This window comes from Psychrobacter sp. K31L (genome assembly GCF_017942195.1).
Lineage (GTDB): Bacteria > Pseudomonadota > Gammaproteobacteria > Pseudomonadales > Moraxellaceae > Psychrobacter > Psychrobacter glaciei.
This window is the reverse complement of sequence record NZ_JAGKSC010000002.1, coordinates 57672-115342: the sequence shown is the minus strand read 5'-3', so window position 1 is coordinate 115342 and position 57671 is coordinate 57672. Positions and strand designations below refer to the sequence as shown.

General features: G+C 44.3%; 43 protein-coding genes and 1 tRNA gene (1 of these 44 only partly in view). 31 read left to right on the top strand and 13 right to left on the bottom strand.

The annotated features are described in order from the left end of the window. Positions 1-32 precede the first annotated feature (32 nt). The 5 genes from J5X94_RS03615 to J5X94_RS03595 all read left to right on the top strand — a co-directional run bounded on the left by J5X94_RS03615 (position 33) and on the right by J5X94_RS03595 (position 7191). Positions 33-1712, top strand: a complete 1680-nt coding sequence (locus J5X94_RS03615) for a 3-deoxy-D-manno-octulosonic acid transferase (protein WP_210540169.1) — start codon at positions 33-35, stop codon at positions 1710-1712. Beyond that, the gene (locus J5X94_RS03610; protein WP_210540166.1) at positions 1709-2485 is read left to right on the top strand and encodes a 16S rRNA (uracil(1498)-N(3))-methyltransferase; all 777 of its coding nucleotides are present in this window, start codon (positions 1709-1711) and stop codon (positions 2483-2485) included. The genes J5X94_RS03615 and J5X94_RS03610 overlap by 4 nt, the downstream gene beginning before the upstream one ends. 226 nt (positions 2486-2711) lie before the next feature. After that, complete coding sequence (locus J5X94_RS03605) at positions 2712-3836, top strand: extracellular solute-binding protein (RefSeq protein ID WP_210540165.1); 1125 nt, start codon at positions 2712-2714, stop codon at positions 3834-3836. A 176-nt stretch (positions 3837-4012) separates the two neighbouring features. After that, positions 4013-5701, top strand: coding sequence for an ABC transporter permease (locus J5X94_RS03600; RefSeq protein ID WP_210540163.1), 1689 nt, complete (start codon positions 4013-4015; stop codon positions 5699-5701). A 149-nt stretch (positions 5702-5850) separates the two neighbouring features. Then, on the top strand, positions 5851-7191 hold the full coding sequence (locus J5X94_RS03595) for an ABC transporter ATP-binding protein (protein WP_210540161.1): 1341 nt from the start codon (positions 5851-5853) through the stop codon (positions 7189-7191). Between the two features lie 52 nt (positions 7192-7243). Here the strand turns inward: J5X94_RS03595 and J5X94_RS03590 are convergent, their stop codons facing one another. Further along, positions 7244-8155, bottom strand: coding sequence for a methyltransferase domain-containing protein (locus J5X94_RS03590; RefSeq protein WP_210540159.1), 912 nt, complete (start codon positions 8153-8155; stop codon positions 7244-7246). A 590-nt stretch (positions 8156-8745) separates the two neighbouring features. On the opposite strand from J5X94_RS03590, the gene J5X94_RS03585 reads away from it, so the two are divergent. From J5X94_RS03585 to J5X94_RS03550, 8 genes are all read left to right on the top strand, one after another. Continuing rightward, the gene (locus tag J5X94_RS03585; protein ID WP_210540157.1) at positions 8746-10398 is read left to right on the top strand and encodes an alpha/beta hydrolase family protein; all 1653 of its coding nucleotides are present in this window, start codon (positions 8746-8748) and stop codon (positions 10396-10398) included. 163 nt (positions 10399-10561) lie between these two features. Beyond that, entirely contained in the window at positions 10562-10690 is a 129-nt protein-coding gene (locus J5X94_RS14000; protein ID WP_266097129.1) for a hypothetical protein, read from the top strand. Positions 10691-10992: 302 nt separating this feature from the next. Next, positions 10993-13794, top strand: coding sequence for a DNA gyrase subunit A (gene gyrA / locus J5X94_RS03575; protein ID WP_210540156.1), 2802 nt, complete (start codon positions 10993-10995; stop codon positions 13792-13794). A 314-nt stretch (positions 13795-14108) separates the two neighbouring features. Next, entirely contained in the window at positions 14109-15179 is a 1071-nt protein-coding gene (gene rarD, locus J5X94_RS03570) for an EamA family transporter RarD (protein WP_210540154.1), read from the top strand. A gap of 239 nt (positions 15180-15418) precedes the next feature. Further along, positions 15419-16489 carry an EamA family transporter RarD gene (gene rarD, locus J5X94_RS03565; RefSeq protein ID WP_189580452.1) on the top strand — a complete coding sequence of 357 codons (1071 nt, stop codon included), beginning with the start codon at positions 15419-15421 and terminating at the stop codon, positions 16487-16489. A 362-nt stretch (positions 16490-16851) separates the two neighbouring features. Beyond that, positions 16852-17520, top strand: a complete 669-nt coding sequence (locus J5X94_RS03560) for a glutathione S-transferase (protein ID WP_210540152.1) — start codon at positions 16852-16854, stop codon at positions 17518-17520. Positions 17521-17612: 92 nt separating this feature from the next. Continuing rightward, positions 17613-17870: a hypothetical protein gene (locus J5X94_RS03555; RefSeq protein WP_010200262.1), complete on the top strand. Its 258-nt coding sequence runs from the start codon at positions 17613-17615 to the stop codon at positions 17868-17870. Positions 17871-17913: 43 nt separating this feature from the next. Then, positions 17914-19032 (top strand): ribonuclease Z, encoded by a 1119-nt coding sequence (locus tag J5X94_RS03550; RefSeq protein WP_210540151.1) that lies wholly within the window; start codon positions 17914-17916, stop codon positions 19030-19032. 41 nt (positions 19033-19073) lie between these two features. Here the strand turns inward: J5X94_RS03550 and J5X94_RS03545 are convergent, their stop codons facing one another. Next, on the bottom strand, positions 19074-20045 hold the full coding sequence (locus J5X94_RS03545; protein ID WP_210540149.1) for an ATP-binding protein: 972 nt from the start codon (positions 20043-20045) through the stop codon (positions 19074-19076). A 97-nt stretch (positions 20046-20142) separates the two neighbouring features. Here J5X94_RS03545 and J5X94_RS03540 point away from each other — a divergent pair, with 97 nt between their 5' ends. Continuing rightward, positions 20143-21204, top strand: coding sequence for a serine/threonine protein kinase (locus tag J5X94_RS03540; RefSeq protein WP_228293142.1), 1062 nt, complete (start codon positions 20143-20145; stop codon positions 21202-21204). 96 nt (positions 21205-21300) lie between these two features. Further along, complete coding sequence (locus tag J5X94_RS03535; protein ID WP_210540147.1) at positions 21301-21657, top strand: hypothetical protein; 357 nt, start codon at positions 21301-21303, stop codon at positions 21655-21657. Positions 21658-21885: 228 nt separating this feature from the next. On the opposite strand, the gene J5X94_RS03530 is transcribed toward J5X94_RS03535, so the two are convergent. The 3 genes from J5X94_RS03530 to J5X94_RS03520 form a co-directional block, all read right to left on the bottom strand. Next, positions 21886-21970, bottom strand: a tRNA-Leu gene (locus tag J5X94_RS03530). A 219-nt stretch (positions 21971-22189) separates the two neighbouring features. Further along, positions 22190-23983 (bottom strand): sigma 54-interacting transcriptional regulator, encoded by a 1794-nt coding sequence (locus J5X94_RS03525; RefSeq protein ID WP_210540526.1) that lies wholly within the window; start codon positions 23981-23983, stop codon positions 22190-22192. A 183-nt stretch (positions 23984-24166) separates the two neighbouring features. Beyond that, positions 24167-25570, bottom strand: a complete 1404-nt coding sequence (locus tag J5X94_RS03520; RefSeq protein WP_210540146.1) for a two-component system sensor histidine kinase NtrB — start codon at positions 25568-25570, stop codon at positions 24167-24169. A gap of 135 nt (positions 25571-25705) precedes the next feature. Here J5X94_RS03520 and rimO point away from each other — a divergent pair, with 135 nt between their 5' ends. The 12 genes from rimO (at position 25706) to J5X94_RS03460 (ending at position 41055) form a co-directional block, all read left to right on the top strand. Next, on the top strand, positions 25706-27286 hold the full coding sequence (rimO, locus tag J5X94_RS03515) for a 30S ribosomal protein S12 methylthiotransferase RimO (protein WP_210540144.1): 1581 nt from the start codon (positions 25706-25708) through the stop codon (positions 27284-27286). A 232-nt stretch (positions 27287-27518) separates the two neighbouring features. Beyond that, a complete protein-coding gene (pyrH, locus tag J5X94_RS03510) occupies positions 27519-28244 on the top strand; it encodes a UMP kinase (RefSeq protein WP_010200240.1) in 726 nt (241 codons plus the stop codon). A 130-nt stretch (positions 28245-28374) separates the two neighbouring features. Then, entirely contained in the window at positions 28375-28929 is a 555-nt protein-coding gene (gene frr / locus J5X94_RS03505) for a ribosome recycling factor (RefSeq protein ID WP_010200239.1), read from the top strand. A gap of 352 nt (positions 28930-29281) precedes the next feature. Next, the gene (gene uppS / locus J5X94_RS03500) at positions 29282-30037 is read left to right on the top strand and encodes a polyprenyl diphosphate synthase (RefSeq protein ID WP_210540142.1); all 756 of its coding nucleotides are present in this window, start codon (positions 29282-29284) and stop codon (positions 30035-30037) included. Positions 30038-30323: 286 nt separating this feature from the next. Further along, entirely contained in the window at positions 30324-31133 is an 810-nt protein-coding gene (locus J5X94_RS03495) for a phosphatidate cytidylyltransferase (protein ID WP_210540140.1), read from the top strand. Positions 31134-31320: 187 nt separating this feature from the next. Then, a complete protein-coding gene (ispC, locus tag J5X94_RS03490; protein ID WP_210540138.1) occupies positions 31321-32529 on the top strand; it encodes a 1-deoxy-D-xylulose-5-phosphate reductoisomerase in 1209 nt (402 codons plus the stop codon). A 72-nt stretch (positions 32530-32601) separates the two neighbouring features. Continuing rightward, positions 32602-33978: an RIP metalloprotease RseP gene (gene rseP / locus J5X94_RS03485; protein ID WP_210540136.1), complete on the top strand. Its 1377-nt coding sequence runs from the start codon at positions 32602-32604 to the stop codon at positions 33976-33978. Between the two features lie 263 nt (positions 33979-34241). Then, positions 34242-36674: an outer membrane protein assembly factor BamA gene (gene bamA / locus J5X94_RS03480; RefSeq protein ID WP_210540134.1), complete on the top strand. Its 2433-nt coding sequence runs from the start codon at positions 34242-34244 to the stop codon at positions 36672-36674. A gap of 141 nt (positions 36675-36815) precedes the next feature. Further along, positions 36816-37832 carry a UDP-3-O-(3-hydroxymyristoyl)glucosamine N-acyltransferase gene (gene lpxD / locus J5X94_RS03475; protein WP_210540132.1) on the top strand — a complete coding sequence of 339 codons (1017 nt, stop codon included), beginning with the start codon at positions 36816-36818 and terminating at the stop codon, positions 37830-37832. Positions 37833-37915: 83 nt separating this feature from the next. After that, positions 37916-38425 (top strand): 3-hydroxyacyl-ACP dehydratase FabZ, encoded by a 510-nt coding sequence (gene fabZ / locus J5X94_RS03470; protein WP_189580613.1) that lies wholly within the window; start codon positions 37916-37918, stop codon positions 38423-38425. A 181-nt stretch (positions 38426-38606) separates the two neighbouring features. After that, positions 38607-39386: an acyl-ACP--UDP-N-acetylglucosamine O-acyltransferase gene (gene lpxA, locus J5X94_RS03465; protein WP_189580617.1), complete on the top strand. Its 780-nt coding sequence runs from the start codon at positions 38607-38609 to the stop codon at positions 39384-39386. A gap of 316 nt (positions 39387-39702) precedes the next feature. Next, positions 39703-41055 carry a sodium-dependent transporter gene (locus tag J5X94_RS03460; protein WP_010200218.1) on the top strand — a complete coding sequence of 451 codons (1353 nt, stop codon included), beginning with the start codon at positions 39703-39705 and terminating at the stop codon, positions 41053-41055. Between the two features lie 97 nt (positions 41056-41152). Here the strand turns inward: J5X94_RS03460 and tgt are convergent, their stop codons facing one another. Beyond that, entirely contained in the window at positions 41153-42304 is a 1152-nt protein-coding gene (tgt, locus tag J5X94_RS03455) for a tRNA guanosine(34) transglycosylase Tgt (protein ID WP_010200213.1), read from the bottom strand. 321 nt (positions 42305-42625) lie between these two features. On the opposite strand from tgt, the gene J5X94_RS03450 reads away from it, so the two are divergent. Next, a complete protein-coding gene (locus tag J5X94_RS03450; RefSeq protein ID WP_228293141.1) occupies positions 42626-43213 on the top strand; it encodes an SOUL family heme-binding protein in 588 nt (195 codons plus the stop codon). A gap of 89 nt (positions 43214-43302) precedes the next feature. Here J5X94_RS03450 and asd read toward each other — a convergent pair whose 3' ends face one another. Next, on the bottom strand, positions 43303-44436 hold the full coding sequence (gene asd, locus J5X94_RS03445) for an aspartate-semialdehyde dehydrogenase (RefSeq protein ID WP_210540128.1): 1134 nt from the start codon (positions 44434-44436) through the stop codon (positions 43303-43305). A gap of 483 nt (positions 44437-44919) precedes the next feature. Here asd and J5X94_RS03440 point away from each other — a divergent pair, with 483 nt between their 5' ends. Further along, on the top strand, positions 44920-46098 hold the full coding sequence (locus tag J5X94_RS03440; protein ID WP_228293140.1) for an endonuclease/exonuclease/phosphatase family protein: 1179 nt from the start codon (positions 44920-44922) through the stop codon (positions 46096-46098). A gap of 642 nt (positions 46099-46740) precedes the next feature. Here J5X94_RS03440 and J5X94_RS03435 read toward each other — a convergent pair. Together J5X94_RS03435 and J5X94_RS03430 are read right to left on the bottom strand one after the other, a co-directional pair. Next, complete coding sequence (locus tag J5X94_RS03435; RefSeq protein WP_010200197.1) at positions 46741-48144, bottom strand: peptidylprolyl isomerase; 1404 nt, start codon at positions 48142-48144, stop codon at positions 46741-46743. Between the two features lie 163 nt (positions 48145-48307). Then, entirely contained in the window at positions 48308-51424 is a 3117-nt protein-coding gene (locus J5X94_RS03430) for an LPS-assembly protein LptD (protein ID WP_210540126.1), read from the bottom strand. 401 nt (positions 51425-51825) lie between these two features. Between J5X94_RS03430 and J5X94_RS03425 the strand changes: the two genes are divergently transcribed. Both J5X94_RS03425 and murU read left to right on the top strand, forming a co-directional pair. Then, complete coding sequence (locus J5X94_RS03425; RefSeq protein ID WP_210540123.1) at positions 51826-52935, top strand: aminoglycoside phosphotransferase family protein; 1110 nt, start codon at positions 51826-51828, stop codon at positions 52933-52935. Between the two features lie 56 nt (positions 52936-52991). Continuing rightward, entirely contained in the window at positions 52992-53720 is a 729-nt protein-coding gene (gene murU / locus J5X94_RS03420; protein WP_210540121.1) for an N-acetylmuramate alpha-1-phosphate uridylyltransferase MurU, read from the top strand. Positions 53721-53805: 85 nt separating this feature from the next. On the opposite strand, the gene J5X94_RS03415 is transcribed toward murU, so the two are convergent. The 4 genes from J5X94_RS03415 to J5X94_RS03400 all read right to left on the bottom strand — a co-directional run. Next, positions 53806-53922 carry a DUF2474 domain-containing protein gene (locus J5X94_RS03415; protein ID WP_210540120.1) on the bottom strand — a complete coding sequence of 39 codons (117 nt, stop codon included), beginning with the start codon at positions 53920-53922 and terminating at the stop codon, positions 53806-53808. 99 nt (positions 53923-54021) lie between these two features. After that, a complete protein-coding gene (gene cydB, locus J5X94_RS03410) occupies positions 54022-55038 on the bottom strand; it encodes a cytochrome d ubiquinol oxidase subunit II (RefSeq protein ID WP_210540118.1) in 1017 nt (338 codons plus the stop codon). After that, positions 55038-56534 carry a cytochrome ubiquinol oxidase subunit I gene (locus tag J5X94_RS03405; protein WP_413190894.1) on the bottom strand — a complete coding sequence of 499 codons (1497 nt, stop codon included), beginning with the start codon at positions 56532-56534 and terminating at the stop codon, positions 55038-55040. Before J5X94_RS03405 ends, cydB begins: the two co-directional genes overlap by 1 nt. 333 nt (positions 56535-56867) lie before the next feature. Then, positions 56868-57671 carry the final stretch of an esterase/lipase family protein gene (locus tag J5X94_RS03400; protein WP_210540116.1) on the bottom strand. It continues 1677 nt past the right edge of the window, so 804 of the gene's 2481 nt are visible here — the last part of the coding sequence; its start codon lies beyond the right edge, outside the window; the stop codon is at positions 56868-56870.

Here is a 57671-nt window from a genome sequence, read left to right as displayed (position 1 = left end):
TTATCTGATCCATTACTAATCTGGGCTGTTCTATGCCATCTTCTCCTACGCCATCCAAACCCTCTACCACCGCGTCTTCATCTACCGCGTTGTCCAGTCGAGCGGTATATCAGCCACCCTTTTATTATCAATGTATCATTAGCTTATTAAAGCCGCTATATCGCCTACAGGTTTGGCGACGCTCACACAAGCGCGATAACTATCAGCAAGAAGTGGCGCAGCGTTTCGGCAAGCACTATCCTGCAGCGCCAACAGCTGATAACAAAGCTGAAATGTACCATAAAGCTGAGGTGAGTAATAACGTTATCTGGTGCCACGCGGTGTCTTTAGGTGAGACCAATACAGTAGCGCCGTTGCTAGACATGCTATTGGCGCATGGTTATCAGATTTGGCTGACCAATACCACGCAGACAGGTTTTGCCCGTGGTGCCAGTCGTTTCGCTGATGACATTGCTCAGGGTCGGCTTAGCCATAGTTATGTACCTGTAGATAGCCTCGCTGTTATCGAAACGTTTTTAGCGCATGTGCAGCCAGTCGCGGCCTTATTTGTAGAGACCGAGCTGTGGGCAAATATTTTAGCCAAGCTGTCCGAGCATCGTACTCCGAGCATCTTAGTCAATGGTCGTCTATCAGCCAGTTCATTTACAAGCTATCAAAAAATCGCTGCTGTCAGCGCCAGTATGATGAAAAACCTGACGTTAATTATTGCGCAAGACAACGAGTCTGCCAAACGCTTTCGCCAGTTAGGTGCTCATAGTGCGCAAATTCGGGTGGCGGGCTCACTCAAGTGGGTCATTAATAGCCCAGTGCTTAATAATGAAACGATTGATAGCAAAACTGATGATGTACAAGCGACTGATAGCAACGCTGCTAAGAAAGAACATGAGCGTGCCACTATACAAAAGCAAAAGAGCGGTATTGCCGTCGAGTTGGGAATAGCGGATCGTCCTATTTGGATCGCGGCCAGCACCCATAGCGGCGAGGAAAGCATCGCTCTGTCATTGCAAGAGCAGCTATTGTCCAACCCAGCGCTGGCAGACACGCTGTTGATTATCGTGCCCAGACATCCTGAACGCTTTGATGAAGTGGCGACACTTATCCAAAACAGTCAGTTAACAATGGCACGGCGCAGTAACGAAGAAGTAATCAATACAGACACGCAAGTCTATTTAGCAGATAGTATGGGCGAGCTGATGACATGGTATACGCTAGCCGATGTGGCGTTGGTGGGCGGTTCGTTGGTCGATGTGGGCGGACACAATCCAGTTGAGCCAGCGAGTGTGGCAACGCCAGTGCTAATGGGACGCCAAACCCAATCGTGTCAAAGTGTGGTCGATAAGCTGGCGAGTGTGGGCGCGTTATATCAGCCAAACAATACGTTTTATCATCCAATTAATATAGAGGATGTTGCTGCCAATAATGAAAATATCGACCATTCAGATATCATTAGCTCAGATATCATTAGCTCAGATATCAGTAGTTCAGATATGAAGGGTAAGCAAAAATCCTCGCGCAAAAAATCCTCATTGGCTGCTAATGATACGGCGCTCATTTATGATCAGCTACAGTCTTGGCTTAGCCATCCGCTATTAGCCAAACAGGCAGGGCAAGCTGGCGAGCAGATGACCGTACAGCAGCAAGCAGTATTAACGCGTCAATTTGCCATGATCGAAAAGGTGATTGAGCAACACTCAAACCAAGAGACTCTATGAACTGTCTATTACTGCCTGCCGAAAACTTTTCGCAAGATTCTGCGACAATCAATCATCTATCGCAAATTAACCATATCAATGGCGTGTTGACCGCAGCAGTAGGAGATACCCTTAAAATTGGGCAACTCGGTGGCAATCTTGGTACAGCAATTATTGAGGAGATTGCTGCTCACCGTATTCAGCTAGGTGATGTCCAATTGTCAGTTGTGCCACCTGCTAAGTTAAATCTGACTGTTATCTTGGCATTACCACGTCCAAAAGTGCTGCGCCGCTTGATAATGGATATGACGGCGCTTGGTGTGCGCGACATTATCCTTATCAATAGCTATCGCACGCAAAAGAGCTATTGGCAAAGTCCGATGTTGGGTCGCCTCGATGAGTTCGTACTAGAAGGTTTGCAACAAGGAGTGGATACTGTTGCCCCGCGCATTACTTTGCAAAAGCGTTTTAAACCCTTTGTCGAGGATGAGCTGGCAAGTCTAATCACCAACCGCGCTATTGTCGCGCATCCTTACAGCGATCTGTCATTTTCGCAATATGTGCAGCAGCAAGTGCTAGCAAAGCAAGAGCAAACTGCGCCATCGCTCGTAGAAACCAACTCAGCTAATAGCACCTCCTTGCCCAGTCTCGTTTGTATCGGCGCAGAAGGGGGCTGGATCGACTATGAGATTGAGCTGCTTGCCAGTCAAGGCTGTCAGGCAGTACACATAGGTCCACGCATATTGCGTACTGAAGCGGCAGTCAATGTGATTTTGGGGCAATGGTTGTTATAAAAAAGTGTTGAGCGAACACTATTTGGCTAAATCATTGCTTTTGAAATTGTATTTTAAAAGCAATGATTTAGCCAAATAGTCACCAGTTTATCCAGTTAAATAAATGTATTGATAATTAATCTCATTTCTATTAGTATGTTGTTTTCAACTAATATGCTCTCATTACTCTTAAAGAGTAATGTTTTTTTATCTCTCACTTATCCGTAGCACCATTATGGGGAAAACCATGTCATTGAAAGCTTTCAGCGCAAATTTACCTTCTACCAAGCTTACTTTACCTGTTGCCGTATTTGGCATGATGTTAGGACTTGCGGGTTGTAGCAATTCCTCTACGCCAGAAGAAAGCGTTGATGCTGAAGCGGCGCCAGCCAGTAGCGAGCAAGAAGTGGCTAACGATGGCGCGACGAGTGCTGAAGGACAGACGATTACGATCTACTCATCACGTAACGAGCAGCTGATCAAACCTTTGCTAGACCGCTATACAGAAGAAACAGGTGTCAAAATTGAACTGGTCACTGATAAAAGTGGTCCATTGATGGCACGCTTGCAAGCGGAAGGTCAAAATACGCCAGCGGATATGCTATTGACTGTAGATGCGGGTAATTTGTGGCAAGCCACAGAACAAGGATTGCTCCAACCAGTGGCATCGGCGGTATTAGAAGCCAATGTCCCTGCAAAGTATCGTGATCCAAAAGGTCAATGGACGGGTCTGTCATTACGTGCCCGTACTATCATGTATGACCCAAGTAAAGTCAGCGCCGACCAGTTATCCACTTATGCAGATTTAGCGGATCCAAAATGGAAAGGCAAGCTTTGTTTGCGCACCTCAAACTCTGTGTATAACCAGTCATTGGTTGCCAGCATGATTGAAAACTTAGGCGAAGAAAAAACCGAAGCCGTCATTCGTGGTTGGGTAGATAATTTAGCCACTGACGTCTTTAGTGATGACACTAGCATGTTAAAGGCTATCGCTGCCGGTCAGTGTGAAGTAGGCTTGTCTAACAGCTACTACTATGGTCGCTTGCTCGATGAGCAGCCTGATTTTCCTGTCAAAGTCTTTTGGGCAAACCAAGGCACTACTGGTACCCACGTGAATATTTCTGGGGCAGGTGTGGTGACAGGCTCAGACAATCCTGATGGCGCCCTCAAATTAATGGAATGGTTGTCTTCGGATAAAGCCCAAGGTCTCTATGCCAGCTCTGATAAAGAATATCCAGTCAAAGAAGGCGTTGATGAGTCAGATATGCTCAGATCATGGGGCGAATTCAAAAAAGATGATATCAACGTGCAAAAGTTTGGCGAGCGTCAAACCCAAGCGATTCAAATGATGGACAAAGCAGGTTATAAGTAGAGTATTACAAGCCAACCACGCCCAAAAAATGACAGTAGCCATCAGATAAATGTCAGTATGACTCTTAGTAAGCAGCACAGTAAACTGAGCAAGTTTGACAGAGAAAATGGTGGTTTTGGGTGTGCGATAGGCGAATTAGATCGGGAACTCTATGCGTATGACATGGTAATAATTATATGATAACAACGCCAAATGCGTCTGTTCGTCAAGACAAGACAGCCAACGACAATAACAATGGCAGTGACCATAGTAGTTTGGCTGTTAGTCAAGACCATGCCGTTCGCAAACGTATCCTCTCAAAATCAGTCTTAGGACTGATTTCGTTGTTTATGCTGGTACCAATTCTCATCGTCCTGCTGTCATGGACGCAGCCAGTGGCAGACATCTGGACGCACATGCGCGAGTATGTGCTGCCACAAGTCCTCAAAAATACCGCGATTTTATTGGTGATGGTGACGGTTATCTCTGGCAGTATCGGCACCGCACTTGCTTGGATCACCAGCATGTATCGCTTTCCCGGACAGCGCTTTTTTTCGTGGGCGCTGATGCTACCGCTGGCGATACCAGCTTATGTACTGGCATTTGTTACCGTCGGTATTGTTGATTTTAGTGGACCGCTACAGACAGGTTTACGAGAGTTAGGCATCGATACAGCCATTCCGTCAGTACGCAATGTCTGGGGCGCAGGTTTGGTGTTGTCATTGGCATTTTATCCCTACGTTTATTTGCTAGCGCGTCAGGCCTTTTTGTCACAAGGCAGGCGAGCGATTGAAGCGGGTCAAATGCTTGGTTTAAGCCGCAGTCGCGTGTTTTTTCGCTTGGCATTACCGCAAGCATTGCCGTGGATAATTGGCGGATTGTTACTCGCCAGTATGGAAACGCTTGCAGATTTTGGTGCGGTTTCGGTCTTCAATGTCGACACGTTTACGACGGCTATTTACAAGGCTTGGTTTGGCTTTTTTAGTCTAACGACTGCCGCACAATTAGCCGCTTTATTAATCGGTGTGGTATTTATCGTCGTATTGTTTGAGCAGTATTGGCAAGCCAAACGCGGTAATATAGTTACCCAAGGCAGCAATCAGCGTTTTGAAGCCAGCGCGTCTGCTAAGCTGGCCATGACATTCCTATGTACACTGGTGTTTTTGCTGGCTTTCCTAATACCGTTCTTGCAGTTGATCTACTGGACCGCGTTAAACTTCCGCCAAGATTTTGACGCCCGTTATATTGATTTTGTTACCAACAGTCTCATGATTGCGAGCATGACCACCATTTTCATTGCTTTTTTAGCCATCATCATTGCGTGGATTAAACGCCAATATCCTGATAAATCAACCAAGCTTATGACCACTCTAGCCAATTTGGGCTATGTCGTACCGGGTACAGTACTAGCTGTTGGCATATTTATCCCAATTGCTTGGATAGACAATCAGCTGATTGCGTTTGGTGTGACCTCAGAGCAAGTGCTGTCGGGTAGTGTGATCGTGATGCTCCTTGCCTTATCGACGCGCTTTATGACCGTAAGCTTTCAGCCAGTCGATCGGCAGTTACAGCGACTGACTGTCAATCAGGAAGCGGCTGCTAAATTACTGAGTGACAGCCCTTATCAGCGTTGGCGGCAAGTGATGTTGCCTGTACTCAGCCCTGGGGTGCTAACTGCTTTATTGATGGGTTTTGTCGAAGTGATGAAAGAGATGCCGATCACCTTGATGACACGGCGACAAGGCTGGGATACGCTAGCAGTGCGGGTATTTGAGATGACCAGCGAAGGCATGTGGGGCAGAGCAGCATTGCCAAGTTTGCTGATTGTGTTGGTCGGTCTTATTCCTGTTTGGATACTGCTGCGCCAAAGTGATAAGCAGGGATAAGTTGAAAACAGTTTATTATTTAAGACATTGCCGTTTATTATTTAAGAAGTTAAAGACAGAGTTGCTCGCGCTCAAGGATTCATTAGTACCATAATTTTTTACCATTTTATTTATTGGTTTTATTCATTAATCGCTTACTGGTACCATCTATGTATACTGACTTGATTAAAGACTCAACAGACCCAGCCAATCCTCAGTCGGCGACGGCTAAAGTGAAAGTGCACGCTGATAATGTAAAAAAATCACCAGTATCAACAGATGAAGTTTACCAAATGCAGGATAATAATACCGTTAATCATGATAGTAATTCTGCCGCATATACTGAGACAAATATCGCGACCAGTCCTTACTTTAGCGTCCAAGATTTAATCGTCGGTTATGAAGATACCATCATCGTTAATGGACTATCGCTAAGCTTACAGCAAGGCGAGATTGGCTGCTTTTTAGGTTATAGCGGCTGCGGCAAGACCACGGCATTGCGAGCCATTGCAGGGCTAGAGCAAAGTCGTCGCGGCACGATTGGCTTAAATAACCAACGCTTGACAGAACAGACGTCGACGACCTCGTTTGCCGTCGCGCCAGCCAAACGTGGCATGGGCATGGTATTTCAAGACTATGCGTTATTCGGGCATTTAAGCGTAGCAAAAAACATCGCTTTTGGTCTTAATAAATGGTCAGCAGCCGACAAAAAAGCCCGCGTGGCTGAAATGCTAAGCCTCGTTGAATTGACGGAGCATGCTGACAAACGTCCCAATGAGCTCTCAGGTGGACAGCAACAACGCGTTGCTTTGGCACGAGCGTTAGCGCCCAATCCCAAACTCTTGCTACTCGATGAGCCGTTTTCTAATTTGGATGTGGTACTGCGTGAGTCATTGGCGATGAATGTCCGCGATATTCTCAAACGTACCAATACCACCGCTATTTTGGTGACTCATGATCAAAATGAGGCTTTCGCGCTGGCGGATAAAGTAGGGGTCATGGATAAAGGTCGATTGGTACAATGGGCGACACCAAGCGAGCTATATCATGAGCCAATCAGTCCGTTTGTTGCTGAGTTTGTCGGTGAAGGTGCGATGATAGATGGCATTATCAAAGAAGGTCACGTCGAGACCGCGTTAGGTGATATTTACCGTCGCATGGAAGTTTATGATGAGTCAGGTCAGCCGCAATATTGTGAGTACGATTATCCCAATGGCACTCCGATTAAGGTGCTCGTGCGCCCTGACGATATAATCCATGATGATGATAGTACGCAGACCGCTTTGGTGATTGGGCGCGTCTTTCGCGGTGCCAATTATCTGTATCGTTTGCAACTCGATGATGGGCAGACAGTTTTATCCTTGGTCGCCAGTCATCATAATCATGAGATTGGCTCGCAAATTGGGATTTTGCCGATACTTGAGCACGTTGTTGTTTTTGATGAAAAAGACATCAATGCGACGACTTGGTCAGAGTACGATCGGTCCGAGCGCGTGGCAGAAGCCAGATAGTCGCTTTAGCAAATCATGATTTAAACGCTCGTCATCATTCAGCGTATTCAACTTAACGAGTTGCCATTATATGCAGATAGCGACCCAGCCATTTATACGGCTCTCGTTGTGAGTAGCGCAGCTCCATGCGTATGACTGCATCAGGATCATTATGACCACCGCGCTTGAGCGGCGCATAATCATGAAACACGCGCAAGCCACTGGTTAGAATGGTTTGGTAATGATGTGTGGTGAGCCAAGACTCGACTTCTTCTTTGGCGACCGGATAATTAGGCGTCAGGCTTTTTTTAGTGTCAGCCTTATAATCAGTGTTATCGAGCAGATTAAAATTACCCATAATCAGATTACGATAGTCAAAGCTCGCTGGATTATAAAAGCACAATGACAGCGCGCCATGCTCAGCCAATAGCCGATCACAAAAATCCATAATCGCTGCTGGTTCTGCGAGCCATTCGAGTAGGGCATGCGACATTATCAAATCAAACTTAGCTGTTTTCTCAGCATTCTTAGCCATACTGTCTTTATTCTGCAACTCATCGATTGCTAACTTATCCTCTATCTCTTGATAAGGGCACACATACCAGCGTATATCTAGATTCTTATCGATTTCTGCGGCGCTCGCTTTTGCTTTCTCTAACATATTGGCAGAGATGTCATTGATGACCACGCTATGCCCTTGAGCCGCAAGCTCAATCGCAATCTGTGCAAGTCCTGCACCCACATCTAAAACCCGCAAAGGTCGCCCAAGCTCTTTACTCATCTGCGCTGTATAGGCAAAGATATCACGGCGCAATACTGCCAGTCGAATGTCGCCTTTAAGACCACCGTAGACCTTTTTTTCAAAATAATCGGCAATCGTGTCAAAACTACGATCAGTGCGCGTCTCGTCTTGCATCGCTGTTTCTTTTGTGAGATCTGTCGATTGGCTGTTGGTTTCTTTCGTGCTTTGACTGCTGGTTTGCATAGGGTGATATCTGTATTAGGGTTAAATTTGGAACATCGTACAACAAAGACTAAAGCTAAGCTAGAATTGCTTTAACGGCAACAAAATTTTCTGCATAAGGTAAAAGACGCCACTCAGCGCATGTTTTCCAGTAGCTTTTCATAAAATTTTACGGTATAAATAGTGGGGTCTGTTGAACATTCAAATATTAGAACTGCTGATCGCTAAAATCGCATCAAACTAGGCGTAAACCGACGATAATGTCGAGACCTTAGCTAGGTTTACAACAACGTTTGGAGTGATTTTAGCATCAGCCCCAAGTATACAAGCAGGGGCAGGGCTATTTTTTGCCAATACATGGCGAAATTGTCTACCCTAGAACGACTAGGCGTCAAAAATTTCACTGCGTATTGTCTAAAAAATAGCCACTGCCAGTACCATATTTGAATGTTCAACAGACCCTAAGGTTTAAGAAACAATAACTATTGAGCAAATTTTGCTAAAAAGTGCTTAATACAAATCATTGATGAAAAAAGCTGCCAAACTAAACGGCATTTACTGCCAAAAAATTTCAGCAAACGTCTGATTTACCATTGCTAAGGACAGCAACCATGATCAAATCCACCACGGATACCAGCGGCAAATTATCTGCCCCTACTTATCAATCCATGTCTATCACTACTAAAACACCAACGATGTCACGCTGCTTATTGTCAGTAGCCGTTGCCAGTGCTTTACTACTCACCGGTTGTGGAGATGACGACGATGATAACGACACAGCATCCGTCATTTTCCCTACTAGCGTTGAGACAATTAGTGCTTTCAGTACTGCTCAAATAGATGGTATTCCTGGATTGGAAAATGCTGGTACGCCTGATGCTAAGTGTGATATTAAAGTAGAAAAAGTTACCTATCAAACGGTAGGGTCAGCAGGCGAGGTTACCAATGCAACTGCTGCTTTAATGCTTCCTAGTGGTGAGGGTGCAGACTGTTCGGGTGATCGTCCAGTATTATTATATGCTCATGGTACGACTACCGATAAAAGCTATGACTTTAGCCAAGTTGGCAATCCTCAAAATTCAGGCTCGGGTGAAGCCACCTTGATAGCAGCAAACTTTGCCGCGCAAGGCTATATCGTCGTAGCCCCTAACTATGCTGGCTATGATGATTCAGAGCTTGATTATCATCCGTACTTAGTTGCTGAGCAGCAATCTGCTGATATGATTGATGCGTTGAATAGCTCGCGTATCGTTATCGATGCACAAAAACGAGATAAAAATACCAATTACGCCAATATCGATGATTCAGGCGAGCTATATATTTCAGGATATTCGCAGGGCGGTCATGTTGCTATGGCTACTGCTAGAGCGCTAGAAGCACAAAACAAACCAGTGACAGCCATTGCGCCTTTATCAGGCCCTTATGCTTTGGCTGCCTTTGGTGATGCTATCTTTACAGGGAGCGTTAACCTTGGTGCAACGCGATTTGCGCCATTATTAACGACAGGATTACAGAAAAAGTATCCAAACATTTATAATAATGTTAATGAGATTTTCACTGACCAGTATGCTAATACTATCCTTCCAAGTGACTCAAGTTTTGAGCAATTAGTCGAGGATAATAAACTGCCTGGATTTGCGCTGTTCCAGTCAAAATCTACTGGCAATGCAGTACTTGATCAGCTACCTTTTAGTACACTACCTTTTGCATTTCTAGGATTTTCTCCTGATAACTATCTCATTAAGACGGACTTTCGTGCCGCTTATGTGACAGATGTGCTTGCAAATCCTGATGGTTTGACAGCAGCAACACCAGCTGGAATACCAGCCGCTTCTCCACAGAACGAGCTTCGTAAAGCTCTAAAAGACAACGATTTACGAGGATATGTACCAAAGATGCCAACATTGTTATGTGGTGGTCATCGTGATCCAACGGTATATTATGATTTAAATACAGGTGCAATGACTGCTCAGCTGCAACAAGCCAATCTAAATATCACTGTTCTCGATGTCGATAACGAGAATGAAGCGGGTCGTGGCATTCCAACGTTGCTGCCTTTAGGTCAATCAGCATTAGCAAACCCTTGGCTAATGACCAATACTATTGATAATATTCAGTCGCGATTTAATAATAATGTCGACGCTGCTGGAGCTGGCCTCTTATCTAGCTATCATGGTGGTTTAGTCGCTAGTGCTTGTACTGACGCCACTCGTGAATTCTTTAATCAAGACTTCAGTGCCAGTGCCAGTGCCAACCGAACTTAATATGACCAAGCGGCAATAAGTTATTTACAGATGAATGATGTCAAAAAACTGCATCCCAGTGGGTGCAGTTTTTTTTATGTATAAACCCATTATTTTTTAGGAGGATAAAACAATGAAGTCAATAATGTTATCTTTGCTAGCGCTCACCTTTGTATGATTGCCTATGAGTCAAGCACAAGCAAAAAACACGCCTTGCTCCGGTAAGATGGGCGGCGTTTCTCATTGCTCAAAAGATGGTGAATGCGTCTGTAAAAATGGCAAAATTAGCCAGTCTAAGCGAGTATGTCATTAAAGATATTTCGGTGGATATTACTGGATCTAAAAACCTGCGCTAATGAGCTGTTTTGCTTGATTTTAATGACAGTCAGAACCCCCTAAATCAACAAATTTGTGCTAAAATAGCTTCTTTTATTCAACATTACTTTTAACAAAAACCGTATCGCCATTTTCCTATGGTTTTGCACGTTTTGAGGTGTTTTTTAGCGTTTATATAACAATCATAGTTGCGCATTTGTGCAGCTATATTTTTGTATCAGCTTAAACCTTTTTAAGGTGTGCAATCCTTAGAGAAATTATGTGAGTGAAGGAGTGTATATGAGCGACTCGATCAGTCCTATTGCCATCGTGGATGAATTAAAGCAATCCTATTTGGATTATGCGATGAGCGTGATCGTCTCGCGCGCGCTGCCTGATGTGCGTGATGGGTTCAAACCAGTGCATCGCCGTGTGATGTATGCGATGCACGTGCTGTCTAATGACTACAATAAAGCCTATAAGAAGTCGGCGCGTGTGGTCGGTGATGTCATCGGTAAATATCACCCGCATGGCGATAGTGCGGTCTATGATGCAATTGTACGGATGGCGCAGGACTTTAGTTTGCGTTACCCGATGGTTGATGGTCAAGGTAACTTTGGCTCGATTGATGATGATCCACCGGCGGCTATGCGTTATACCGAAGTACGTATGACCAAGCTGACCCATCAGATGCTGGCTGATCTCGACAAAGACACTGTCGACTGGGAAGACAACTACGATGGCTCTGAGCGCATGCCAAGCGTGTTGCCTGCGCGTGTGCCTAACTTGTTGGTCAATGGTGCGACTGGTATTGCAGTCGGCATGGCGACCAATATGGCACCGCATAACCTGACCGAAGTCATTAATGCGTGCTTGGCATATGCCGAAAATCCGCAAATATCAGCTGAAGAGCTGATGACCCATATCTCCGGTCCTGACTTTCCCACGGGCGGTATTATCTACGGTCGTGCAGGTATTTTGGATGCTTATCGCACCGGTAAAGGCCGCTTGCACATACGTGGTCGCTATATCATTGAAGCGATGAGCGATACGGGCGTCAACCGTGATCGTGAGCGCATTGTATTTACCGAAGTACCTTATCAGACCAATAAAGCCAAGCTCATTGAGCGTATCGCTGAGCTGGTACGTGACAAAAAAATCGAAGGTATTACTGAGATTCGTGATGAGTCTGATAAAGACGGCATGCGTATCGCCATTGATTTGCGTCGCGGCGAGACGGCTGAAGTTATCGTCAATAATTTATTCCTCCAAACACCGCTTGAGTCTAGCTTTAGTATCAATATGGTGGCGCTCGATAATGGTCAGCCAAAATTATTGACCTTACGTCAGCTCATTGCTGCTTTTGTACGTCATCGTCAAGAAGTGGTGACGCGCCGTACCATTTATGAGCTAAACAAAGCCCGTGTCCGTGGTCATCTGCTCGAAGGCTTGACCGTTGCACTGGCGAATATTGATGAAATTATCGCTGCAATTAAAGCGTCTGCAAACCGCGGCTTGGCACGTGAGAGCTTATTAAACAACACATGGGGTTCAGGCAGTGTCGTGGCGATGCTAACCGCTGCTGGCAGTCAATCAGTACGTCCTGACTTCATCGAAGGCGAAGATCCAAAAGCACCGTTTGGTCTGATTGAGGGTAATGAGCATTATCGCTTATCACTTGAACAGGTCAATGCTATTTTAGATATGCAACTGCATCGTCTAACAGGTCTTGAGCAAGACAAACTGACCGAAGAATACCAAGATTTACTGCGTGAAATCGCCCATTTAGAGTCTATCCTTGGCGATTTTGACAAGCTAATGACCATTATCTCTAATGAGATGATTGAGATTCGTGAGAACTTCGGTGATGAGCGCCGCACTGATATTATTGATTCGCGTATGGACTTTAACCGTGAAGACCTTATCCCAGAGCAAACCGTAGTCATGACCGTTTCTCGTACTGGTTATGCGAAAACCCAGCCAATTGATGATTATGTTGCGCAAAAACGTGGTGGTAAAGGCAAATCTGCGACTGCGATGAAAGAAGACGATGTGATTGATCATCTAGTAGTGACCTCAACGCATTCTACAGTATTGTGCTTCACTGATAGTGGACGTGTCTTTAGCCTACGCGGCTTTGAAGTACCGATTGCCAGTCGCGGTGCCCGTGGTCGTCCATTAGTGAATTTAATTGGGTTAAATCCTGATGAAACCGTGACAACTATCTTGCCTATTCCAAAGATAGTAGAAGAGCTACCGGTAAAAGGTGACACATCATTAACAGACACCTTAATAGAGGGTGATGATGAGTTATCAGAAGATATCAATCAAGCAGAGCCACCTTTTGTATTCTTTGCAACTGCTAATGGTACAGTGAAACGGGTAGAGCTTAAGCAGTTTGCCAATATTCGATCAAACGGCTTGATTGCTGTTGGATTAGAAGAGGGCGATAAATTAGTCAGTGCTCGTATCACCAATGGTAGCCAAGAAGTGATGTTGTTTGCTTCCAGTGGCAAAGCCATTCGTTTTGATGAAAATGATGCTCGCGCGATGGGTCGTACTGCGAAAGGTGTCCGTGGTATGCGTCTGGCTGCTGATGAATTCATTAAGTCGTTAGTCGTTATCGAAGATGATGTCCGCGAAATCCTAATTGCTTGTGAAAAAGGCTTTGGTAAACGTACCTTTATCGATGAGTTCAATACCCAAAATCGTGGTGGTGGCGGTGTAATCGCGATTAAGACCAGTGAGCGTAATGGTGCGTTAGTACGAGCCACCAAGGTTGACTCTACCGATGATATTATTTTGATATCTGACAAAGGGACGTTGGTGCGTACGCCAGTTGAGCATGTCGCTAGCTCTGGTCGTAATACGCAAGGTGTCACGCTGATTCGTCTGTCAAAAGATGAAAAACTGGTTGCTATGGCACGTGTCGAGCACGAAGAAAGCGATGATGAGCTAGTTGATGCTATGAGAGAAGATGGTACGTTGCATGTAGAGGGCCAAGAGCAAATAGACATCGATGCGGCAACTGGCAACACAGCCACAACTGAAGTTGATGATGCTATCGATATTGCAAATAATGATGAGTTAGACGGCGAATAAATGTCTCAGTAGTTAGCTTTGTGATCTAGGGCGTGTCATCAATTAGCACATTGATACATTTAGTGGTCTTAAAATGGTTAAATTTTGCCAAACATCGTCAGAAATCTTGTCAATATGTTCATATTTACGGCAATTTCTTTCTTGTTTGGCTGCAATTTTCCTCATTTTAAGCCTCACAATCTAAATGATGACACGCCCTAGTCTTATATGATTGTTCTAAAAAAAGCCTCTGACGTTATCGTCGGAGGTTTTTATTTTTTGATTCTCATTTTTTTCAATAATGTAAATAAGGTTCTATTTTTAAGGCTGTTGTTATGCTTACGACCAATCAAACTTTTCAGGGAACTGTCGCATCGGTATCATCGAGTTTTTTATTTTCGATGATGTTTGTATTTGGGCTGTTTATGTTGCCCTTAACGGGGACACAGGTAGCATCATGGCGTGTCCTTATGATGCTATTAAGTTTGGTAATATTGCTCAGTTTGACCAAGCAGTGGCAGCATGTCTTTGATTATATAAAAACGCTAAAGACACTGAAAGAATGGTTGATATTTATATTGCCCGCACCGATTTTGGGTGGACAGATCTGGCTGTTTATGTGGGCGCCCGTTAATGGGTTTGGTCTGGACGTTACGCTGGGTTATTTTTTATTGCCGCTTGTGATGATTGTGCTTGGTCGATTTTTTTACCATGAGCATATGAGCGTCCTACAGTGGGCAGCCGCACTATTCGCAGCGTTAGGCATCGGTTACGATATTTTTCAGTATGGTTCGGTATCTTGGGTGACGCTGTTTGTGTGCTTGGGCTACCCACCTTATTATCTGTTGCGTCGTACACTTGCTGTGCCACCAGTGACGGGGCTGTTGTTTGATTTGACTCTGCTGACGCCAGTAGTGCTCATCATACTTTATGTGACTGGTGGTTTTGACGTTGCGGCACAAGAGATGAAGTTTTGGTATCTATTGCCGCTACTTGGTGCTTTGAGTGCGCTTGCGATGTCACTGACGATGATTGCGAGTAGTAAGCTGCCCGTATCATTGTTTGGGGCGTTAAGCTATATAGAGCCGATGCTGTTGTTTGTGTTATCCATTACGGTTCTGAGTCAAAACCTCGATGAAGGCGGCTCGCTCTTTATGTATGGCATGATTACGCTTGCGCTTCTGGTCATGATGGTTGATAGTGCCACAGGCTATCTTGTTCGTCGTCGTAACGATCATCTTTATGGTTATAGAGAGCCACAAGTGGGCGGTTTCCCACCGCGACGCCATTTTATCAATCAGCGTATCGATGGCGTACTAAAAGCGCATCGTTTTCGCAAGATACGTCGTTACCAAAAAAAGATGAATAAAATACAGCAAAAACTTGAGCAACTTGATTTAAAATAAGCACTTAGAGTCATTAAACTTACTCAACGAAGAAGTTGATATACTAAATGAAAGGCAGTATTGCTTATCTATTCTGACTTTGACATAATGCAGCCCATGATATAAGCACGACATATCAAAAGCGTTGATCTTGGATTGCGCGACGACCTTATATGCAAAAGCCTCAGACGTTCTCGTCTGAGGCTTTTGTTTTTTTTAAAATTGCCAAGGATGTGCCCCAATCTCTAAAGGCTGCTGTGATGCTGACTACTAACCAAACCTCGCAGGGTACGATCACTGCTGTGGCTGCAAATTTCTTATACTCTCTGCTGTTCTTATTCAGCTTGCTGCTGCAACCGTTATCAGGTACGCAGGTCGCTTCGTGGCGTGTGCTAACGATGTTTTTTAGTTTGGTGCTATTGGTAAGTGTATTAAAACAATGGCAGCATATTTTTGACTATCTAAAAACATTAAAAAACGCTAAAGAGTGGTTTTTATTTATATTGCCCACCCCAATTTTGGGCGCACAAATCTGGATATTTATGTGGGCGCCAGTGAATGGTTTGGGGCTTGAAGTGACGCTGGGTTACTTTTTATATCCAATGATTATGATCGTCGTTGGTCGATTTTTTTATAATGAGGATATGAGCTTACTTCAGTGGGCTGCCATTGTATGTGCGGGTCTTGGTATCGCTTATGATATCTTTGAATATGGTGCTATCTCTTGGGCAACTTTGTTTGTCTGCTTGGGTTATCCTCCTTACTATCTGCTACGTCGCTATCTAGCCGTACCACCCATCACTGGTCTTATATCGGACCTTGTGTTGTTATTGCCAGTCGTATTGGTTGCGCTGTATATGAATGGCGGTTTTGAAGTAGCAATAACTAACCACAAGCTTTGGTATCTGCTGCCGTTATTAGGCATTATCAGTACCGCTGCGATGTCATTGACGATGGTCGCCAGCCAAAAGCTACCTGTCTCCTTATTTGGGACTTTATGCTACCTTGAGCCGATATTTTTGTTCGTATTTTCGATTGCGATTTTGGATCGTAACTTACATGATGGTGGATCCATGCTGATGTACAGCATGATTTTTGTGGCATTGCTTATTATGATCGCTGATAGTGCGCTGGGTTATTTGGGACGCAAACGTGATGACCGCTTACATGGCTACAATGAGCCACAAGTGGGCAGCTTCCCACCACGCCGTCGTCTAGAAAATCGCCGTATTAAAGGCGTGTTGGCCGCGCATCGGTTTCGTAAGATTAAGAAGTATCAGCAAAAAATAGACAAAATGACGCGAAAAATAGAAGTGCTCCATGCCAAATAAGCAGGTGTCGTTGTAAAACCAAAGTTGACTTGGCAGGCATTGTTTTTCGTAACTACTCTACACAGTTGTAGTGTCAAAGCCGCGTTAAGTACGCTATTATCAGTAGCAGCAGTATCACACTCGACCTAATTTGGCACATGATATCTAGGGCGTGTCCTCAATCTGAATGAAAATACCTAAATGGGTCAAAAATGGCTAAATCTTGCTAGACTGTGTCAAACAGCTGGTTAATATCTCGATATTATCTGTGCTACTTTCCTCGTTTGGCTGCAATTTATCTCATTTTTATCACCATGTTCAGAATGAGAACACACCCTAAAATAGTATAGCGGACTCACAATTACTTATTACTAGGATGGTTTATGTTACACCTTCATCATTTAGCAAACTCACGCTCGTTTCGCATTTTATGGTTATTAGAAGAGCTCAAAGCCGATTATCAACTGACGTGCTATGAGCGCAATAAAGCTTACCGCGCGCCTGAGAGTCTAAAAGCCATACATCCGATCGGTCATGCACCGATATTGGAAGTGGATGGTCGCCCGCTGGTTGAGTCAGGGTTTATCATCGAATATCTGCTCAAGCATTATGATAAAGCCCATCAGTTCAAACCTGCCGATGACAACGAAGCAGCGTGGGAAGCTTATACGTTTTGGTTGCATTTCGCTGAAGCGTCTGTGATGCCACCGCTCATCATGCGATTGGTGTTCACCAAAGTGGTTGAGCAATCACCGATGTTGATTAAACCTGTTAGCAAGGGCATCAAAGCAAAAGTCGAAAAAAGCATGATTGCTAACAGCTTAAACAAAATACTTGACATGATGGAGCAGCATCTACAGGACAATCATTGGTTCGCTGGTGAAGATTTTAGCGCCGCCGACATTCAGATGCATCTGGCGGTAGTAGGTGCCAATGCTGGTCCGGGCTTAGATAAGAATAAATATACCAATATTTTAAATTGGCTAAAACGCTGTGAAGAACGTGAGGCCTTTAAGAGCGCAGAAGAAAAGGGCGGTCGTCTTAAGTTTTAGTTGCTGGCGTTTACACATGTATAAGCGCTTGATTTAATATTTTGATAAAAGGTTTTGTTTATGTATAGACAAAACCTTTTTAGGATAAAGTAATGTCTGACCTGAATAAATCTGATAACAAAAGCATCGATACCGATGTCAATACTAACCCATCGCTTGCTCGTCAAGAAATCAATAGCCAGCAGGTGTCTATCAAAGCGTGGTCACAAAAACTGCTGGTCGTGCTGCTATGTGTAGCGAGTTTTTATGGTGGTTGGAAGTCTTATGAGTCCAATATGGTCAATGAGTGTACTGCCAATGGTGGACAGATGGTAGCAGGCGACCGAACCATGATATGCCAGTTGTCATAAGCCGTATCATTCATTAATAGTTTTGTACTATGAGTGCTAAATCATGCTCAAACTGACTTTTTTAGGTACTTCAGCAGGGGTGCCAACCAAACAGCGCAATGTCACTGCCTTAGCGATCGAATGCTTGAATCCTTATTCATCGAGCGCTAGTCAGCAGCCTAAAAAATCGCGTCCGTGGCTATTGATTGATTGCGGTGAAGGTACGCAGCAGCAATTGCTGCACACTAAGCTCTCCTTACATCAATTAACCGCCATTTGTATTACCCATGTGCATGGCGACCATTGCTATGGTTTGCCAGGATTGCTGGCGAGTGCGGCTATGTCAGGACGTCGCGATCCGCTGACCCTCATTGCACCAAAAGCCATCGCGACATTGCTTGAAGCTATCACCGCCCCTACAGAGTTGTATTTGCCCTTTGCCATCAATTTTATGGCGATTGAAGAATTATTGTCCAAAGATAGTGGGGGTAACGGTCAGGTAAGTATCAGTTTAGACAGCCAGCATCAGCTTGATATCGATATCACACCACTATCACATCGCGTCGCCTCTCATGGTTTTGGTATCACTCAGACTATCAGCCAGCGCACGCTTAATGCGGATAAGTTGACCGCAGACGGTATTCCAGCAAGTGCCCTGTGGGGCAAACTGCAGCAAGGTACAGATGTCATGACCGAAGACGGTCGTGAGCTGCGCTCAGCAGATTATGTCAATAACGACGTTAAGCGCACACGGGTAGTGGTAGCAGGGGATAACGATACGCCAGCTTGTCTCACTTCTGCGTTGGTCGATACTGATTTACTGGTGCATGAAGCCACTTATACTCATGAAGTTTTAAGCAAAATCAAAGCCAAAAATCCAGACTTTGACCCCATGCATAGTAGTGCGCAATTGGTGGGCAAATTTGCTCAAGATATCGGGCTTAAGAATTTGATTTTGACCCATTTTAGCGCGCGTTATCAAAGCTTTGATAACCCAGATAGCAGTACGGCAAACATGGGGCATATTCGCTTAGACGCGCAAAGTGTATATCAAGGCAATCTATGGCTGGCAGCAGATTTTGACCAATATATGGTCGATGGTGCAGTTGACTTGGCAGGTAATCAAGAGGGCAGTCAAGAGGAGGGTCGCGTGCAGTATCTAGGTTCTGCACGCAGTGATTAGACATGGGTTAGACTTAAATATGACTTATAACCAGATATGGCTTAGCGCTTACCGTCTGCAATTTCCAATTGCGTTATACCGCTCCAGTATCGACTGAACTGGTAAGCAACCCGTCCTGAGCGACCACCACGTTCAGAGGCCCAACGTAGCGCATCCTTTTTGATCTTGTCAGGCATGATCTGACTTTCCAAAACGGTCTTAGCGTCACTATCCATATCAGCTGAGATTTTCTGCTGTTCTAAATTTAGGTAATGCTGAACGATATGCAGGTAAGTCTGCTGATCCATGGGGTGGAAAGTGAGTGATAAACCGAATCGATCTGATAATGATACGGTCTCATCAATGGCTTCATAGGGGTTGACTTCATCCGTCTGCCCATTGTAAATATCAATATTGTCTTTCATCATTTGCGGTAGCAGGCGACGGCGATTACTGGTGGCATAGACCAGTAGTTTGTCTTGTTCAGAGTCTAGTGAGCCATCAAGCACGCTCTTTAGCGTACGATAGCTTTCATCTTGACCGTCAAAAGCTAGGTCATCACAGTATACGATGTAGCGGCAATTACAATCTGCTGGTAGGGCATTAATGGCAGCGCGAATCTTATCTAATATTTGCAGATCGTCGCGGGCAACTTCAATAATACGTAAGCCTTCACTATGATGAGCTTGAAGCAAGGCGCGAATCAATGATGATTTACCGGCACCGCGTGTCCCCGACATTAAGACGTGATTGGCAGGATAACCTTTAATAAACTGACGGGTGTTTTGTACCAGCTTAGACTTTTGCGTATCGATACCATGCAAGTCATCTAAGCTCAAAAACAAGTTGACTGATAAAGGCTCCAAATTGCCAGTGCGTCCACCAACCCAGCGATAAGCAAGCTGGCTCGGATCGATTTCAATAGTTGGTGTAACCCGCTCTTGTAAATATTGACTGAGCAAATCTAGCAGCGGTGCGGGCAGGGCGTAAGTAGGCTGATTAGATGGCGTGGTTGGGATGGTTGATTGTGACATAGTGGCTCTAACAGTTAAGGGTGCGTTTAAATTAGGAATTTTAAATTAGGAATAGCGGTTTGATAAAGGCTTCGCTCTATCATGAGAAACTGGTCATATGAAAAATAATACCATGGAAAATAGTGCCAGTAATCCGTCTATTATACAAGCGTTGCAGGTGCAAGCTCAGCAGCTATTGCTCATTATTACGCAAGAACTAGGCGCACAGTATTTTAGTGAGATAGTACATCAGCGTATTGCTCAGCAAAGCACAGAACAAACGCAAGATGAGCATACGCAAGTTGTCAAAACACAAGGTATCAAAACGCAAAACATCGACAATACTTACTTCCAAGGCTTAACCCGCGCTCAGCATCCGCAATTTGGTCATGTCATGATTAAATGGCAGTTGAGTGCCGACGCTTATCCTATCGCTTTCGATTTAACTCACGAAGTAGATGTTTTAGCTGCTATAAATGCTTTATCAAGAATCGAAGATAATGCTATCTCACCGCCGCTATTGGCGCATCATTGTATAAACGTTCAAATACTAGAGCAGCCTCAAAAGCTGGTAATAGTAGTCATGCCTTATTACTCTAATGGTAGCTTGGCAGGGCAGTTGAGTGATCGAAATCAGCGTTCATTGACAGCGTCACAAAAGCATCATTTCATCACTCAATCCGCACACTTGATAGCCAATTTGCATCAGGCTGGCTGGCTACACAATGATATTAAGCCTAGCAATATTCTGCTGGATACTTCTTGCGATAGCTCCTTGCTAAATAATGCAGGTGCCAGCAGCTTAATGCCTAATCTATTATTGACTGATTTTGCCTTGGCAGAGATGTTTAACGAGCTAAAAGAGGGAAGCCCTGCTGGTACACCTGCCTATCTCGCACCTGAGCGTTGGCAGGGGAAGGGCGCAATGGTACAGAGCGATATTTATGCATTTGGCATAATGATGGTTGAGATATTAATGGGCGAGCGACCGTTTAAGATAAATAAACAAAGTAGCGATCCAATGATTGACTGGGCGACGCAACATTGTCAACAGCCTATGCCAGCTTTGCCACTAGAATATAGTCGCTATCAATGTATTGTAGATAAAGCATTGGCGAAACGCGTGGAGAAAAGATATCGGAGTATGGATGAGGTGTTGGAGGTATTAAAGAGTTTGTGATAGTAGATAGCCGAATTCCAGACACAAAAAAATCTGCTAAAAAGTAGGTGTGATTTTAAATTTAGTATCAGCTGAAACTATAAAAGAGAGTCCAATATGATATTGTCAATCCATATACCAACAGACCTTAGAATAAATGAGCTTATCAAAAGAGAAGATATACCTTGTTTTTGTAAGATTGACGCTAAATTTATACTAACTTTTGATTTTGATCCATTTTTACTAAAAGGTGAGATATTGGAATGGGATACAGAACGACTGAATTTATTGTATCCTAGTGGAGTTGGAGGTGAATATACTTATTATAATCATGCCATGGTGTCTATATATAAAGTATCAGAAAACCAATATAAAATGATAAGTCTTAAGTTTTTCCAATCATATCTTGGCTGGTGCTCCATAATAATTGATGGAGAGTACGCTCCTGAACGAGAATATGACGAAGATTTTTGATATATAAGCTGAAAGATTTATCATGCACGCAATGCTTAATAATTAACATTGCATGAGGCTAAGGTTAGCTTTAGTAAAATACTAATACCAAGCGTTTTAAAATTGGTATGCAGATTCTAATTAATATTGTCTTTGTCTCTAAGACAGTCTCGATATTAAATTACAGACACAAAAAAACCTGCTAAAAAGCAGGTTTTGATATTTGGTCTAAGATGTACTATCCGAAAATGGTGGGGCTGGAGAGACTCGAACTCTCACACCTTGCGGCGCCAGAACCTAAATCTGGTGCGTCTACCAATTCCGCCACAGCCCCATTTTCGTTACTCTATCATTATTAACGTTTAAACTCAAACACAACGTAGATAGTTAACTGATTCGGTAGTGCGTCTCAGTGGTTGGCTATTATATAGAGTTTGAATGGTTTGACAAGCCCTTTTTGCAATTATTTCTAATTATTTAACGATTATTTCTGATTTATATGATAAATAATTGATTTTACTGGAATTATTAATTCAATGATTTTGCATTTTTATCACTCTTTGGTCTGCGTCTCTGCTGCTGACATATCTAACTGCTGTAATTTACGGGTGAGCGTATTACGTCCCCAGCCGAGTAAGTTGGCAGCCGCTATCTTTTTGCCCCCGCTATGATTGAGTGCCGCTGTAAGTAACACTCGTTCGAACTCAGGCGTTGCCGTTTGCAAGATGTCAGTTTCGCCTGTTTGTAGCGCTTGTTTGGCCCACTCTGCCAATGCCTGCTGCCAACTTGGATTTTTAGCGATATTTTGAGTTTGATTATTTTGACTATTTAGATTACTGCTATTTAGATTGTTGCTGTCTAAATTATTGCTATCTATATTGAGGCTGTGTGAGCTATCACCGGTGTGCTGTTGGTTGTACTGATCAAATTCAGACGAGGACGACGTTTGTTGTGGCTGCAACTCTGTGTTTGCTGGCATCGCTTCAAGCAGCTCTGGCGGCAAGTCATCAACCATGACTGTATCTCCGGTTGCCATGACCGTTAGCCATAGGCAGACGTTCTCAAGTTGACGCACATTACCGCGCCAGTCAAAGGCTTGCATAATCTGTAGCGCCGCAGGCTGTAGCTGTTTTAAGGCGGTGTTCATTTGCTTAGCAGCTCGTTGCATAAAATAACTGGTTAAAGCAGGAATATCTTCGCGGCGCGTCCGTAGTGGTGGTAGCGGTAGGCGAATGACATTGAGACGATAAAATAAATCTTCACGGAACCGACCTAGTTTGACCAGTTCTTCCAAGTTTTGATGGGTGGCAGCAATGATGCGCACGTCCACTTTGACCGGTTGCTGTCCGCCCACACGGAAGAACTCACCGTTTGCCAATACCCGTAGCAGCCGCGTTTGGGTGCTAAACGGCATGTCACCGATTTCATCCAAAAATAACGTACCACCATCAGCTTGCTCAAAACGACCTTGCCGTGTCGTCGTTGCACCAGTGAACGCACCTTTTTCGTGACCGAATAACTCCGACTCAATCAAATCGTGCGGAATCGCGGCCATATTGAGGGCAATGAATGATTGCTGGTGACGCGGTGAATGCTGATGCAGGGCACTGGCGACCAGCTCTTTCCCTGTGCCTGATTCACCGGTAATCAAAACGGTAATGGGTGAGTGCGCCAATCGTCCAATCGCACGAAACACTGTTTGCATCGCTTGTGACTGACCAATGATGCCGCTGGGGTTGTCATTGGCTTGTGAATCAGTTTTGATCTCAGCTTTGTTTTTAGTCGTCTTATGGGCTTTGGTGGCTGTCTTAGTGTTATGAGTGGCTTTATTTTTACTAGTTGACTTCGTATCTGTCTCAGGCGATTTATTTGCAGTTGTTTTGGCATCCGACTCATTTGGTTGATCTATTTTCGCCATGTCTGGTTGAAAATTAATCGCTTTATAAATCGTAGCGACGGCATCATCTAAGTCAAACGGTTTCGGCAGATATTCAAATGCTCCTGTCTGATAGCTATTGATGGCAGAGGTTAAGTCTGAATGAGCTGTCATGATGACAATCGGCAACGCAGGGAAGTGCTTATGCACCCAGTCGCTAAAAGACAAGCCGTCCATCATAGGCATCCGAATATCGGTCAATATCACATCCGGTAGCTGTGTGGCTGACTCGCGCTGCTGCAAGATATCATTGAGGCGTGTCCATGCTGCTTGTGCTTGGGTAAAGCTGATGACCGTCAACCCTGCATCTTCAAAAGTATCCGCCAACACCAAGCGCAGCGCTGCATCGTCATCGATGAGCCATAAGGTCGCAGGGTTGTCAGCAGGCGCATTATTGACCGTTACTTTCATAGCTTGGTTATTAAGTGTTTGATTGTTAAGTGCTTGGTTATTAAGCGTTTGGCTGCCAGATGTTTTATCATTCGAGCCTTGATTGTCGCTGTTAGATTTAAGGTTGTCGTTATATGCAGTCATGTATCAGGCCTAATGAGCAAGTGATTCAGGGTTGTTGTTTGATAGGTTCAGCCATGATTTTTACGCATCGGTTGCGGGCTGTTTAAAGGGTAAGTACAGCGTAAAACGAGTCTGACTGTTATTGTAATTATAACTGGGATTAGAATTTGGGTTAGCGCTTTGTGCTTGATTCGAGCTGACGTCAATCATACCATGATGACAGCTGATAATATCTTGCACAATCGATAAGCCAAGACCAGTACCAGCGGCACGACTGGTCACCATCGGGAAAAATATCTGCCCAATCAGCGCTGCATCTATCCCTGAGCCGTTATCCGTAATACTAACTTGCAAAGCTTGTTTGTGCTGTTGGCTACCAATCGTATGTTGGAAGGCAACGCGCGTTTGAATATGCAGCTTTGGTTGATAGTTTTTTTCAACCTCAAGATTACTATGCAAAATATCTGAAGGTAATTGATCAGCTTTGGCTGGCGCGTTTTGTTGAAGTGTCTGCTCAAACTCAGTCATTGATTCACAGGCATTGTTAATTAGGTTTAAAAACACTTGAATCAACTGATCTTTATCAGCGCATAACTCGGGTAACGACAAATCATAATCACGTTGCAGTGTAACTTGGGGGTACTGATTGAGCACTAAGGTTAAAACATGCTCAAGTGGCTCATGAATGTTAAGCATTTGCCAGTTTGGTAGCTGATTGGAGCCAAGAAACTGTCCGATAAGGTGGGTTAAGCGATCGGTCTCTGAGATAATGATATCAGTATAACTACGGAGCTTCTGCGCTGTTTTTTGCAACTGCTTATCGCCATTCGGAGCTGGATTTGCGCCAGAATCTATATCGCTAATAGCAGGAGACGGAGGGTTATGTAAAGCAGTCGCCTCGCTGAATTTGATAAATTGTCGCTGTAATAATTGTGCCGCGCCGCGAATACCTGCCAATGGGTTTTTGATTTCATGGGCAACCGAACGCAGCATATGACGGGCAACATTATATTGCTGTTGCTGACGCTGCTCCTCTGAGATACGGCTTTGACGGTCTTTACCCCACATCTCAATGATAAAGTAAGGTTGCTGCTCATAGATGACAGGCGTCACGCTATAGTCGACTGAGAGCGGTAAGTTGCCATTGAGTGGGGTTTTGATGATGTGATCATGATCGATAAAGGGTTGTTGATATTGCTTTGCTTGATGAAATCGCTCGGTCAAGGCGCAGATTTGATTATCCAATTGGTCCGGGTTCAAAGCCAGCGCAGCGCGCTCGTCGAGCTTTAATTCATCGGTTGCGAGCAGGGTCAATATTGACTGATTGAGCAAGCGTTCACTGCTGATGGCTAGTAGTTGTTCAGCTTGGGCATTTAGCCACGTAATGACTAGCTCGTCATTGACCCACAAGATAGCGGTGAATAAATGCTGTGATATAAAGGCTAAGTCAGGAGTCGGTTTGGCGGTTGTAAAATCAGCTGTCATTGTCAGTGCCTAATAAAGAATAATACTGAACGTAATATTTAACCATAAATCAATACACTAGCGCGGCAAAACTGGTGATTATCACAAAAAAAACGTACAATGCGCTCAGCCAATTTATCTCTAGCAAGGTCAGCCATGCCCAAAACTTCTATCGAGTCTATTAATACGACAATCGTAACATCCTCGTCAGCGTCTATTGCCCCAAAAGACACTGCCACCCTCTTTAATCCTGCCAAGCCGACAGCAACGCCTGCGCAAAGCTCGACGGATAGTAGTGAACCTTATCATCATAAAGCCAATCACAATCAAAACCGTAGCATTGAGCAAAGCAGTGAGGTTACGACAGCCAATGCGACTGCCACGATGCCTGTTAGTGCCGCGCCAAAGATTGGTTTTGTATCACTAGGTTGCCCAAAGGCACTAGTGGATAGTGAGCGTATTATTACAGAATTGAGCCGCGATGGGTATCAAGTTGCCAGTGATTACGAAGGTGCCGATCTCGTAGTGGTCAATACCTGCGGCTTTATTGAATCTGCGGTGCAAGAGTCATTGGACGCCATCGGTGAAGCCATTAGTAAAAACGGTAAAGTGATCGTCACTGGTTGCTTGGGTAAAGAAGCGGACAAAATCCGTGCCATGCACCCAGCCGTGCTAGCCGTGACCGGTGCGCATGCGTATGATGAAGTGATTACGGCAGTGGCGCAGCATGTACCCAAGCCGAACCGCAGTTTGGACGCAAACTATGACCCAAAGATAAATTTAATCAATGAAGCGGGTATTAAATTAACCCCAAGCCATTATGCTTATCTAAAAATATCGGAAGGCTGTAATCATCGTTGTACCTTCTGCATTATTCCAAGCTTGCGCGGAGATTTGGTCTCACGTCCGATTGATAATGTCATGAACGAAGCCATGGCGCTAAAAAACGCTGGCGTGAAAGAGCTGCTAATTATTTCACAAGATACCTCTGCTTATGGGCTGGACTTGAAGTATAGAACCAGTTTTTGGAATGGCATGCCGCTCAAGTCGAAGTTTTATGACTTATGCCAAGCATTGAACGATTTGGGTATTTGGGTGCGTCTGCATTATGTCTACCCATATCCGCACGTGGACAAAGTCGTTGAGTTGATGGGCGAGAAGAAATTATTGCCTTATCTTGATATTCCGTTCCAGCATGCCAGCCATCGCATCCTAAAGGCAATGAAGCGTCCAGCGCACAGCGAAAACACCTTGGCGCGTATCAAAGCGTGGCGTGAGATTTGTCCAGACATCGCTATTCGTTCAACGTTCGTCGTTGGTTTCCCTGGTGAGACGGAAGAAGATTTTCAATGCTTGCTTGATTGGTTGGTCGAAGCTCGCCTTGATCGCGTCGGTGCCTTTACCTATTCAGAAGTCGAAGGCGCAGTGGCTAATGATTTGCCAGACCACGTCCCTGAAGAGATTAAGCAAGAACGCTATGAGCGTTTCATGGCGCTACAGCAAGACATCTCAGCACAGAAGCTACAAGAAAAAATCGGTAAAACCTTGACGGTATTGGTCGATGAGATTGATAGTATCGAGGGCATTGCGATTTGCCGCAGCTACGCTGACGCCCCTGAGATTGACGGTCATGTCTATGTTGACGATATCAATGCGCAAGTCAAAGTCGGGCAATTCCTCACGGTCACGATTGATGATGCTAGCGAATACGATTTGTTTGCCAGTTACCAAGGTTAGATGACTGTTATTTAAATGACCGCTATAAAGGTTGAATGACTACGATAATATGTGAGTGAAAATTGCCCAATGATAGGCAGTTTTTGCTACAATTAGCGCAATTTAGCCTTTTTACACGCCTGCCATCAAGTATGGCGGTATAAGCGAGTTTAAAGGTTAACTGTGTTTGTGTTTTACCGATGATTTTAATTATAATTAACGAAACTATAGTTTAACGAAATAAGGTGACCTCATGTCTGACAAAAACCCGCGTTACTCTCGTATCTTGCTGAAACTCTCTGGTGAAGCCTTAGCCGGTAGCAAAGACATGGGTATTGATACCGAAGTGCTCGATAAGATGAGCTTGTCTATCGCGCATTTGCGAGGGCTTGGGGTACAAGTCGGTATCGTGGTCGGCGGTGGTAACTTATATCGCGGTGCCCAGTTACAAAAAGAAGGCTTGGTTGGTCGCGTCACCGGTGATCAGATGGGTATGCTAGCGACAGTCATGAACGGTCTAGCGATGCGTGATGCCCTTGAGCGTCGCAATATCAAAACGCGTTTGATGTCAGCTTTGCCTATTGGCGAAGTGACCGAAAGCTATAGCAGTCGCAACGCCATTCGCTACCTAAAAAATGGCGAAGTGTGTATCTTTGTCGCAGGTACGGGCAATCCTTTCTTTACCACTGATACGGCTGCTTGCCTGCGCGGTATTGAAATCGAAGCAGGCTTGATTCTAAAAGCCACCAAAGTAGACGGGGTTTATGACAAAGACCCAAGCTTACATGACGACGCAGTGAAGTACGACGGTTTGACTTTTGACGAAGTATTAGAACAAAAGCTTGGCGTTATGGATTTGACCGCGATTGCTTTATGCCGTGAGCACAACGTGCCGCTACAAGTGTTCGATATGACCAAACCTAATGCTTTGTTGAATGTCATTATGGGCGAAAATGAAGGCACACGAGTTTTTCATTAATTCATATTGATACAGCGGTCATTAGCACTATCATAGCAATGGCAATAAATAGCTCACTGGTTTAACAGTTAATACCTTAATAATTAACAACAATGAATGATTTGTCGATAGCGATAAATAAGGATACATGATGATCAAAGAGATTAAGCAAGACGGCGAAGCACGCATGCAAAAGACATTGGAAGCGCTTGAGAGCACTTTTAGTAAAGTTCGTACGGGTCGTGCGCATCCAGGTATGTTGTCAGGTGTGATGGTCAGCTATTACGGTTCTGATACAGCACTTAATCAGGTAGCCAGTGTGAACGTTGAAGACTCACGTACGTTACTTGTTCAACCGTTTGACCGTACTATGGTACAAGCGATTGATAAAGCCATTCGTGAAGCAGATCTGGGTTTGAACCCAATGACCGCTGATGTGATTCGTGTACCGATGCCAGCATTGACCGAAGAAACGCGCCGCGACATGCAAAAGCTTGCGCGTGGAGAAGCAGAGAACAGCCGAGTCTCTATCCGTAATATCCGCCGCGATATGATGAATGACATCAAAGAGCTGGCCAAAGAAAAAGAAATCTCAGAAGATGACGAACGCCGCGCCAGTGATGATATCCAAAAAATCACTGACAAATATATCGAAACTATCGATAAAAGTCTGACCAAAAAAGAAAGCGATTTGATGGACGTTTAAGCACTGTCTTTGATTTATTTTTTATCAATAAAAAATAAGTCAAGCGCTTAAAAATAAGTTTTTTGATGCAGACAATATCATAATAATAGACAGCTAATGGTCAATCACTATTGGCTGTCTATTGCTATATGGATTGTGATGACATAAGCACAGAGTTTTATAAGGTTTCTTTAATAGCTCGCAAATAGGCCTTAACAGTTTACAAAAATGGTTTTCCAATCTTCATTAGCTCTAAACTGGTTTATGATAAGTTTGTGAATCTTAAGCATGACGCTTTTTTAATGCGATAGAGCGCGTTATGATTGTTTTACCTCAATACATTATTTTACCTCAACAATAAGTCGTATCGCCCATGTCTACTCCCACCGTTTTGGCTCCTGTACTCATTCCTCGTCATATCGCCATTATCATGGATGGTAATAATCGCTATGGTACAGCCAATGCGCTCGGCAAAGGCCAAGGCCATGTGGCGGGTAAAGATGCGCTAGATCCTATCGTGGAGTATTGTGTCGATACGGGTATCGAAGTATTAACAGTATTTGCTTTTTCCAGTGAAAACTGGCAACGTCCCCCTAGCGAGGTGGCGCTATTGATGCAGCTGCTAACATCGACCATTCATGAGCAGATGCCGCGTATGAATGAGTACCGCATTCGCTTGCGTTTCATCGGTGATCGTAGCCAGCTTAGTCATGATTTACAGACATTGATGGCAGATGCAGAAGCAGAAACGGCTCATTTTGAAGCCATGACATTGGTGATTGCCATTAGTTATGGGGGGCAGTGGGACATCGCCAATGCCGCAAAACAGCTGGCACAGCAAGTAGAAGCCGGCGAGTTGCGCGCTGCAGAAATTGATAAAGAAATGCTTGGTAACTATGTGCAATTAGCCGATGCGCCTGCAGTTGATATGTTGGTGCGGACGGGCGGCGAGTACCGAATTTCTAATTTTTTATTGTGGCAATCGGCGTATGCTGAGCTGTTCTTTACCCAGACATTATGGCCGAACTTTACTGCCGATGAGTTGGCAGCGATGGTAGCAGAGTTCGCACAGCGTCAACGCCGTTTTGGCAAAACCAGCGAGCAGATAGTGAAAGAGCAGCAGCGCTAAAGCCACTGATTTAGTCAGGATCGAGTGGTTCATGATGACGTGATTCATTATTAAATCTGTAGCATATTCGCTGGCATTTATTGACGAAATACAGTCACTGTTTTAAAACGTACGTGTTCGAAAAATCTATCAAGCCATTAATATTACTTGCTTGTGCAGTCACAAACCGCTTTAATTGGTCTCAATCGCCATTAGTAGGCTATTGTAGATTAGCTATTATATAAGACACTTTTATATAAGGCACTTTTTGACCAGACATTTTTAATTATTATAAGGTTCGACAAGTATGTGGCAACGAATTAAAACGGCAATTGTTCTCGTTATTATCGTTGGTATTGCAATGTTTGCGAGCCAAACCCCTATCTTGTTTGCCCCATTATTGGCCATTGGCGTGATTATCGCGGCGCATGAATGGACAAAGCTGATGCCAAAGTGGCGCCAGCCTGCGGTGTTTGTGGTATTGGTACTGATACTGACTTTAGTTTCGCTGATGTTCAAAGTAACTTGGCTGTTTTGGTGGGTGGCTTCACTCGCTATATGGTTGATGGCGCTATCTTGGGTCAGGGTATTCCCGACGCACACCAATTGGTACGGAAAGAAACTAGCGTTGATGGGTGCAGTTATATTGACTGCATCGATTACGGCGATGTTTTATTTGTGGCAGCTGTCAGCATGGTGGCTACTCTACGTATTCTTACTGGTTTGGTGTGCGGACAGTGGTGCTTATTTTGTAGGTCGCAAGCTCGGTCGCCGAAAAATGGCACCAAATGTCTCACCTAACAAGAGTATGGAAGGGTTGGCTGGCGGTCTTGTGACTGGTCTGCTAGTTGTGGTTGCTATTAGTGTCTTCAAACTACAATTAACTGGTGTACCATTAATTGCATTTGTGTCGCTATCAGCCATCACTATTCTTGCCTCTGTACTCGGTGATTTGTTTGAATCGATGCTCAAGCGCCGTGCTGATGTGAAAGACTCAGGAACGATTTTACCGGGGCATGGCGGGATACTTGACCGTATTGATTCGCTACTGTCTGCGACGCCAATATTTGCGCTTGGCTTTTGGGCGATACAGCAGCTGGGCCTCATCGTCGTTTAAGAGACTGATGCAGGCTCATTGATTTGCTGAGTCTGATTTGGCGACTGGTTTTTGCCAACATCTTAGTTTTATCTATTATAATAAAGCATCGACATGATCTAGCATCGATGCTTTGCTGTTTTTCATACCTTATTAATTCTCCTGATTTTTTATTTAAATTTTAACAGTAACAATATTGTGGGCACCGATGGTTATGACGCAACGCATCGCCGTACTAGGCGCAACAGGCTCGATTGGCGATAGCACGCTAGCAATTTTGGCGGCGCAACCGCTCAATTACCAAGTCTATGCGCTATCAGGCTATCACCGCTTAGACAAATTGTTTGCGCTTTGCCAGCAGTTTTTGCCCAAGCGCGTCAGTGTGCCGACAGCCGCAGTGGATGACTTTGCTGAGCGTCTTAGCGCGGCAGGTCTTGATATCGATGTGGTAGGCGGGGCAGCAGGGCTGGTCGATATTGCTACCGATTCGCAAACCGATACCGTTGTCGCTGCTATTGTTGGCGCAGCTGGTCTGCCTTCTACTTTGGCTGCCGCACGGGCAGGCAAGCGTATTTTATTGGCCAATAAAGAAGCGTTGGTAATGGCAGGTCAGGTAATGATAAATGCCGTTAAAACAAACAATGCCACCTTGCTGCCGCTCGATTCTGAACATAATGCAATTTTTCAGTGTTTGCCGCTCGCTATTCAACGAGATAACACCCAAATTCATCAGCCAAACCATGGTGTCCGTAAGCTATGGTTAACCGCATCAGGCGGGCCATTTTTGCAGCAGTCATTTGCTCAGATGCAGCAAGCGAGCGTCGCTGAAGCCGTTAAACATCCAAACTGGTCAATGGGGCAAAAGATATCGGTCGATTCTGCAACGATGATGAACAAGGGACTTGAGTTGATTGAGGCTTGTCATTTATTTGATTTGCCTGAAGATAAGATAAATGTGGTCATTCATCCACAAAGTATCATCCACTCAATGGTAGAATATAGCGATGGCAGCTTTTTAGCGCAGCTCGGCAGTCCAGACATGAAAACGCCTATTGCGCATGCGCTCAGTTACCCTGATCGTATCGAAAGCGGCTCGCAGCCTTTAGACTTGTTTGCGCTAAGTGCTCTAGAATTTATTCAGCCTGATTTGCAGAAGTTTGCGTGTTTGCGTCTTGCCCGTCAAGCCATGCAAGCAGGCACACAGGCAACGATTGTGCTTAACGCTGCTAATGAAATTGCCGTTGCTGCATTTTTGAATGGTCAGATTTGTTTGACGGATATTGCTGATATTAATGAGCAAGCCTTAAATGACATACAGGTACCACCATTAAACGACACGGCTGACATAGAAGATATATTAACAATTGATAAGATAGCGCGCCATCTTACTGACAAACTTGTGGCAAAGTTGGCATAATCATAGCAAGAGTTTCTTAGTTTAAAAGTGATATTAATAGAACATGCTAAGATAAAATACTGAGAAAAGATCATGACGTTTTTATTAACGCTCCTTGCGGCAATATTTGTCTTAGGTCCGCTTATTGCCTTACATGAATGGGGGCACTACATTGTAGCGCGACTCTGCGGCGTTAAAGTATTGACCTATTCTATCGGTTTTGGTCCCAAACTCTTTGGCTGGACGAGCAAAAAGAGCGGCATTGATTATCGTATCTCAGCGCTGCCGTTGGGTGGTTATGTCAAGATGCTGGATGAGCGTGAAGGCGAGGTAGCCAAAGATGAGCTACATTTGGCTTTTAATCGTCAACATCCGCTAAAAAAAATTGCCATCGTTGCCGCTGGCCCTATCATGAACTTTGTTATCGCGATTGCGTTGTTTTGGGTATTATTTATGACGCCATCAGAGCAGTTGGCGACAAAGATTGGGCAAGTACTACCTGATACACCAGCGGCTATAGCACAGCTGCCCGTTGGTGATAAAATCGTTGCGATTGATGGTCATGAGGTGCAAACGTGGGAAGGTATTAATTATCGCCTTGCTGGACGAATGGGCGAGACTGATAATGTCAGTATAACCTTGCAATCAGAGTCACAGACTTCCAATGCAACGAAAACTTATCAAGCACCCGTTAAAACCTTTATGCAAGGCACATCGCAAGGTAAAGACGCGCTAACGAGCTTTGGCATGCTACCATGGCAGCCAGATATTGAACCTATCGTTGGTGATTTGAGTGCTGATGGTGCTGCCAGTCGACAGGGGTTAAAAGTCGGCGATCGCATCACAGCTATCAATGATACAGAAATCAAAGATTGGATTAGTGCTACCCGTATCATCCGCGATAATCCTGAAACGCTGCTTAATTTTATGGTTTTACGTGACGGAAAATCTGTTCAATTACAGATTATGCCGCAAGGTAAAAAAGACAATCTAGGTAATGACTTTGGACAAATTGGTGCTATGGTAGCGCAGTCTGAGATTGTCATTCCCGATGCTTATAAAGCCACCGTCGTGTATGGTCCTGGTGAGTCATTGGTTAAGTCATTTGAAAAGACAGAACAGTTGGCGGTGATGACGGTCAGCTCAATGGGAAAAATGCTCTCAGGTATGATTGGTCTGGACAATTTATCAGGGCCTATTACGATTGCTAAAGTCGCCAAACAAAGCTTTGATATCAGTTGGCAGATGGTATTGTCCACCGCTGCTTTGATTAGCCTGAGCCTCGCCGTACTCAATCTTTTACCGATTCCAGTGTTAGATGGTGGTCATATTGTGTATTATCTCATAGAGCTGATACGCGGTAAGCCTCTCTCGGAAGGAATACAAATGGCAGGGCTAAATATCGGCTTACTCTTGCTGGCAGGTTTCATGGTGTTAGCAATTGGTAATGATATCAGTCGGCTGTTTTGATAGACTACAGAGCAGTCTAAAGGGTAAGCCGCGATACACTAATGGTTTTGCGCGTATCGTGCGCTGATTATTGGTAGGCGTGCTGCGCTCTTTTGTATCGCTGTCTCTGTACTAATCGTAATTTTTAGTTTATTTTATGATGCGTTTTATATAAAGTGTCCTGAGTCTCCCGCGAGTGAGCGAATGATTTCACTCGGATTGGGCTAGACAACATGTGCTTTTTAACTTAACTTCAGCAAGTTTTTTATTGACGGATAGTGTTTATGCGTACGCCTTTATTTATGAGCGCGGCAGGGTTGCCGTTAGTTGTAGCGATGATGAGTATGCCTGTACAGGCGGCAGAATTTGTGGTCACTGACATCGGTTTCAATGGTTTACAACGCCTAACTCCTGATAGTCTCTATCCGGTTTTACCTATTTCGGTAGGCGACACGGCGAATGATAGTAGTCTGGCAGCCAGTATTAAGGCGCTATATGCGACTGATAACTTTGCCGACATCCAAAGCCGTGTCGAAGGCGGTCAGCTACGATTTGATGTCGTTGAGCGTCCAATTATTGCTGAGGTCAGTTTCGAAGGTAATAAGCTCATTCCAAAAGAAGGTCTAGAGCAAGGACTTGGCAACGCTGGTCTGTCAGTCGGTAGTGTACTTAAGCAATCGACATTGCAGGGCGTCGCCAATGAACTACAGCAGCAATATATTAGCCAAGGTTATTACAATAGTAATATCGAAGTTGATCAAACGCTACTGGATGGCAACCGTGTCAAGCTTGATGTGCGCTTCATCGAAGGTAAGCCTGCTAAAGTGGTTGATATCAATGTTATTGGTAACACACATTTTAGTGACGAAGAGATTAAAGACGTTTTCGCTGTCAAAGAGTCGTCATGGACACGTTTGCTGTCTAAGTCTGATCGCTACGCAAAAGAAAAGCTGGCTGCTAGTTTAGAGAATTTGAAAGCGCTGTATCAGAATGATGGTTATGTGCGTTTTAACGTGGATAATGCGGTACTCAATATCAGTGAAGACAAACGCAGCGTCTTTATTGAAGTCAGCTTGAGTGAAGGCGAGCAATATCAGTTTGGGGAAGTGAATTTCTTAGGTAAGCCGACATTTGAGACCAATGAGCTTAAAGAATTGGTTACTTTTGAGCAAAATGAAAAGTATTCACAAGCTAAGCTTGATGCCACGACTGCTTCTCTAAAGAGCCGTTATGGGAATGAAGGTTATTATTTAGCACAAATTCGACCAGTACCGCGTATTAACGACGAAACTAAAATGGTCGATGTCGATTATTATATCGATCCAGCACGTCCTATCTATGTACGCCGTATTAACTTTACGGGTAATACCAAAACTCAGGATGTGGTACTGCGTCGTGAAATGCGTCAATTGGAAGGGGCGCTCGCCTCTAGCGAAAAAATTCAGTTGTCACGTACGCGTCTGATGCGTACAGGTTTCTTTAAAGCAGTCAACGTCGATGTCAAGCCAGTACCCAATCAGCCAGACCAAATGGATGTGAATTTTACGGTTGAAGAGCAGCCTTCTGGTAGCTCAACGATTGCTGCCGGTTACTCGCAAAGTGGCGGTGTTACTTTCCAGTTAGATTTAACGCAAAATAACTTTATGGGTACGGGTAACCGCGTTAAAGCGGCGCTATCACGTTCAGAAACTCGTGATTCTTATAGCTTGGGTTATACCGATCCGTACTTCACCGAAAACGGTGTTTCTCAGGGTCTGAGTGCCTATTATCGCGAAACCAAATATGATGACAGAAACGTCAGTAACTATGTCACCGATTCTTATGGTGCTACGCTGAACTATAGCTATCCTGTCGATGAAACCAAGCGTGTTAGTGCTGGTCTAAATGTTGATAATACCTCAGTACGTGGTGGTCGCTTCCTTGGCGTATCAAACGTACAACAGATTATCGATGATGGCGGATCGTTTGAAAACTTTACTGGAGACTTCGAAGGTCGTACTGGCTTCAAAAACGACTATCAGACCTATAACTTGCTGTTTGGTTGGGATTACAGCACTTTAGATCGCCCAGTATTTCCGACCAAAGGTATGAGTCATACGGTTGACGCGACCATTGGTCTTGGTGATGCCAATTATCAAAAACTCGTTTATCAAGGCAATGTGTACTATCCACTTTATAAAGATTTAGTCGCACGTGGTTATACCAAGCTCGGTTACGGCAATGACTTACCCTTCTACGAAAACTTTTATGCTGGTGGTTATGGTTCTGTACGTGGCTATGAAGCGTCAACACTAGGTCCTAAATCACAAGGTTATTTTGACGCGATTAATAGTGACAGCCGCTTTAAAGACGAAGAGGTCGGTGGTAATGCCTTGGTCAGCTTTGGTAGTGAGCTGATCTTACCAATGCCATTTAAAGGTGATTGGGCAGATCAAGTGCGCCCAGTGCTATTTGCTGAAGGTGGTCAAGTATTTGACACTACGAGTAAAGAAGATCGTACGTTTATTGACCCTAATACGGGTGACCCGACTAAGAATTCAGATGGCAGTGAAATAAAGCTATTAACCCAAGATAATGATATGCGGTATAGTGCGGGTGCGGGTGTGACTTGGTATACGCCAATCGGTCCAATTTCATTGAGTTATGCCGTACCGTTCGGTGATAAAGAAGGTGATGAGACTGAGAAAGTACAGTTCCAGATTGGTAGCACGTTCTAAGTTGCCAGCGCTTGTTAGTTTGGTTTGATGGCTTATATTAAGTCAATATTATAAATCAATCAAAAATCTGATCTTCATAGGTCATCGAGTTGATGTTTCAACTTGATGACCCTTTTATTCATTCTAATGTTAATGCCAACTATGATAACGATTGAGCAACTTATCACGCGGATTGAGCAGCGTCAGCCTATCATTAATAAGGCTGATCTTAGCGCTGAACAGTTACAGCTGACACTCAACAGTGTTGGTAGTTTAACCACTGCTAATGATGCACAATTAAGCTTTTTGGCAAATTCTCATTACGTCTCTAGCTTGACCAACAGTCAGGCAGCGGCAGTGTTTGTTACTGCTGAATACCGTGACCAAGTACCAGCAATGTCGATAGCGCTGGTAGTGACAGCGCCTTACCTAGCTTATGCGAGTGCCAGTCAACTATTTGCTCGTCAAACGCCAGAGGTTGGTATCCATCCTAGTGCGGTCATTGCGGATAGTGCGACCATTGGTGAACACGTCAGTATTGGTCCATTTTGTGTGATTGGTGACAATACGAGCATTGGTGCGCGCAGTCGTCTTGATGCCCATGTGGTCGTCGAACCCTACAGTACTATCGGTACTGATTGCCTTATCAAGTCGCAAGTCGTCATCGGCCATGACTGTATTATTGGCAATCATGTTAGGCTGCATGCTGGCGTCAGCGTAGGGTCTGAAGGCTTTGGTTTTGCTCCAACCAGAGACCCGAGTATTACGGGCTGGGAACGCATCGCTCAGCTTGGTCGTGTGATCATCGGCGACCATGTACGTATTGGTAGCCAGACCTGTATTGATCGCGGTGCTATTGATGACACGGTAATTGGCAATCATGTTATTATTGACAATCTTGTACAAGTTGCCCATAACGTGCACATCGGTGATGGGACGGCTATTGCTGCCCACACGGCAATTGCGGGCAGCACGAGTATTGGCAAACGCTGTGTTATCGGTGGGGCAGTTGGTATCACTGGTCATATTGATATCACCGACGATGTGACGTTGTCGGGAATGACCATGGTGACCAAGTCAATTAAGGTCGCAGGGTCATATTCCTCTGGAACAGCGGCCATGCCGACCGCTAAATGGCGCCGTGCCGCTGTACGCTTTCGTCAGCTCGGCAGTGAATAATGCCTATACAAGTTCGTCATCCATAAATTTTTTAACATAGCTTTTAACATACAGCTTTTTTAATATAGCAAGGAAGCGTCATTATGAGCAGTACCCATATCGATATCCCATCCGACGAAGACATCAAAAGCTTAGCGGAGCAAGGTCTGACGTTGCCGCTAACCTATCATACGCTCAAGCATTATTTGCCACATCGTTATCCTTTTATGTTGGTAGACAAAATTATTGCTTGTCAGCCTGGTGAATGCATTACTGGTATCAAAAACGTGACCATTAATGAAGAGTTTTTTAATGGCCATTTTCCTGATGAACCGATTATGCCAGGGGTATTAATGGTAGAGTCTATGGCGCAAGTTTCTGGCGTATTAGGCTTTATTAGTGCCGGATTGACTGCCGAAGATGGCTATCTATATCTGTTTGCAGGGGTGGATAAGGTGCGTTTTAAGCGCCGCGTCATTCCTGGTGATCAACTGATTATCCGTGCCAAAACGGTTATGCAAAAGCGCGGTATTTATAAATTCGATTGTACGGTACATGTTGAAAATGAGCTTGCTGCGAGTGCTCAAGTCATGATTGCCCGCCAAGAGCAATAGTTTATCTTCACTATCTTGGAATGAAGACTGGCTTAATCGTTCAAAGACTGACGCTTATATCGGCGATAGTACTAACCACTAATTATTATAATCTGAACGGGTATTGGCTTAATTTATAAAGTTAAATTGGTTGTATTTGTTTTACTATTTACTTGCATCAGATGATACAAAGGCCTAAATTATGAGTCAGATCCATCCAACAGCACTCATCTCACCGTCCGCTCAGATTGATGAGACTGCTATCATCGGTCCTTATTGTATTGTTGGCGACGAGGTGACGATTGGTGCCTATACTACGCTGCATCGGCATGTCGTCGTGGCAAGACTTACCCGTATTGGCAGCCACAATCAGTTTTATCAGTTCGCCAGCATCGGTGAAGATCCTCAGGATTTGAAGTATGCAGGTGAACGTACTTGGCTTGAGATTGGCGATCATAATACCGTTCGAGAAGCTTGTAGCTTACATCGTGGCACAGCCCAAGATGGTGGACTGACCAAAATTGGTAGCCACAACCTGATGATGGTTAATACGCACATCGCTCATGACTGCTTGATTGGTGATCATAACGTACTGGCTAATAATGTTGGCATCGCAGGCCATGTAACGATTGGCGATCATACGATTATCGGTGGTAACTCAGGTATTCATCAGTTCTGTACCGTGGATGATTATAGCTTGGTGGGCGGTGCCAGTTTAATCTTAAAAGATGTAGCAGCCTTTACTATGGTATCTGGCAATCCGGCAAAAACCCATGGTCTCAATGTAGAAGGAATGCGCCGTAAAGACTGGTCTAAGCACACGATTGACATCTTACGTCAAGCGTATCGCACGATCTTTAGATCAGGCTTAACGACAGCTCAGTCGCTTGAAATTCTAAAGCAAGAGCTATTACCGAAAGAGCCAAAAATTCAGCTGCTTATTGATTCTTTGCAAAAAAGTCGTCGGGGTGTCGTTCGCTAATCAAGTGATAGATAGTGTACGGATAGAAAGTTAGAGCATTACCTTGTCGAAGGTTCGATGAACCAAACGGTTGTTAGGTAGTCATAAACATAAAAAGCCATAGCCAATCGTTATGGCTTTTTATGTTTATGACTACTTGACTTTTTTAGTCGCTTAGCAGAAACTGAGCGTTTACGATATTGTAAACAATTCTTTCATAATGTTGCTAGGCGCGTCACATTGAAGCGTTGATTAGATAGTCTGTGGTACGGAGGACTATTTAAAATAATCATGGAAGATTATAAGCGACATTAATTGAAGCACGAGGACAGAAAAAATGGCTATCAATAAACAAGAACATGCACAGTGGAGCTCAAGTTTTGGCTTCGTATTAGCAGCGGTTGGTTCAGCAGTAGGTTTAGGAAACATATGGAAATTTCCATATATGGTTGGTGAAAGCGGTGGTTCAGCTTTCGTTATTGCTTATTTATTCTGTATCGCGCTGGTAGGTTTTCCTATCTTAGTTGCTGAATGGTTGATTGGTCGTCGTGGGCAAAAAAACCCAGTCAATACTTTTGCAGACGTAGCCGCAAGCGAAGGTAAGTCACGCAGTTGGGGTATCGTTGGGGCCACTGGTATTTTGGGCGGCTTTTTGATCCTATCTTTTTATAGTGTGATCGGTGGTTGGGCGCTCAATTATATTACTAAAGTAGGTACGGGAAGTTTTGTAGGTCAAGATAGTGATTCTGTCGCTGCGACCTTTGATGCCATGCTCGCTTCAGCTGGTACGCTGACGATTTGGCATACCGTATTTATGGCGTTGACCGCTTTGATTGTTGGTATTGGTGTGACCAAAGGTATCGAAACCACTGCCAAAGTTTTAATGCCGTTACTAGGTGTGATTTTATTTGTCATCGTGGGTTATAACGTGATAAATGGTGGCTTTGGTGAAGCAGTAGCTTACCTATTTACGCCAGATCTTAGCAAGCTGACCGCTGACGTTATGCTTGCAGCTTTAGGACATGCTTTCTTCACGCTATCTATTGGTATGGGTATCATGGTTGCTTACGGCTCATACTTGGGTCGAGAAGTGAATTTGCTTAAGACCGCACGTACCGTCGTTATTTTGGATACGGTCATTGCCTTAGCAGCTGGTTTAGCCATCTTCCCAATTATCTTTAGCAATGGTCTTGATCCTGCTTCAGGCCCCGGTCTTATCTTTGTAAGCTTGCCGATTGCTTTTGGTAGTATGGGCGCAGGTACGATCATTGGTACCTTATTCTTCTTACTCATTACTTTTGCTGCTATTACCTCATCCATCTCATTACTTGAGCCAACGGTTGAGTTTTTAGAAGAACGTACTCCGATGAATCGTACCGTATCAACCATCGTTGCAAGTACAGTGATTTGGTTATTGGGCATCGCCGCTTTATTATCATTTAATCTATGGTCTGAATTTACGATTATGGGTAATGGTATCTTTGATGCCTTGGACAAAATTACCAGCAAATTCTTATTGCCATTGACGGGTCTGGCGGCGATTATTTTCCTTGCTTGGAAAATGGATCAACGTACTATTCAACAAGAGCTTGGCTTATCGAATGGTGCTTGGCAGCTTTGGCAAATTGTCGCTAAGTTCGTAGCACCAATTGCCGTGATCGTGGTATTTGTAACCTCGTTAATGGGCTAGTACTGATTAATTAGAAATAATAAAAGCAACACACTAAAAAGGGCTTAAGATAATTCTTAAGCCCTTTTTGTATTTATAACTATTTCAAAAAATATGATTAGCGTAAGTTTAATTCAGGAACCGCTTGTCCACGCTTGCTATAAAACTCAGTGACGAATTCATCAAATTTGTCTTGTTCAATAGCGTCTCTAATACCTTGCATCAAACGTTGGTAATAGCGCAAGTTATGAATAGTCGCCAACTGCGCGCCTAGCATCTCTTTGCACTTGTTTAGATGATATAAATAGGCACGGCTAAAGTTTTGACAAGTGTAGCAGTCGCACTCTGGGTCCAATGTACCTTCATCATTGCGATATTGGCTGTTACGGATACGCACAACGCCGGCGTTGTCTAAGTCGCCTGTAACGAAGTAATGGCCGTTACGTGCGTTACGAGTCGGCATGACGCAGTCAAACATATCAACGCCGCGACGGACTGCTTCGACAATATCTTCAGGCTTACCAACACCCATCAGATAGCGTGGCTTGTCGGCTGGCATCGCATCTGGAATATAATCCAAAACATCCATCATCTCGTCTTTTGGCTCACCAACAGATAGACCACCGATGGCATAACCATCAAAGCCGATATCGAGCAGGCCTTCGAGTGACTGCTGGCGCAAATCGGCATACATACTGCCTTGAATAATGCCAAATAGCGCATTGGTGCTGCCCAGTCTGTTGTGCTCATCAACGCAGCGCTGTCCCCAACGTAGTGAGAGCTCTAACGATTTTTTGGCTTCATCATGAGTCGCTGGGTAGGGCGTGCATTCATCGAATTGCATGACGATGTCTGAGTTTAAGCTGTACTGAATCTGCATCGATTTTTCTGGTGATAAAAATACTTTAGCGCCATCGATAGGAGATTTAAAATCGACCCCTTCTTCAGTGATTTTACGCATGGCACCCAGACTGAATACTTGAAAGCCGCCTGAATCGGTCAGAATAGGCTTATTCCAATGCATAAATTTATGCAAACCACCGAACTTATCGATGACTTCAGTACCCGGACGCAGCCATAAATGAAAGGTATTACCTAACACGATATCAGCGCCAATGGCTTCAATATCACGTGGCAACATACCCTTGACCGTGCCATAAGTACCGACAGGCATAAAAGCAGGCGTTTGCACGTCGCCATGATTGAGATGAACCGTACCACGGCGTGCACGCGTCTCGCCGCTGGCCGTTTTATGTAAGACAAATTGCATATGATAATCGCTATTTACGCTATGAAAATGGTGCTAATTATAGCATTGTTAGGTATTTTTTTGGACATGGATATTTAGTGGTATCGATATATAGTCAATATGTTCTTTAGGGATTTTATTTGATATCCCTTTGTCATAACCAAAAAACACAGATAGCACCCCAAAAGACACAGACAGTATTACCGGTCTATTGATACAGTGGAAGTCATACAGGGGAGGTAGTAGCCATTGCCAAACCATGCTTTTAGATGCTGGAGACATACTATGAAAAAGGTAACCTACTTATTATTAAGTGGTTCATTATTGATATCAGGAGGAGCTATGGCTACCGAAGAGCCGAAATATACCGTGTTGTCGCAAGTAGATGACTTCGAGCTACGTCGTTATGATGAGCAGTTAGTAGCACAAACGTGGGTGAGTGGTGATCAAGACTCAGCCAGTCGCGAAGGGTTTAAATTTTTAGCGGATTATATTTTTGGTAATAATACAGCACCAACTGGCGGTAGTAGTAAAATAAGCATGACAGCGCCCGTTACGATGCAGCCTAACAGCAAAAAGAGTGATGGTGAGTCACAGAAAATTGCTATGACAGCACCAGTCAATATGCAACAAGACGACGGGAAATGGCGCGTACAATTTACTATGCCCAGTCAGTATACGATGCAAACACTGCCTAAGCCGAATAACCCAAACATCATGATCACCGAGGTGCCAGCACAGACGTATGGTGTGATTAAGTTTTCAGGGTTGGCTGGTAGTAAAAAAGTAGCGACTAAAACGGAGGAACTACAATCTTGGATGCAAACTGAAAATTTAAACGTGACGGGCGAGCCTGAACTGGCACGCTATAATCCACCTTGGACGCTACCATTTTTGCGTCGTAATGAGGTGATGATTCGTTATCAGTAAGCGTACTTGCTACAATATTAGTTAAATAGCGCCCATAAAAAAGACAGCAGATGCTGTCTTTTTTGTATTGAATTCTTAAGAAAGTTAGCTTAGTTTTTTTGCTCACGGATAATGTTTAGCATGCGGCGTAATGGCTCAGCTGCGCCCCATAATAGTTGATCGCCAACCGTAAATGCGCCTAGATACTCAGGGCCCATATTGAGCTTACGCAAGCGTCCTAATGCGACTGTCAAAGTGCCTGTCACTGCCACTGGTGTTAAGCGATTCATGGTGGCTTCTTTGTCATCTTCGACTAAATCTAACCACTCATTGCCACTGTTTTTTAGTGCGGCTTCGATTTCCTCTAACGGGATGTCTTTTTTGAGCTTGATGGTCAAGCCTTGAGCATGACAGCGCATCGCGCCAACACGGACACACATACCGTCGATAGCAATCTTATCAGCTTCAGAGTTACCAAGAATTTTATTGGTTTCGACACCGCCTTTCCACTCTTCCTTGGATTGCTTATTTTCTAATTGTGCATCGATATAAGGGATCAAGCTACCAGCGAGTGGCACACCAAAGTACTGCTTAGGAAAGCCCTCTGAGCGTTGGGTCTGGGCGATCTTTTTATCAATCTCAAGGATCGCGCTCGCAGGATCAGCCAATTCATCTTTGACCGCATCGTGTAGCACGCCCATGCCGTTGATGAGCTCGCGCATGTTGTTGGCGCCAGAGCCACTCGCTGCTTGATAAGTCATCGCGCTGACCCATTCTACCCAGCCTCTATTAAACAATTCACCAATAGCCATCAGCATGAGTGATACCGTACAGTTACCACCGATAAAGTCTTTTTGACCATTGGCTAGGGCGCTATCAATGACGCTGCGATTGACTGGATCAAGAATGATGATACTGTCATCTTCCATGCGCAGAGTGCTTGCTGCATCAACCCAATAGCCATTCCAGCCGCTAGCACGCAGTGGTTGATGAACTTTTGAGGTGTAGTCGCCACCTTGGCAAGTAATAATTACATCACAAGCTGCTAGTGCGTCAATATCATGAGCGTCTTTTAGTTGGCCGGTTTGAATACCATCGAAACTTGGCGCATTACCACCAGCATTACTGGTTGAAAAAAATACTGGCGTGATACCGTCGAAATCTTTTTCTTGCTGCATACGTTGTATTAATACTGAGCCAACCATGCCACGCCAGCCTACCAAACCTACTGTTAAATCACTCATGAATTTTAATCCTTTTTTACCATTATTTATTGCATTGCCAGCCGATAACAATGCCGTGAATGACCATAAAAAGCAAGGCGTTTTAGCAGATTTTGGCTGTTTTTCATACACTAATAACTATGCTCACTATAACTTTACGTTATCATCATGAGCCTACTATAAGATCTGCTGTGCTTATATTGCATAAAATCTGAGAAAAATGAGGAAAAATATAACAAGCTCAGTATGTGACTGCGCTGACATTGTAACGTTTTATGGTCAGCTGAGTATATTAACGCTCCGTAGTAGGCGATAGACTGATGAAATGCTAAAGTAATACCAAACCCAAATATACGACTAGCTGTGTCAAACCCGTTTAGTCTACAATGCGTAGTATTTACACTCGTTTTCCTTGCTACTCTAATTTTTGTGAATGGTATAAGCATCTATTCTTATCAAAGATAATCATGATACAAACGTTAGTCACTGGCTGACGATGAGTATATGAATCATTGGCTCAGCCAGCAACTCAATAAATGGTTAATACATATTATGGATCTCTCATTATTATATTATGGCGCGCAGTGGTTAGCTGGACTTATCGCGTTTGTGACGATTTGGGGGTGGTTGCCTCTTGATAATTGGTGGGTGCGCGGGGTTGAGTTTCCCCGTATTCAAATAATGGTGCTTGGGATCATTGCTTGGATTGGTATGTTAGTATTTTGGTCAGACTGGCAGCTGGGGCAGTGGTTATTGTTTGTTGCCTTAAGTCTCACTTTGGCTTTTCAGATTAGAATGGTATTGCCTTACACCAAACTATGGAAGAAAGAAGTACAAAGTGCCAAGAGCAAGTCAGATGGCCAAGATCATCAATTAAAAATCATGGTGTCAAATGTCTTAACCCCTAATGATGAAATGCAAAAATTGGTCGATTTGGTCAAGCAAAGACAGCCGGATATTTTGATTACACTAGAAAGTGATAAAAAATGGGAACAAGCATTACACCAAATCGAGCCAGACTATCCCTATACCGTAAAAGTCCCGCTGGATAATCTGTATGGTATGCACCTTTATTCTAAGCTTGAGCTGATAGATCCTGAAATCAAATATCTGATGATTGATGATATTCCCTCTATCCACACGCAGCTGCGATTGCAAAGCGGCCGAGTGATTTGGCTGTATTGTTTGCATCCTATGCCGCCAAGCCCGACGGAAGCGGACAAATCAACGACTCGTGATGCCGAACTGCTCATGGTCGGCAAGCATATCAAAGAAAAAAATCAAACAGCGATACTGGCTGGTGATCTCAATGATGTGGCATGGTCAAAGACAACTCGTCGCTTCCAGCGTATCTCAGGTCTATTAGATCCACGTATTGGTCGTCATTTTATCAATACTTTCCATGTCAGTTATCCATTTTTACGTTGGGCGTTAGATCATATTTTCCATAGTGCTTGCTTTACAGTGGTCGATATCCAGCGTATGCCATCTGTAGGATCCGATCATTTCCCTGTTATGACGACTTTACAATACGAGCCAGAAGAAACGAGACGACAAGAAGGTAATGCCCCCACGGCACAGGCAGAAGATATCCAAGAGACAGAAAACAAAATTGAAGAAGGCAAAAAAGAAGGCAAAAAAGTCTCAGATGAGCACAGAGAAGAGCAGCGAAGCTTTGGGTAATGGCAGACCTAAGTTATGGGGTGAAATGCGCTATCATGACGTAAGCATATGCTTACGTTAAATAAGGTCTTTAGCCTCTAGTCGCATCAAACTGATTGCCTTAAAATACCACCATCAACACAAGGATACGCATGGATGCAGTGTTGAGACCGTATCAATAAAAGCACAGGTCAGCCCGCTGTCTTATAAGATACTGTTTATGACTTAGGATGAGTCAACAAGGAAGAAATAATAACAATAATATGAAGCGCCATAGCCCCGAACCAATCGCCCTAGGTTCGGGGCTTTTCTTTGTGTGTAAAGTATTGGTTTATAAATTTCAGCTTCTAGCATTCAAAGTTTGAGAGCATTTAGATATAGTCAGTGAAAAGTAATATCGATACATCACGCGCTGCTGATATCAATTTTTCTTGCTTTCTGTGCCTACGCAGACAGAGGCTACAAAAAATTGATATCAGCAGTATCGTCGCGTTTTTGGGGTATTTTGACTATACGATAGTTTGAGTTGAGGACACGCCCTAGGGTAAAAGAAAAAAGCCTACGCGTTGTTCATATAAAAAAAGGGTACATGCAATGGCATATACCCTTTTTTCATTTAGAAATGTGTACTGATATTCAGCTTGCTAGCGTCTCGTCAAGCAATTAGCCAAGCACTTGAATATAAGCGCCAGCACGTAGCTCTTGTAGCCAATCTTCTTTGGCTTGTGGTGCTAGACGTTGATATAACGCTTGACGCGCCATGTTACGGCGATATTGCTCACTAACGTCTTCTTGACGCTTACCTTCTACTTTTAAGATATGCCAACCAAATTGGGTCTTAAAAGGAGCAGAATAATCACCAACTGCTGTATTTTTCATCACTGCTTCAAATGGTCCGACCATATCTTCTGCGCTTACCCAGTCCAGATCGCCACCGCGTCCTGCTGAGCCTGGATCATCCGAATAGGTTGATGCCAAACCAGCAAAGTCAGCGCCGCTGCGTAATTGCTCATACAGATCATTAATCTTCTGCTCAGCAAGGGCATCCGTTTGTAGCTCATCAACTTTGATCAAAATATGACGAGTGTTCCACTGCGGTATGAGCATTTTATCACTTTCTTTTTTATCAGCAAGCTTAATGATATCAATGCCTTCAGGCGTCAATAACGGCGCACTCACTGCGCCGACATCAAGCTTAGTAATCTCGCTCGATAACTCTGTCGGTAGCGATGCCGCTTTGTGAAAGCCCATATCGCCACCTTGTATAGGGATAGCGTAGCTGCCTTGACTGGCAGTAACGGCTGCAGCCACGTCGACATTTGGTTCTAATAAGCGTGCACGCAATGCCTGAGCCACTTTGAGTGCTTCAGCACGCTGGGCTTCTGACAGTCGGCTGTAGTCATCCATATAAGGGACGCGTACATGAACAGTTTGGTACTCGCTTTGGTTCAAACGTTTGGCTTCTGGAGAAGCCAAAAATGCATCGATATCTTGCTCACTAATACGCACACGACTGCTGATTTGGCGTTGCTGCAAAGACTGAATGGCGGCATCTTCAATGAGTTTGGCTCGTAGGGTCGCATAGCTCCCAGGTTGGTCAGCGTCTAAGCGTTGCTGTAAAGCAGCAATACTACCAAGCCCTTCAGCTTGAGCAATTTGACCAAGACGCTGATTGATATCGGCTTCGTTAGGATTTAGACCCACACGTTTGACCAGTGACAGTTGCAGCTCACGCAAGATGAGAGCATTTAACACTTCAGACTGTAGCTGTGCTGAATTGGCAATCGGTTCACCAGCAGCTTGAGCCCGTGCTTGTGTTTTGGTGATCGCATCAATCAAGTCGCTTTTTAAGATAGCATTTTCATTGACCAAAGCAATGATGCCATCGGTACTGTTTGCTGGGGTCAAGCGATTGACGTTACTTTGCTCAGCGCTAGCATTTGTTTTAGATGCTGTTGCAGAATTAACGGTGGCAGCTTGCGCGCTGAAACTAAGTACAAGGCCTGCACTCATACTCATAGAAAGCAGTACAGCTCGGCTGGTCTGACGTAAAGAAAAAAATCTCATGATGCTCCTCATCAATGTCATCGCATCGGATGGTAGTCGGTCAACGCTATCTAATATCTTTAATAAGCAAATATTGTCTAAGGTTGCCCATAATAGGGTTACAAACAAGGTTATATAAATAATGACGAAAACAATGCCTTAATATAGCATTATTTGCGCCTTGTTAGTCTTTCCATGCAGTCTGGACGGGTTCAAAGCCCAAGACCTTATCAGCGAGCAATCGTGTCAAACGGCTGCTATTGTTACCAAGACCATTCAATCTAATCTCTGCCATAATCGCTTGTGTTGGCTTGTCTTTGACGTTTAGGTCATTATAGTAACGACGACCGTAAACGGCAAAACCAAAGCAGCAATCTTCATAATCGATGCCGATTAGCGAATCGAGCATTTTATCACGATTGTAATCATATTGACCTTGAGCCAATACTCGCCAGCTGTTATTGATCGGGAACACGGCTGAAGCAGTAAAGGCAGACAGCGGCAATTGATTGGTGTTTTCATCGCGCTGACGCTTAACAAACCCAACGTTAAACAAGCTATTATCCGATGGCTGATAACGTAGCTCTGTCGTAACGTAGTTCAAGTCATAATCATCGGTTAGCGCACCGCTGACATCTACCCAAAAATTGTTGTAGGGTTGCGTACTGGTATCCCAAACCATTCCTGAAGAGGAAGAGCTAAAGACAGGTTGTTGATTTTCAAGGGTCACGCGACCATCATCGATATAAAACTGCTCAGCAATGCTACCATCAAAACGTGTCACACCCGTTGCATCGATGTAACGATAATTAATCCCAGGGGTAATAGAATGCAAATCCTGCAAGCGATCATGACCTAAAAACCAACTGTCTGAAAACAACTGCTCGTAGTTAATTGAGGCGATACGAGTGTTAAAGTTAGGGATGTCGTTTTGGTTTTTAAATGGCGAATAGGTGTATTTCAATCGTGGACTTAATAAGCGATAGCCACCCATGGTATCGTCAAAGGCACCGAAGGGTGAGCCTGCTTGGTAGAAGTGCAAACCTGCATCAATACTGGCTTGCGGTACAAATACCGATTGGCTACCATCTTCTTCACTAAGTTGGTTGTCCGCGAGGCTGTCTTCGTCATATGAGGTATACAGATGTTGTAGGCTCAGCTTGGGCTTAATATAACCCCATGATTTTTCCATCGGATAAACAGCGCTGATTTTGTTATATACCCGCGCACCACTTTTTTCATTTTCAGAACCGTCATCGATAGACTTTTTGAAATAAGCAGAATCATGCACACCCGTGATATCAAAACGCTCTGCCCACGGTAATCGATAGTCAAGTTTGAGCTGTGGTAAGCGTGAATAAGGCTTGTCTTTGTCTTCTAACGGCTCACCATTATCGGTAAAAGCATTGAGCGTTTGGAAAGTCTCAACCTTCAGCTCACCGTTGACATAATCGTTGTAATAATTAAGTCGAGCGCGACGTGGCAAGTTTAAGGTGTTGTCTGATAAACCCAAAGTATCAAAGTCGTTAATATAATCTTCATCCGACACATAGCTGTATTTAGCATCACCACTTAAGCGCGGAATACTGGTAGATGACCAATAATGATCATAAAAAAAGCTGGTGCGATCTTCGTCATCATATTCTTTGTCGTTTGGCAAATATGAACCGTTAAAAATCCCTTCGCCATAATTTTCGGTCAAGTAGCGAAACTCACCTGTGAGCATAGGGTTGCGATCGCTATAGATGTGAGTATTGATCGTCGCATCATAATTGGGTGCTAAGTTGAGATAGTAGGGGATATCAACCTCAAGCCCACTTTCACTACTAATACTCGCATTCGGTAATAAGAACCCTGTACTGCGTCGGCTGTCTATGGGGAAGTTAAAATAAGGCAGATAAAACACTGGAACATCCGCAATACGGAAAGTCGTATTGTAAGCTTCACCGCGACCAGTCTCCGTGTCCAAATCAATACTTTTGGCATCGAATTGCCATTTGCGGTCAGTCGGTGGGCAAGTGCTGAACATGACCTGATCCAGCTCATATTGGCTGTCATTAGGTCGATTAAGGCGCTTGGCATAGCCGTGTGCTTGGAGCTCTACGCTCGCAAACGCCACATCGTTAGCCGTTGATTGTCCAGTTTCAGTATTGTAAGCCAGACTGTCTGCGACACCAATGAGACCACCTTTGGCTGCCTGTTCGGTGATACTGTCTGTACCTGTGTTTCTAGTGTTAGCACGGGTTACTTGATTGCCAGTTGCTTGATCGGTAAACATGACTTTACCTTGCGCAGCGGCAACACCACGACTCAAATCTAACAAGATACTATCAGCTTCAATATGCTGAGTGCCTTGATCGACAATCACGTTACCAGATAGCTCCGCATAGTCGACATTGTCATAATAACCATAGTCGGACTCTGCAAATAAAGGCGCTCGATTATTAGCCACGCCATTCAGATTGGTCGCCACCTGACCATTATCCATCGCCGCTTCATTGACGGCTCGTTGATAATTAGCATTCTGTTGTGGGTAGACCCATCGGCCTTCGCAGCGCTGGGCACTATCGATGACGTTTGGTAGCAGCCGTAAGTTTTTGCCTACTTTGGCGATGGTTTGCGTCGCAGGTGATAAATTATTTTGGATATTATCTGGTTCAGACTCTAAAGTACTATCACTCGTATTTAGGACTGATAAATCGGTATCAGGGGTCAGCTCATAAAATTCTGCCAAACGCAGCAAGCTGTTTTGAATGCTCTCATCGCTGGCATCGATTGCATCGCTGTCATCAATCGGTTTCAGCGTATTGCTAGCGTTGTCAGCCACTCGCACATCGTTATTTCTCGAATTGGTGTTGTCACCGATGGTCGTTAGGGGTTTTCTCTGTGCCTGTACGTCAGAGATAGCATCACTATTGTCGTTGATTTCAGTGATGTCTAAATCGCTATTATCAAATGTGCTACTAGCCATCAAAGCAGCGTTGCTAGCTTCGGGAGCAATATTTACAGTTTCTTCGTTTACTGCTTCATAAGCGCTTTTCTGTGCAGTGACGCGCGGGTAACTAATGTCTTGATTGACGGTGTTAATATTGGTACTGGTATTGGTATTGGTATTGAAGTTGGCATCGGTATTGACATCGCCGGCTGGGTCAGAGACATAACTGCTGACAGTATCGGTGGCTAATGGCGCAGTTGTCTGTGTGTCAGCCTTGGTGAGCGCTGCACTGACGGTCAAGCTCGATAAGCCTAAGGCACCGAATAAAACCAAACGGATGCTTTGGTAAAGCGGAGAATATAACAAGGGCACACCTATGATTGCAGAGCCTATTGGATTACGATATTTAGTTTAATAGCCATGTTTTAGCTATATTTAGCGGTTCATAAATGACTAAAAACTTAGTGGTTCATAAATGATTAAAAAATCAGGAATTAATCATATAATCTCAAAAATTTGGCTGTTTTACATATAATGACGACTAATCATAGTCAAAAAAAACCAAATCAGCTACACTATTTACCAAAATTTATGACATTGCTAAGCTGTTTTCTTGAAAATTGCTGGGCAATATTGATAAAACTATGTGTCAATACCTACATTACAACAGATACTGTCAATCAAGCTGTCACTATTTTAGCAAGGTTTTGCCTGACTTATCACTACTTTAATGATTTACGACTTATATTTAACCTGCGATGTACTCTATGACTGATACCATGCCTTTGAACGCCACCCTGAATGCCACTCTGAACGACAAGAATAACCGCCAACAGCAGCTAGAGAATTGGTTGCAGCAAGTGTTTGCTGACCAAAAATTTGTGCTCGATAGTTTGCCTGGTGATGCGAGCGCCCGCCAATATCACCGTATCCAATTGGCTGATAAGGATGATGCCACCGCGCGCTATATTGTCATGGATTCTGCTGACGAGCAAGACGCCTTGCAGCAGTTTATCAATGTTGCAAAGCTGATGGCGCCCGCAATCAATGTGCCAACGCTGGTTGCGCAAGATGTAGCAAAGGGCTTTTTGGTATTGCAAGATTTTGGCACGATAGAATTTGCGCATTTGCTCGTCAATGCGACACCTGAACAAATTAATGATCATTATCAATTGGCCATGCAGACCTTGGTAGCGCTACAGACTGTGCCGGTAGAGACTGCAAAAATTCAGTACCAATTGCCTGATTACGACACCACGTTATTGAACCGCGAGATGGATTTATTCAGTGATTGGTTCATACCCTATATCGGGGTCGAACTCGATAATGAGCTATGGAACACTCTAAAAACGGCATTGATACAAGAGGTTTTACAGCAGCCAGCAGTGATCGTGCATCGTGATTATCACAGTCGCAACCTGATGCAAGATCAAGCGGATCGCTCGCGCTTAGGCGTGATTGACTTCCAAGATGCGGTGATTGGTTCTTATACCTATGATTTGGTGTCATTGGTGCGTGACGCTTATGTTGAATGGCCAGAGCATCAAATATCTGGTTGGATTCGTGACTTTTGGCAGTTGCAACAACAGGCGGCGCTCACCACCACCGATAGTGCTGAACAGCTTGAGAATGATATGAATGTGATGGGCGTACAGCGGCATCTTAAAGTACTAGGAATCTTTATCCGTTTGTCTGAGCGCGATGGTAAAGACCGTTATCTGGCTGATATCCCCAAAGTCATGCGCGATCTACTGCTTGAGTTAAATTGGCTTGCTGAGCATGGCAATGAGGCGATGCAGCAAGCGCTATTGCCATTTAATCAATGGCTTGCAGATCAGGTATCACCTGCTTATCAAGAGAAATTTTCCTCGTTATAGAGATGGATAATAAGTTGCATCTATCTCTCTCATTATAAATTGAATAAGGAGCGTGCATGTCTACGATTACGCAAGCAATGATTTTGGCTGCTGGTAAGGGAACGCGCTTGCGTCCGTTAACACTTGAAACCCCTAAGCCCTTAGTAGAAGTGGGTGGACAGCCGCTGATTGTTTGGCATATTAAGGCGCTACAAGCCGCGGGCATTACCGATATTACGATTAATGCCTCGTGGCTTGCTGACAAGCTCATGGATACATTGGGTGATGGTAGCGGGTACGGGGTCAAATTGCATTGGTCAGTAGAAGATGATGAGCCGTTAGAGACCGCAGGTGGCATTTTTCAAGCATTACAAACCGGTAAACTGCGAGATGAGCCATTTATTTTAGTCAACTCCGATGTCTGGACGATGTATGATTTTGCTCAGTTGCGGGACTATAGACTAGGCGCTGATCAACAGGCGCATCTGTTGTTGATTGACAATCCAGAGCATAATAATGGCGGCGATTTTGCGATCAATAATGGTCTGGCCAGTGAGCAGCCAGTGGGTGATGCAGACAAACATACTTTTGCTGGTATCAGTGTAATGTCGCCTAGATTGGTGGATGGATTGGTATCAGGTCAGCCAGCTGCATTGGCGCCACTGCTCAGGAAAGCCATGCCCAAATTCCAAATTACGGCGGAAGTCATCACTGATAATTGGATAGATGTAGGGACGCCTGAGCGTTTGGCGCAGGTAAATGAGTTTATTGAGAGCAACGGTAGCGATAATCACTTAGGCGCATAAACGCAATATCAAATAAAAACAGATTAATAAAAAAAGCAGCGTTGATTTCTCGACGCTGCTTTTTTTATGATATTAGCGATTGGCATCAAACGCCCATTGCAAGTTTGATCAGCTGAGCGATAATGAAAATAGTCAAAAATCCTGCTAAATACAAGCCGAGAAACCATAGCCACTGTGTCTGTTTTTTACTGAGTTTTTTCATCGAAACCTCCTGTCTTTAATGACACTCCTATTTACTATCTGCCATAAATAAAAATGTATCTACAACCACTAAGGGTTTGAAGCTCCTATAATGCGGTACTTAATACATAGGCTCATGACCGGACTTACCCTTAAAGGTATAGTAAGCGTAGGCGGTATAGCTCAAAATAATCGGTAGCATAATAACCGCACCAATCAGCATAAAGGACAGCGACGTATCCGCAGCCGCCGCGTCATAAATCGTCATCTGATAGGGAACGATATAAGGGAACATGGCATAACAGACACCAATATAACCCATCAAAAACAGTGCCACTGTCAATAAGAATGGACGATATTCGCGCTCAGTAGTCAAGTCTTTACGCATAAGAAAGAACAGTAGCAGCACAATAATAGGCATAGGTGCTATATAAAATAGGCCCGGTAGAGTGAACCAGCCCTCGAGTGCATCAATATCTGAGAAGTACATAAACATCGTGACTACAACCATCGCTAAAACCAACGCTGATAGTATCCAGCTCGATATTTTTCTTGCCCAGACTTGTAGTGTGTGTTCGGTCTTGATAATGAGCCATGTCGACCCGAGTAGCGCATAGCCAGTAATGAGAGCAACACCGCACACCATAGCGAAGGGGGTGGCCCAATCAAAGGGTCCTCCTGAGTATAAACGATCGCTAGCCTGTAGTCCCTGTACGAGTGCACCTAGCATCACCCCTTGAGAGAAGGCGGCAACGATTGAGCCTAAGAAGAAGAAAAAATCCCATACATAGCGCCGTGACGTGGCTTTGAAGCGAAACTCAAATGCCACCCCGCGTAGAATAAGACCAAACAACATCAATGTGACTGGCAGATATAGCCCCGTCATAATGATGCCATAAGCGACGGGGAAAGCGGCAAACAAGCCACCGCCACCCAGTACCAGCCATGTCTCATTACCATCCCAAAATGGTGCGATAGAGTTCATCATTCGGCTACGATTCTTATCGGAGCCTGCAAACGGAAACAAAATGCCACAGCCCAAATCGAAGCCATCAAGTAGGACATAAACAAAGACAGCTAAGGCAATTAAGCCGCCCCAAATTAAGGGTAAATCTAATACATCACCGTAGTTAAACATTAGCGTAACCCTCCATCATCAACATCGTCCGCAGGAGTATCTAAATCTTCTTCAGTATTTTTAGCAGGGTTCTTATCACCGCTCAAGGTACGGCCTTGACCTTCTGTGACAGAGTGCTGATAGAAATTATCTTCTGCAGGATCTAGGTACGGTTTTGGTCCCTGAGCAATCAGACGCAAGATATAAAAGCTACCGGCACCAAAAACAAAGATATAGAGAACAATAAAGCCAATCAAGGTAGTCGCGACTTGCTGTGCGGCAAGCGGTGACATACTCTCAGCCGTACGAATCACGCCGTATACCGTCCATGGCTGACGACCCGTTTCAGTCACAAACCAACCTGCGAGTAGGGCGATAAAGCCAAGCGGTGTCATCATCATCCACGCACGATGGAACCATTTACTGTCGGGGTTAAACTGTTGTTTTTTGATATATTTGTAAAGACTAAACAGACCCACCAATACCATCAAGGAGCCAATACCTACCATGACACGGAACGACCAAAATACAATTGGGACATAGGGCTGATCTTCTGGTGCCCAGTTCTTAAGACCTTTAACTTCGCCATCTAATGAGTGAGTCAAGATAAGACCCGATACGTAGGGTATCTTAACCTCATAATGGTTTTTTTGTGCCTTTTGGTCGGGTATAGCGAACAAGACAAGTGGTGCGCCGCGCTCGTTCTCCCATAACCCTTCCATTGCCGCAACTTTGGCAGGTTGATGCTCAAGCGTGTTCAGACCATGCATATCACCAAGCACTACCTGTAGCGGTGCCACAAAGATGGCCATAATCATTGCCATACCGAGCATGATGCGACCGTGTCTGCGGTGATCGGTATGCTTTTTGGATTGAAGGTAATATGCCCCAACGCCGCCTATCACAAACGCAGTAGACAAGAATGCTGCAGTCATCATGTGTGCATAGCGATAGGGGAAGGAGGGGTTAAAGATGATTTTGAGCCAATCAGTTGGATACAATAGACCATCTGCACCAATCATAAAGCCTTGCGGCGTTTGCATGAAGCTGTTGGCTGATAAGATCCAAAATCCTGAAATAAGGGTGCCTATAGCCACAATCGCCGTTGATGCAAAGTGCATGCGCTTGCTGACTCGTCCCCAACCAAATAGCATGATACCTAAGAACGAGGCTTCTAAGAAAAACGCAGTTAGGACTTCGTAGGCCAATAATGGGCCTAAGACGTTACCCGCTTTGTCAGCGAATACAGCCCAGTTGGTCCCAAACTGGTAAGACATAACCACACCCGACACCGTACCCATACCGAATACAACGGCGAATATTTTGACAAAGTGTTTATAAACTTCAGCGTAAATAGGCTCGCCCGTTTTTAACCAGCGGTATTCTAATACCGCAAGCCAGCTGGCAAGCCCGATAGAAAAAGCAGGAAAGACAATATGGAACGAGATAACAAAAGCGAATTGGATGCGCGCGAGCGTCAGCGCATCAAGCTGGTCAATCATAAACGTAGCGAACATAAACGGTTACCCTTATCTGTTAGCTGAATAGCGCTGGCTTCCATGACACGCTCAAGTAACTGTCCGTAAAGCAGGATGACAAGTGTTACGGGCAATGGCTTAGTATTAGTTAGCAACCAATATCAATGTATCAAATGCGGCTAAGCTAAGACTGTTTAGCTGAATGAAGTAATTTATATCCCTATAAATTAATGTATGACTGTCAGTTAAGATGAATATAGTATGCGCCACCATAAGTATACACGCAAGCTACTCATGGGGCTGGTCGCATACCTAACAGTCACCAAAACTTCCTTGAAGAAACGCCCTTTCGGCTGATCAATTAGGCTGACATCATTGCTGTAACTGTTCATGCAAAATCTGTCGCAGCGTTAGTACGGTTTGTGGATTTTCTTGGATGCTATGACCGCCATTAATGACGGTTTCAGAGGCGGCACCTTCGAGATGGGCACTGGTGTAGGGGACGATACCATCTGACAAGCGTTCGGTCAGTGCTTGGCTGATATCTTCATCGACAGTCACAGCGGCGACGAGCGGTTCACTGATTGACTCAGATTCAGATTCAGATGCAGGGCCATTACTTGCATTCTCGCTACTGTCCTCTTCTGATACTTCTTGGGATAAGTCAATTCTTGCACCACCGGGTTGCATTTGCGCCAAGCCGTTAGTGATATCGGCATCATTATTAGCGATAATCGAATGATAAGTAATGCGATCATTGATGCTGATGTCTTTGGTTAGCTGAATAAAAGACGATTTATCGCTTAGCTGGCTGGCACCATTCTGCAAATACAGAGCACCCAAGGGGTTTTGCGCCAAGTCGCCCTGAATGGCGAGGGTGGCCACGTTATCGGTGACAGTCTTGACCAATCCCACAGGTAAGTACACGATGCGCCTTAGCGCTCGAGTAAACCAGCGATCAGCGTAATCGGTGCCTTGAAAGGGTGAGGACAAGAAGATGGCAGTATCGACTTGTGGCAGGGTGTGTAGCTCAAAACGGTTACGCAGATCGTCGTTAGCAAAGGCTTTTTTCAGCATGTCATCGACTCGTCGTTTACTGCTGTTTTCGAGTAAATCTTTATCCTCTAAAGCGTTTAAGTTGTTGGCCAAATTGTCATCAGACAGCATCATGCGGGA

Excerpts from the sequence above, each read along its gene's own strand:
- J5X94_RS03540 (WP_228293142.1), top strand. The coding sequence starts at position 20,143 with ATGAAAAATAATACCATGGAAAATAGTGCCAGTAATCCGTCTATTATA.
- J5X94_RS03595 (WP_210540161.1), top strand. The coding sequence starts at position 5,851 with ATGTATACTGACTTGATTAAAGACTCAACAGACCCAGCCAATCCTCAG.
- pyrH (WP_010200240.1), top strand. The coding sequence starts at position 27,519 with ATGTCTGACAAAAACCCGCGTTACTCTCGTATCTTGCTGAAACTCTCT.
- frr (WP_010200239.1), top strand. The coding sequence starts at position 28,375 with ATGATCAAAGAGATTAAGCAAGACGGCGAAGCACGCATGCAAAAGACA.
- J5X94_RS14000 (WP_266097129.1), top strand. The coding sequence starts at position 10,562 with ATGAGTCAAGCACAAGCAAAAAACACGCCTTGCTCCGGTAAGATGGGC.
- J5X94_RS03415 (WP_210540120.1), bottom strand. The coding sequence starts at position 53,922 with ATGAAAAAACTCAGTAAAAAACAGACACAGTGGCTATGGTTTCTCGGC.
- ispC (WP_210540138.1), top strand. The coding sequence starts at position 31,321 with ATGGTTATGACGCAACGCATCGCCGTACTAGGCGCAACAGGCTCGATT.
- cydB (WP_210540118.1), bottom strand. The coding sequence starts at position 55,038 with ATGTTTAACTACGGTGATGTATTAGATTTACCCTTAATTTGGGGCGGC.
- J5X94_RS03555 (WP_010200262.1), top strand. The coding sequence starts at position 17,613 with ATGTCTGACCTGAATAAATCTGATAACAAAAGCATCGATACCGATGTC.
- J5X94_RS03520 (WP_210540146.1), bottom strand. The coding sequence starts at position 25,570 with ATGACAGCTGATTTTACAACCGCCAAACCGACTCCTGACTTAGCCTTT.
- J5X94_RS03525 (WP_210540526.1), bottom strand. The coding sequence starts at position 23,983 with ATGAAAGTAACGGTCAATAATGCGCCTGCTGACAACCCTGCGACCTTA.
- rseP (WP_210540136.1), top strand. The coding sequence starts at position 32,602 with ATGACGTTTTTATTAACGCTCCTTGCGGCAATATTTGTCTTAGGTCCG.
- J5X94_RS03495 (WP_210540140.1), top strand. The coding sequence starts at position 30,324 with ATGTGGCAACGAATTAAAACGGCAATTGTTCTCGTTATTATCGTTGGT.
- rarD (WP_189580452.1), top strand. The coding sequence starts at position 15,419 with ATGCTGACTACTAACCAAACCTCGCAGGGTACGATCACTGCTGTGGCT.
- J5X94_RS03615 (WP_210540169.1), top strand. The coding sequence starts at position 33 with ATGCCATCTTCTCCTACGCCATCCAAACCCTCTACCACCGCGTCTTCA.
- J5X94_RS03425 (WP_210540123.1), top strand. The coding sequence starts at position 51,826 with ATGACTGATACCATGCCTTTGAACGCCACCCTGAATGCCACTCTGAAC.
- bamA (WP_210540134.1), top strand. The coding sequence starts at position 34,242 with ATGCGTACGCCTTTATTTATGAGCGCGGCAGGGTTGCCGTTAGTTGTA.
- tgt (WP_010200213.1), bottom strand. The coding sequence starts at position 42,304 with ATGCAATTTGTCTTACATAAAACGGCCAGCGGCGAGACGCGTGCACGC.
- J5X94_RS03610 (WP_210540166.1), top strand. The coding sequence starts at position 1,709 with ATGAACTGTCTATTACTGCCTGCCGAAAACTTTTCGCAAGATTCTGCG.
- J5X94_RS03405 (WP_413190894.1), bottom strand. The coding sequence starts at position 56,534 with ATGTTCGCTACGTTTATGATTGACCAGCTTGATGCGCTGACGCTCGCG.
- J5X94_RS03435 (WP_010200197.1), bottom strand. The coding sequence starts at position 48,144 with ATGAGATTTTTTTCTTTACGTCAGACCAGCCGAGCTGTACTGCTTTCT.
- J5X94_RS03600 (WP_210540163.1), top strand. The coding sequence starts at position 4,013 with ATGATAACAACGCCAAATGCGTCTGTTCGTCAAGACAAGACAGCCAAC.
- J5X94_RS03545 (WP_210540149.1), bottom strand. The coding sequence starts at position 20,045 with ATGTCACAATCAACCATCCCAACCACGCCATCTAATCAGCCTACTTAC.
- uppS (WP_210540142.1), top strand. The coding sequence starts at position 29,282 with ATGTCTACTCCCACCGTTTTGGCTCCTGTACTCATTCCTCGTCATATC.
- lpxA (WP_189580617.1), top strand. The coding sequence starts at position 38,607 with ATGAGTCAGATCCATCCAACAGCACTCATCTCACCGTCCGCTCAGATT.
- J5X94_RS03535 (WP_210540147.1), top strand. The coding sequence starts at position 21,301 with ATGATATTGTCAATCCATATACCAACAGACCTTAGAATAAATGAGCTT.
- rimO (WP_210540144.1), top strand. The coding sequence starts at position 25,706 with ATGCCCAAAACTTCTATCGAGTCTATTAATACGACAATCGTAACATCC.
- gyrA (WP_210540156.1), top strand. The coding sequence starts at position 10,993 with ATGAGCGACTCGATCAGTCCTATTGCCATCGTGGATGAATTAAAGCAA.
- J5X94_RS03585 (WP_210540157.1), top strand. The coding sequence starts at position 8,746 with ATGATCAAATCCACCACGGATACCAGCGGCAAATTATCTGCCCCTACT.
- asd (WP_210540128.1), bottom strand. The coding sequence starts at position 44,436 with ATGAGTGATTTAACAGTAGGTTTGGTAGGCTGGCGTGGCATGGTTGGC.
- lpxD (WP_210540132.1), top strand. The coding sequence starts at position 36,816 with ATGATAACGATTGAGCAACTTATCACGCGGATTGAGCAGCGTCAGCCT.
- J5X94_RS03550 (WP_210540151.1), top strand. The coding sequence starts at position 17,914 with ATGCTCAAACTGACTTTTTTAGGTACTTCAGCAGGGGTGCCAACCAAA.
- J5X94_RS03560 (WP_210540152.1), top strand. The coding sequence starts at position 16,852 with ATGTTACACCTTCATCATTTAGCAAACTCACGCTCGTTTCGCATTTTA.
- rarD (WP_210540154.1), top strand. The coding sequence starts at position 14,109 with ATGCTTACGACCAATCAAACTTTTCAGGGAACTGTCGCATCGGTATCA.
- fabZ (WP_189580613.1), top strand. The coding sequence starts at position 37,916 with ATGAGCAGTACCCATATCGATATCCCATCCGACGAAGACATCAAAAGC.
- J5X94_RS03440 (WP_228293140.1), top strand. The coding sequence starts at position 44,920 with ATGAATCATTGGCTCAGCCAGCAACTCAATAAATGGTTAATACATATT.
- J5X94_RS03450 (WP_228293141.1), top strand. The coding sequence starts at position 42,626 with ATGGCTACCGAAGAGCCGAAATATACCGTGTTGTCGCAAGTAGATGAC.
- J5X94_RS03605 (WP_210540165.1), top strand. The coding sequence starts at position 2,712 with ATGTCATTGAAAGCTTTCAGCGCAAATTTACCTTCTACCAAGCTTACT.
- J5X94_RS03460 (WP_010200218.1), top strand. The coding sequence starts at position 39,703 with ATGGCTATCAATAAACAAGAACATGCACAGTGGAGCTCAAGTTTTGGC.
- J5X94_RS03590 (WP_210540159.1), bottom strand. The coding sequence starts at position 8,155 with ATGCAAACCAGCAGTCAAAGCACGAAAGAAACCAACAGCCAATCGACA.
- murU (WP_210540121.1), top strand. The coding sequence starts at position 52,992 with ATGTCTACGATTACGCAAGCAATGATTTTGGCTGCTGGTAAGGGAACG.